44 protein-coding genes (2 of these 44 only partly in view) are annotated in these 57,671 nt (G+C 49.5%); 12 read left to right on the top strand and 32 right to left on the bottom strand.

Annotated features, from left to right (window positions below; genetic code table 11):
* The 13 genes from HPT30_RS26145 to HPT30_RS26085 form a co-directional block, all read right to left on the bottom strand.
* Positions 1–646 carry the 5' portion of an S-methyl thiohydantoin desulfurase family protein gene (locus HPT30_RS26145; protein WP_175374217.1) on the bottom strand. The gene continues 452 nt to the left of window position 1, outside the view, so the window shows 646 of its 1,098 coding nt (coding positions 1–646); its start codon is at positions 644–646; its stop codon lies beyond the left edge, outside the window.
* Positions 647–746: 100 nt separating this feature from the next.
* Positions 747–2,327, bottom strand: coding sequence for a hydantoinase/oxoprolinase N-terminal domain-containing protein (locus tag HPT30_RS26140; RefSeq protein ID WP_175374216.1), 1,581 nt, complete (start codon positions 2,325–2,327; stop codon positions 747–749).
* Positions 2,324–3,436: an S-methyl thiohydantoin desulfurase family protein gene (locus HPT30_RS26135; RefSeq protein WP_175374215.1), complete on the bottom strand. Its 1,113-nt coding sequence runs from the start codon at positions 3,434–3,436 to the stop codon at positions 2,324–2,326. Before HPT30_RS26135 ends, HPT30_RS26140 begins: the two co-directional genes overlap by 4 nt.
* A 253-nt stretch (positions 3,437–3,689) precedes the next feature.
* Positions 3,690–5,411, bottom strand: a complete 1,722-nt coding sequence (locus HPT30_RS26130; protein ID WP_175374214.1) for a sigma-54 interaction domain-containing protein — start codon at positions 5,409–5,411, stop codon at positions 3,690–3,692.
* Between the two features lie 312 nt (positions 5,412–5,723).
* Positions 5,724–6,083, bottom strand: coding sequence for an MmcQ/YjbR family DNA-binding protein (locus tag HPT30_RS26125; protein WP_175374213.1), 360 nt, complete (start codon positions 6,081–6,083; stop codon positions 5,724–5,726).
* 566 nt (positions 6,084–6,649) lie between these two features.
* Positions 6,650–7,219, bottom strand: a complete 570-nt coding sequence (locus HPT30_RS26120) for a manganese catalase family protein (protein WP_066374095.1) — start codon at positions 7,217–7,219, stop codon at positions 6,650–6,652.
* Between the two features lie 48 nt (positions 7,220–7,267).
* Positions 7,268–7,534 carry a spore coat protein CotJB gene (locus HPT30_RS26115; RefSeq protein ID WP_066374093.1) on the bottom strand — a complete coding sequence of 89 codons (267 nt, stop codon included), beginning with the start codon at positions 7,532–7,534 and terminating at the stop codon, positions 7,268–7,270.
* A gap of 3 nt (positions 7,535–7,537) precedes the next feature.
* Entirely contained in the window at positions 7,538–7,753 is a 216-nt protein-coding gene (locus tag HPT30_RS26110; RefSeq protein WP_281364541.1) for a spore coat associated protein CotJA, read from the bottom strand.
* 242 nt (positions 7,754–7,995) lie between these two features.
* Entirely contained in the window at positions 7,996–9,348 is a 1,353-nt protein-coding gene (locus HPT30_RS26105) for a hemolysin family protein (RefSeq protein WP_175374211.1), read from the bottom strand.
* An 18-nt stretch (positions 9,349–9,366) separates the two neighbouring features.
* Positions 9,367–10,506 (bottom strand): radical SAM/CxCxxxxC motif protein YfkAB, encoded by a 1,140-nt coding sequence (yfkAB, locus tag HPT30_RS26100; RefSeq protein ID WP_246317455.1) that lies wholly within the window; start codon positions 10,504–10,506, stop codon positions 9,367–9,369.
* 282 nt (positions 10,507–10,788) lie between these two features.
* A complete protein-coding gene (locus HPT30_RS26095) occupies positions 10,789–11,865 on the bottom strand; it encodes an HD-GYP domain-containing protein (RefSeq protein WP_175374210.1) in 1,077 nt (358 codons plus the stop codon).
* Between the two features lie 198 nt (positions 11,866–12,063).
* The gene (locus HPT30_RS26090) at positions 12,064–12,891 is read right to left on the bottom strand and encodes an undecaprenyl-diphosphate phosphatase (RefSeq protein ID WP_175374209.1); all 828 of its coding nucleotides are present in this window, start codon (positions 12,889–12,891) and stop codon (positions 12,064–12,066) included.
* A gap of 90 nt (positions 12,892–12,981) precedes the next feature.
* Complete coding sequence (locus HPT30_RS26085) at positions 12,982–14,421, bottom strand: bifunctional metallophosphatase/5'-nucleotidase (protein ID WP_175374208.1); 1,440 nt, start codon at positions 14,419–14,421, stop codon at positions 12,982–12,984.
* A 432-nt stretch (positions 14,422–14,853) separates the two neighbouring features.
* Between HPT30_RS26085 and HPT30_RS26080 the strand changes: the two genes are divergently transcribed.
* Both HPT30_RS26080 and HPT30_RS26075 read left to right on the top strand, forming a co-directional pair.
* The gene (locus HPT30_RS26080; protein ID WP_175374207.1) at positions 14,854–15,891 is read left to right on the top strand and encodes an HD-GYP domain-containing protein; all 1,038 of its coding nucleotides are present in this window, start codon (positions 14,854–14,856) and stop codon (positions 15,889–15,891) included.
* 374 nt (positions 15,892–16,265) lie between these two features.
* On the top strand, positions 16,266–16,514 hold the full coding sequence (locus HPT30_RS26075; RefSeq protein ID WP_175374206.1) for a DUF7667 family protein: 249 nt from the start codon (positions 16,266–16,268) through the stop codon (positions 16,512–16,514).
* Between the two features lie 769 nt (positions 16,515–17,283).
* Here the strand turns inward: HPT30_RS26075 and HPT30_RS26070 are convergent.
* From HPT30_RS26070 to HPT30_RS26060, 3 genes are read right to left on the bottom strand one after another with little or no spacing between them, the layout of a single operon-like run.
* The gene (locus HPT30_RS26070) at positions 17,284–17,565 is read right to left on the bottom strand and encodes a hypothetical protein (protein WP_175374205.1); all 282 of its coding nucleotides are present in this window, start codon (positions 17,563–17,565) and stop codon (positions 17,284–17,286) included.
* Between the two features lie 58 nt (positions 17,566–17,623).
* Entirely contained in the window at positions 17,624–19,483 is a 1,860-nt protein-coding gene (locus tag HPT30_RS26065; protein WP_175374204.1) for an ABC transporter ATP-binding protein, read from the bottom strand.
* 4 nt (positions 19,484–19,487) lie between these two features.
* A complete protein-coding gene (locus tag HPT30_RS26060) occupies positions 19,488–21,248 on the bottom strand; it encodes an ABC transporter ATP-binding protein (RefSeq protein WP_175374203.1) in 1,761 nt (586 codons plus the stop codon).
* 436 nt (positions 21,249–21,684) lie between these two features.
* Here HPT30_RS26060 and HPT30_RS26055 point away from each other — a divergent pair, with 436 nt between their 5' ends.
* The gene (locus tag HPT30_RS26055; RefSeq protein WP_175374202.1) at positions 21,685–22,317 is read left to right on the top strand and encodes an HAD family hydrolase; all 633 of its coding nucleotides are present in this window, start codon (positions 21,685–21,687) and stop codon (positions 22,315–22,317) included.
* A gap of 290 nt (positions 22,318–22,607) precedes the next feature.
* Here the strand turns inward: HPT30_RS26055 and HPT30_RS26050 are convergent, their stop codons facing one another.
* The 8 genes from HPT30_RS26050 to HPT30_RS26015 form a co-directional block, all read right to left on the bottom strand.
* The gene (locus tag HPT30_RS26050; protein ID WP_175374201.1) at positions 22,608–23,531 is read right to left on the bottom strand and encodes a copper amine oxidase N-terminal domain-containing protein; all 924 of its coding nucleotides are present in this window, start codon (positions 23,529–23,531) and stop codon (positions 22,608–22,610) included.
* A 176-nt stretch (positions 23,532–23,707) separates the two neighbouring features.
* Entirely contained in the window at positions 23,708–25,105 is a 1,398-nt protein-coding gene (gene sufB / locus HPT30_RS26045; RefSeq protein WP_175374200.1) for a Fe-S cluster assembly protein SufB, read from the bottom strand.
* A 26-nt stretch (positions 25,106–25,131) separates the two neighbouring features.
* Positions 25,132–25,560 (bottom strand): Fe-S cluster assembly sulfur transfer protein SufU, encoded by a 429-nt coding sequence (gene sufU, locus HPT30_RS26040; RefSeq protein ID WP_066374069.1) that lies wholly within the window; start codon positions 25,558–25,560, stop codon positions 25,132–25,134.
* Positions 25,547–26,770 (bottom strand): cysteine desulfurase, encoded by a 1,224-nt coding sequence (locus tag HPT30_RS26035; RefSeq protein ID WP_175374199.1) that lies wholly within the window; start codon positions 26,768–26,770, stop codon positions 25,547–25,549. The genes sufU and HPT30_RS26035 overlap by 14 nt, the downstream gene beginning before the upstream one ends.
* Positions 26,767–28,068: a Fe-S cluster assembly protein SufD gene (sufD, locus tag HPT30_RS26030; RefSeq protein ID WP_175374198.1), complete on the bottom strand. Its 1,302-nt coding sequence runs from the start codon at positions 28,066–28,068 to the stop codon at positions 26,767–26,769. Before sufD ends, HPT30_RS26035 begins: the two co-directional genes overlap by 4 nt.
* A 27-nt stretch (positions 28,069–28,095) precedes the next feature.
* A complete protein-coding gene (sufC, locus tag HPT30_RS26025) occupies positions 28,096–28,878 on the bottom strand; it encodes a Fe-S cluster assembly ATPase SufC (protein ID WP_175374197.1) in 783 nt (260 codons plus the stop codon).
* A 401-nt stretch (positions 28,879–29,279) separates the two neighbouring features.
* The gene (locus HPT30_RS26020; protein WP_175374196.1) at positions 29,280–29,741 is read right to left on the bottom strand and encodes a Dps family protein; all 462 of its coding nucleotides are present in this window, start codon (positions 29,739–29,741) and stop codon (positions 29,280–29,282) included.
* Between the two features lie 193 nt (positions 29,742–29,934).
* Positions 29,935–30,237, bottom strand: coding sequence for a YunC family protein (locus HPT30_RS26015; RefSeq protein WP_066374063.1), 303 nt, complete (start codon positions 30,235–30,237; stop codon positions 29,935–29,937).
* Positions 30,238–30,460: 223 nt separating this feature from the next.
* On the opposite strand from HPT30_RS26015, the gene HPT30_RS26010 reads away from it, so the two are divergent.
* Positions 30,461–30,976, top strand: coding sequence for a hypothetical protein (locus tag HPT30_RS26010; RefSeq protein WP_175374195.1), 516 nt, complete (start codon positions 30,461–30,463; stop codon positions 30,974–30,976).
* A gap of 113 nt (positions 30,977–31,089) precedes the next feature.
* Here the strand turns inward: HPT30_RS26010 and HPT30_RS26005 are convergent, their stop codons facing one another.
* Positions 31,090–31,473, bottom strand: a complete 384-nt coding sequence (locus HPT30_RS26005) for a DUF423 domain-containing protein (RefSeq protein ID WP_175374309.1) — start codon at positions 31,471–31,473, stop codon at positions 31,090–31,092.
* Between the two features lie 166 nt (positions 31,474–31,639).
* Between HPT30_RS26005 and HPT30_RS26000 the strand changes: the two genes are divergently transcribed.
* The gene (locus HPT30_RS26000; RefSeq protein ID WP_175374194.1) at positions 31,640–32,101 is read left to right on the top strand and encodes a hypothetical protein; all 462 of its coding nucleotides are present in this window, start codon (positions 31,640–31,642) and stop codon (positions 32,099–32,101) included.
* Between the two features lie 89 nt (positions 32,102–32,190).
* Here the strand turns inward: HPT30_RS26000 and HPT30_RS25995 are convergent, their stop codons facing one another.
* Both HPT30_RS25995 and HPT30_RS25990 read right to left on the bottom strand, forming a co-directional pair.
* Positions 32,191–32,601, bottom strand: coding sequence for a LytA/YqiH family protein (locus tag HPT30_RS25995; protein WP_175374193.1), 411 nt, complete (start codon positions 32,599–32,601; stop codon positions 32,191–32,193).
* Positions 32,602–32,730: 129 nt separating this feature from the next.
* On the bottom strand, positions 32,731–34,320 hold the full coding sequence (locus HPT30_RS25990) for an amidohydrolase (RefSeq protein ID WP_175374192.1): 1,590 nt from the start codon (positions 34,318–34,320) through the stop codon (positions 32,731–32,733).
* 68 nt (positions 34,321–34,388) lie between these two features.
* On the opposite strand from HPT30_RS25990, the gene yhbH reads away from it, so the two are divergent.
* Entirely contained in the window at positions 34,389–35,627 is a 1,239-nt protein-coding gene (yhbH, locus tag HPT30_RS25985) for a sporulation protein YhbH (RefSeq protein ID WP_376767061.1), read from the top strand.
* 671 nt (positions 35,628–36,298) lie between these two features.
* Here the strand turns inward: yhbH and HPT30_RS25980 are convergent.
* The 4 genes from HPT30_RS25980 to HPT30_RS25965 form a co-directional block, all read right to left on the bottom strand.
* Positions 36,299–38,389: a methyl-accepting chemotaxis protein gene (locus HPT30_RS25980; RefSeq protein WP_175374191.1), complete on the bottom strand. Its 2,091-nt coding sequence runs from the start codon at positions 38,387–38,389 to the stop codon at positions 36,299–36,301.
* A 139-nt stretch (positions 38,390–38,528) separates the two neighbouring features.
* Positions 38,529–39,374 carry a sugar ABC transporter permease gene (locus tag HPT30_RS25975; protein ID WP_175374190.1) on the bottom strand — a complete coding sequence of 282 codons (846 nt, stop codon included), beginning with the start codon at positions 39,372–39,374 and terminating at the stop codon, positions 38,529–38,531.
* Positions 39,371–40,684, bottom strand: coding sequence for a sugar ABC transporter permease (locus HPT30_RS25970; protein WP_175374189.1), 1,314 nt, complete (start codon positions 40,682–40,684; stop codon positions 39,371–39,373). Before HPT30_RS25970 ends, HPT30_RS25975 begins: the two co-directional genes overlap by 4 nt.
* A gap of 109 nt (positions 40,685–40,793) precedes the next feature.
* On the bottom strand, positions 40,794–42,125 hold the full coding sequence (locus tag HPT30_RS25965; protein ID WP_175374188.1) for a sugar ABC transporter substrate-binding protein: 1,332 nt from the start codon (positions 42,123–42,125) through the stop codon (positions 40,794–40,796).
* A gap of 825 nt (positions 42,126–42,950) precedes the next feature.
* Here HPT30_RS25965 and HPT30_RS25960 point away from each other — a divergent pair.
* The 3 genes from HPT30_RS25960 (at position 42,951) to HPT30_RS25950 (ending at position 46,354) form a co-directional block, all read left to right on the top strand.
* Positions 42,951–44,696, top strand: coding sequence for an alpha-glycosidase (locus HPT30_RS25960; protein WP_175374187.1), 1,746 nt, complete (start codon positions 42,951–42,953; stop codon positions 44,694–44,696).
* Positions 44,697–45,265: 569 nt separating this feature from the next.
* A complete protein-coding gene (locus tag HPT30_RS25955) occupies positions 45,266–45,976 on the top strand; it encodes an SDR family NAD(P)-dependent oxidoreductase (protein WP_175374186.1) in 711 nt (236 codons plus the stop codon).
* Between the two features lie 18 nt (positions 45,977–45,994).
* Positions 45,995–46,354 carry a MerR family transcriptional regulator gene (locus HPT30_RS25950; RefSeq protein WP_175374185.1) on the top strand — a complete coding sequence of 120 codons (360 nt, stop codon included), beginning with the start codon at positions 45,995–45,997 and terminating at the stop codon, positions 46,352–46,354.
* A gap of 260 nt (positions 46,355–46,614) precedes the next feature.
* On the opposite strand, the gene HPT30_RS25945 is transcribed toward HPT30_RS25950, so the two are convergent.
* Positions 46,615–53,841: a pullulanase gene (locus HPT30_RS25945; RefSeq protein ID WP_175374184.1), complete on the bottom strand. Its 7,227-nt coding sequence runs from the start codon at positions 53,839–53,841 to the stop codon at positions 46,615–46,617.
* A gap of 748 nt (positions 53,842–54,589) precedes the next feature.
* On the opposite strand from HPT30_RS25945, the gene HPT30_RS25940 reads away from it, so the two are divergent.
* The 3 genes from HPT30_RS25940 to HPT30_RS25930 form a co-directional block, all read left to right on the top strand.
* Positions 54,590–55,627, top strand: a complete 1,038-nt coding sequence (locus HPT30_RS25940; protein WP_175374183.1) for a LacI family DNA-binding transcriptional regulator — start codon at positions 54,590–54,592, stop codon at positions 55,625–55,627.
* Positions 55,628–55,795: 168 nt separating this feature from the next.
* Complete coding sequence (gene pgmB / locus HPT30_RS25935) at positions 55,796–56,458, top strand: beta-phosphoglucomutase (protein WP_175374182.1); 663 nt, start codon at positions 55,796–55,798, stop codon at positions 56,456–56,458.
* A gap of 556 nt (positions 56,459–57,014) precedes the next feature.
* Positions 57,015–57,671: the beginning of a glycoside hydrolase family 65 protein gene (locus HPT30_RS25930; protein ID WP_175374181.1), read on the top strand. It continues 1,662 nt past the right edge of the window; the window shows 657 of its 2,319 coding nt (coding positions 1–657); its start codon is at positions 57,015–57,017; its stop codon lies beyond the right edge, outside the window.

Below are 57,671 nucleotides of genomic sequence, written 5' to 3'. Positions count from 1 at the left end.
CCGTCTCCCCGATACGCTGTGCCAAGCTGAAGGTATGATGAATGCCTGCTTCCTTGAGCTGGAAGCCCTGCATCAGATAATCGCAGGTCGTCACCGAGCCGCCCATCGTAGTCAGTGCTTGGCGGCCGATCCGCTCACTCCATACACTATCCACGCCATTCACAATTACGGAATTTCCTTTCTCATCAGCCATCGCCACCGGACCGGAAGGGATATCCACCAGATGGAAGGTAACCATCTGCAGCTCTGGAAATGCACGTCCCATCCCGTCAATATCTACTAATGGCAAGCCTGTTGTAGCGGCGAGAATAACGGGAATCAGAGAATTAATACCGCCGATCTCAATCGGAAAAATCGCGCTGATCTCCTTCCCCGTATGTGCTTTTAGCGCTTCAAAGGCCTGTAGGGGTTCTTGCCCTCCGGGAATCTTCTCCACGACTACCGTGGGCGCCCCCATCATACCAACGGACACTACCCATGCTTCATCGTCCAGCTCTTCTGGCGAGATCAAGTTCACAGGGCCATATTTTTCAATAGCCGCCATAGCCATCAGTTGGCCCACATAAGGGTCACCTCCCCCACCCGTGCCCAGTACAGCAGCGCCTAATGCAATATCCTCCAAATGGTGACTTTCAATCTTACGCATACGCTCGGCTCCTTCATATGTCTTATCTTTTTTAGCAAATCAGTCCTGACTGTTAATCAAACGTTCAACTCGTCAGAAGCCTCTATCACTCATGCTGCTCTCACAGCTTAAGCTGTCCTACCGCTCTAATCCGGAACCGGATCACTTCTCCTGAGTAATAGTCAAAAGGAATCTCTTCCATCTGGACAAAAGAAATGCTGTCCTCCAGGGCTCCGTCCTGCAGCAGCTGCTGGATCGCCTCCTGCTTGACCTTCTGCAGCGCCGCCTCCTTGGTCTCGTTCTGCAGCCAACAGATCCGATCCAGCTGCACCCCTACCGGCGCTACACAAGCGCCGACCGCGGTGCACAGCTGAAACGCCGGCGGCTGCACAAGCTCGCCGTATTTATAGAACAGCTTCTCCTTCAGCAGGGCGCTGCCTCCACCTACGAGCACAACCGGCAGCTTGTCCCTCGCGGTCTGGAGCTGCTCAATCGTCTCGCGCAGCGTAGCAATGGTGCGGCGAACCACCTGTTCCGCGTCTACTTCCCGCCAATGCCCAAGCGGTTTGCCGTATTCTCGGCGCAAAGGATGTTCCTCTGGCAGCCGCCGCAGAAAAGCCTCGGTCAAGCTGCCCGCCGCTGCTTCCAGCGGTTCCCCCTTTAGATGTTCGGGATTGGCTTGGCCCGCTTCTGATCCCGAAACGGGCCAGTCATGCCCAACAGTAATCTCTCCATCCCTGATATACACCGGGGTCTCGCCGCCAAAAGGCAGAGTCACCACCTTCGGCAGCCGAAGGTTAACACGGATACCCAGCAGTCTGGCGCTTTTGATATGCTCCTGCGGCTCTCCCCCGATGACCAGCCCCACCTCTGTTTTGCTGCCGCCCATGTCCACAACAATACAGTCGGGAATGCCGGTCAGATAGGCACTGCCTCGCAAGCTGTTGGCAATTCCCGATGCTACGGCAAATCCGGGAAAAGCAGCAGCCCGATCTAGGGAGAGAATCGATCCGTCGTTCTGTGTGAACCAATACGGGCAATGTAACTGTGCTTCACCGAACAGCCCTGAAAGCTGCTGGATTGAGTCCCGCATAACTTGGGAGAGCATGGCATTGATCAATGTCGCATTCTCCCGCTCCAAAAATCCTACACTGCCGATCTGGTGAGACAGGGAGATCGAGAGCTGCGGCAGCGCCTCACGGAGCAACGTCGCCATGCGCTGCTCCTCTTCTTCATAGAGCGGAGCGAAGGTGCCTACGATTGCCACTGCGCCTACCCCACTCTCTACCAGACGCCGGATGAGTCGATCCAGCTCCGGCTGGTCATTTTCCCCGCTTAGCTTCCGGCCCGTAAAATCAAAGCCGCCGGGAATCTGCTCCATCCATTTCACATGCTCCAGGAGCGCAGGCGGCCAGCCCAGTCCGTAATGGATTTTGGAAGGTTTGCAGATTCGTATGAGCGCCGTATCCGCAATTCCTTGACCATGGGACAAGACATTCAGTAGATGTGTGGTTCCTATGAAAATCCCTTTGACTTGCTGCGGTTCTATTCCATTCTCTTCCAGCAACTGTCCGATGACAGTCCGGATGCCTGACAAAATATCTGCCGTTGTCCTGGACTTGGCTTGCCCAAGCAGCCTGCCTGATTCGCTGATAATTACAGCGGCAGTGTAGGTGCTGCCCACATCAATGCCCATTCTCATTCCAGCCACCCCTTGCCAGCCAACAATTCAACAGGTGTGTAAGGCTCCATAATTCCACTGGCCTCTGGACCGATGTAACTCAACAATTCACCTGTCCGCAGGACGTTGGGAGCTGGAATCCCCATTACCGTCACCGTTATGCCTTCTTCAATCTCATCCACCATACAGGGAGATAGCCGTTCTTCATCAAGAACTAGCAGCAAATCCGGGGTGAGACATACGTATGAGTCACCGCGGCGGGCCGACAAATACTCATTTTTGTAGCGGATTTCTAGTGCAGCTCCTTCGTAGCGGCCGGTGCCGGCAATGTGAAAGCTACCCTCTACCAATCCGTCAACAAACTGCCGCAGCACGCCATAGATTTTGCCTCTAATCAGGACTTGCGGACGACCATAGATGGAATTAGAGAAGCAGGCATGGAAATCGCTCAAGCATTGCGGCACATCATTAGCCTCATGAGCAATCCGGCCAAGCTCGCAGGAGGTGCTTAACGTATTCGGAATAATAGCAGTAGACAACGCTTGTCCACTAACGCCTAATCCGGCAAAATAAGCAACTCCGCCCATGTCCTGCGTCGTCTGCATCACAAGCTGTGATAACAAGATATTATCCGGTTCGGCTAAGTACACCGTTTCTCCAGACACACTAGTCATCGCCAGCGAGTTCCCTTGGACCCCAGCTAGATGCAGTGAGGACATATGTAACTCAGGAAAGGTCCGGGACATGCCATCTCCATCCACCACCGGCAATCCGCACTGGGCTGCCAGAATCAGCGGAATAAGCGCGTTCGCGCCTCCAATATTAAGCGGCATCACTGCTGTTGCCCGGCGTCCGAGACGTTCCTCATAAGCACGGAGTGCCGTGATCACCTCCTGTCCTGAAGGAATCATCTCTTCACATAGGGCAGCTGATCCGGTGGCCCCGATGATCACAACGTAATCTTCAGCTCCCAGTTCACCGAAAGAGATAACTTCAATTCCACGCTGGTGATCGATTACCGACAGAGCCAATGCCTGAAAAGTGTAAGTATCTCCACCCCCGCCTGAGCTAAGCAGATTCGCACCTAGTCCGATATGTGCCAACTGTTCACCGGTAATTCTCCAGCCCATCTTTCTGCCCCCTTTCTTATGTCATTTTGTTTCTGAACACAGTTAATTCCGAGAATCTTTTCAAATATTCAAGCTGGTTATTGGAGCCATATCACTTTTATCATTTTAATTATCACTTTGAATTCTTTAAATTAGTTTAAATAAGATAATATTTTAATATATATCTTTGTTTTTCTCTGTTTTTATCTATTTTTCTCACTTTTTAAATACAATAAAAATCCGATGATTCCCTGTGCTGAATTTTAAATCTGGATTATTTAATTTTTAACTTCTTGATTTTGCGATACAGGGTCGGCAAGCTGACCTGAAGCTTCTCTGCTACCATCCGTTTGCCTTCAGTATCTCTTCCGAGCTGATTCAACAGCTGAATGATCGTCTCTTTTTCGTGATTTTCCTCCAGATGACGAGTGCTACGCCGTCCCGGAGCCATTACCCCTGGAATTTGCCCGCGGATTTGCGCTGGCAGACTCTGTAGCGTAACCAGATCACCAATCTCCAGTTGAACAAAATGCTCTACTACGTTCTCTAGCTCACGCACATTGCCCGGCCAGTCATACAGCAGGAGCCGTTCCAGCACCTGTGGCGAAAGCCGCTTCGGCATACGCCCGTATTTTAGCGAAACGTTCTTCATGAAATATTCCAGCAACAGCGGGATGTCTTCCTTCCGCTCACGCAGCGGAGGGATGTGCAATGGAATGACGTTCAACCGATAATACAGATCCTCGCGGAATTTCTCTTCGGCCACCATTCTGTCCAGATTACGATGTGTAGCGGCGATAATGCGGACATTTACATCAATCGGCTCCATGCCTCCGAGCCGTTCCACCTTACGCTCCTGAACTACTCGCAGCAGCTTACCCTGCAAATGCAAAGACATATCTCCGATTTCATCAAGGAATATCGTTCCGCCATCGGCTAGCTCGAAGCGTCCAGCCTTACTCTCATTCCGGTTTCCAATAAAAGCGCTGCTCTCATAACCAAAAAGCTCACTCTCCAGGAGCGTATCAGGGATCGCTGCGCAGTTGATCGCGATGAACGCGCCATCCTTACGGGAACTAGCCGCATGGATAGATTGGGCAAATACTTCCTTGCCCGTCCCGCTCTCTCCCAAAATCAGCAGGTTTACCTCGCTTAAAGCTACCCGCTGCGACATCTCCTTGATCGTACGAATCGGGGCACTTGTGCCCTTGATATCCTCGAAACGATAAGTCGTCTGCTTTTGAAAGAGATATTTCTTCCCTTCCAGCTTCTCGGCTTCGACTTGAAGCAGAATCGTTGCAAGCTGCCCACCATCATACACCGGCTTCACACGTATCTTCCAATTGGCCCTGCTGCGGCCTGATCGTTCAGGAACGATCGTCCGCTCCTCTAAATCTCGGGCTGCTCTGAGATGCTCCCAATCTCCAGGAGAAATCCACTCCTGAATAAAACTCCCCAAGACCTGTGTCCGCGGAGATTCCAGCAGACTGGACATTGCCGGATTCAACTCTACGATTCTTCCATCCGGGTCCATCACCAGCAGCGCCTCCTGTGCCACAGAGAGCATGGCACTTAGCTCTTTCTTGAGCAGGCTGTTCTCCGCGGCAAGCTTGCGACTGCTCTCGCTTCCAGCAAGCATCTCCCTAAAAGAACGGGCATAGCCTCTGATAACTGGAAGATTGGCAGCAAGCCACGCTGCGCCTTCCGGATTGTCCGCCTCCACCCACAACATGACTGTGGTGTTCAATCTATACCATAGGGCACGCAGCCCTTCTGACTCCTCTCCCGCTATTGCAGCAGAACCATAATCATTATTCTCCTGAATGGCCAGGCTTTCGACAATAACCTTCAATTCTCGAGCAATGAACGCAGCATCATAATGAGCTGTACCCTTCCATTGCCTAATTTCCAGATTTACAGGCAAGAGACTCGATAACTGCTCTGCCAGACCGTAAAGGCCTTGCCAGCTAAGACTCTCAAGTTGTTCTATACTCAATAATCAGCACCCTCTCATGAACAGGACTCACTAGTATACTCTACTAAATTATATGAATTCCTGTATACATGATTAGAAATATTGAATTCATTCTCGCATTTTTTGTCGAAAGAGTCCAGATGTTTTTAAATAATTCCTATGAGTATTATTGGAATTAAATTTCACCAGTGTTTTATCAACTGCTTTTATTTCATTAAATTCAATTTCCGCCCAATTCAATGCTGTAATTGTGAAGCATTAAAATACAAAAAATCCCGTCGCCCCTTGGATGACAGGATTTCTGGATCTGATTGCCTACCGATAGTTCTTTATTTAGTTCATTTCTGCTATAGATTCTCTGAGGCGCTTAGGAAGCTTTTTGAAAACCATATCGTAAGAGTGATCAATCATATCGAAGATATCCTGCTCTGGTAAAGAACCATCTATCGTGATTGAATTCCAGTGCTTTTTGTTCATGTGATATCCCGGCCGAACGCTCTCATGCTGCTCTCTCAAGTTTTCCGCAATAACCGGGTCACATTTCAGATTTAAACGAATATCCTTGCCCTTTTCCTCAAAAATAATCGCGAACATTTTATCAGCAACTTTGATCACGACTGGCGTGAATCCAAAGGGATAATCCTCGGTCGCTCCCTGCTTCTTTAAGCAATACTCGATAATATTATTTTTCAAATCAGTCTCTCTCCTTCGCCGTTCAACAGCCTTCAATATGGTAATTATAAGAACTCCTGTTCCATTTATCAAGTTAGTATTATTTTTCTTTAGCTAATTATGGATACCTAAAACTGCTACATAGGAAGTTACTACAGGTGAGTTCGACCTAATTAAGGGTGATATCATGGTATGTATGTAGAGCGCATTAAAACAACAATCATAGTCCAGAAAATAGAACTTGCATAAAAAGGATCAAAGTGTGATTAACGGCATTTTTGTACCTTGAATCGTCTGCAACTGAAGGTTAGAGAAGATTAAGTGCAATATTGTACCTTAAATCTTCCATAATAACCCATTCAGAGTTTTTTTTAGGAAAATAAAGTACAAAAATGCGCTTATTTCTCTTGTTCGCCTATTTTCAAGATAAATAAGATACAAAAATGCTGTTAGTTGGGGAGGTTTCCCCTCTTTTTCACTGTTAAGACAACTGGTGAAGGGGAGTTTACCGCTTCTAGTGTTTACAGCCTAAAATTAAAAAGAGTAAAGCGAACTATGCAGTCGCTTTACTCTTTTGATCTCCCCACTCAGAAAATCTTCTTCTTTCCCCGATCATCAATCAGAATCTGCACCGACTCTTTAAACCGCAGCGCGTGGACAATCTCCCGCTCCCGCAGGAATTTCAGGCTGTCTTGCAGATCCACATCATCCGTCATGTCGATCAGCCACTGGTATGTAGCCCGCGCCTTTTCCTCAGCCGCAATGTCTTCGTAGAGATCAGCGAGCGGATCGCCTTTGGCTGCAATGTAAGTAGCGGTGAACGGAACACCGGCGGCGTTGTTATAGAACAGGGCGTGATCCCGGGTCGCATAGTTCGGACCGAGACCGGCGGCTTCCAGTTGCTCAATTGATGCGTCTTTCGTCAGCTTATAGATCATGGTCGCAATCATCTCGAGATGCCCGAATTCCTCAGTGGAAATATCGGTTAGCACTCCAATTACTTTGTCAGGAATCGCATACCGCTGGTTCATGTAACGCAGCGCAGCGGCGAGTTCACCGTCCGCTCCACCATATTGCTCCATCAGATAACGCGCCATCCGCACGTCACATTTGCCGACTCGTACCGGATATTGCAATTTCTTTTCATAAATCCACATTCGGGACGCTCCCCTCCTTTAGTGAACTGCTGCTATCCTATTAGACCACTACACTTGCCAAGGCCAAGGGGGCTGGTTCCACTCCCACGGGCATTTGGAAAAGGCACGCCCAAAATTCTGTAGCGGACCATACAGCTCCTGAAAATGGCCTGCCAGCCGCGTCCGCTCCTGGGTAAGCTGGTTGAACTGCTCGATCGCCTTTAGATCCTCGGGGTGGGTATCCAGATAGAGATTCAGCTCCACGAGCGCAAAATCCAGAACCTGCAGCTGCTCCAGCAATTCGTAATACCGTTGGTCGCATGGCTGTGCCTCCATGGCTTATTTCCCTCCTTTCGACTTGGACTCATACGGACTGAACAGCGCCGGCCACAAGGTTCCGTACCTTAACGCTTCCGGCAGACTGAATTGCGGGAGATTCGGCGGCTGAAAGTTGATGAACTGGTTGGGGGGTACGACGAACGTCTTGAACGGTACTGGTGGGCAGGGATCAAACGGCCCTCTAAACGGCGTATACACACGCTCCTGGGAATTCAATATGAACATCCTCCTTTGCTCATTTCACTGCTGAGTGCAGCAGTTATTCTGAACGCTTACCTTCATAACTAATTTATGATAGGCAAAGGCGGAATAAGACGGTTTGTGAAAAAAAACTCTCTTGATGTCCATATACGACAAAAAAGCCTTTCCCTTCGTGCATAATACATTACGCGAAAGGAAAAGGCTTCGTTTATAACTGAACTATGGTTAGTACTCGTTTCTTTTCTTCAAATCCATACTTACTTCTCATCCGCTTCAGAAGATTCCTCTTCATCCTTCGCAGGTGCCTCACGGTGAATGTTAATCCGGGTAATCCGCAGCCGGGTAGACTCTTCGACCTCAAAGACGACCTCGCCGACAACGACGCGCTTGCCTTTGGAAGGATTGCCTTCCAGCTCTTTGAACAACCAGCCGCCGATGGAATCCACTTCATCATCTTCAATGACTACACCGGTCAAATCGTTGACATCCTCGATAAGCATACGGCCTGCGACTGAAATGTACTCTCCATTCCGCTCCACGCTAGGACGTTCATCCTCGAACTCGTCGTGCAGATCCCCGACGATCTCTTCCAGAATCTCTTCCGCAGTCAATAGCCCCGCGGTCCCGCCGTATTCGTCGACGACAAGCGTCATCTGAATCTTGTTCTTCTGCATCAGCCGCAGCACATGACTGATCTCCATCGACTCTGGCACGTTCGGAATCGGGCGGACTAATGTAGTCAAATCATTCTGCTGTTCCAGCGGTGCGAATAGTAGGTCGGTAATGTGAATAAAGCCAATAATCCGGTCTTTATCCTCCATCGCTACCGGGTAACGCGAATGCTTGGTTTCCGTAATAATACGCATATTCTCTTCCAGGGAAAGGTTACTGTATAACACATCCATGTCGGTACGCGGCAGCATAACCTCACGGGCCAGCAGGTCGGAGAACTCGAAGATATTATCCATAAGCTTCATCTCATCTTTATCAATAACGCCACTCTTGGCACTCTGATTCATGAGAATACGTATTTCTTCCTCCGAATGCGCGGCCTCTGCCTCACTGGCAGGCTCCACCCCGATCAAACGAAGCAGACCATTCGCGGATGCGTTAAGCACCCAGATGAACGGCAGGAATAGATTATAAAAGAACATCAGCGGTGCGGACAAGAGCAGTGCTGAGCCTTCTGTTTTTTGAATCGCTAATGACTTGGGAGCAAGTTCACCAAGCACAATATGTAAGAAAGTAATGATGGAGAAGCCAAGCACCAAAGATACGGTAGAGATCAGTGTAGGATCTGTGACCCCAAGCTTGAACATCAGAGGCTCTACCAGCAGCTCCGAAATGGCGGGCTCTCCTACCCAGCCGAGACCGAGCGAGGCAAGTGTAATCCCGAATTGGGTCGCAGACAGATAAGCGTCCAGCTTCTTGTTTACTTTTAGCGCATATCCAGCCATCTTGTTGCCCTCACTAACCAGCTGGGTCAGGCGTGACTGCCTGACCTTCACCAGTGAGAACTCTGCCGCGACGAAAATGCCATTTAATAATACGAGCACCAGAACAAGCAAAAGATTAAGCAGCAATCTCCCTACTTCAAATTCCGTATGCACAATAACAACGCCTCATTTCTACAGATTGATCGCTTTTCTTGATTTGAAATCAACACCCGGATAATACATATCCGCTACCAGAAGATTCGGTCCGCAGCAGCTAGCTGCATCACAGTGACAGTTCACTTCTTGGTTAAGCGGGTGCTGGGTCTGCCAGTCTGTAAAAATATCATCCAGCTTGTTGCTGCTGATGTTGCCAAACGCTGCGATATCTGCAAAATCCGTAACGAATACATCGCCGGTGAACATGTTTACATTCACACGGTTGCGTCCGTCCGGATCATTGCGAAGCGTAACATTCTTCTCGGAACGCAGTCGCTTCAGGAGCTTCTGGTCTTCTTCCAGGAAGCTGCAGGCGAAGAATGGAAGCGTACCAAACAGCATCCACATCTCGGGATCACGGTGGTCCAGCAGATCATGAATAGCAGCCTGCATATCCTTAAGCGACAGAACCGGAAGCGCGGAGGCAAAGCTTGAAGCGTACATTGGATGCACCTCATGGCGTTTTGCTCCCATATCGCCGATCAGCCGGTGAATCTCCGGCAGCTTGGTATGCGTCCGATAGTTAATCATGGATTCCGCAGAGATGAGCATGCCGTCATCACTGAGTCTGCGGGAGTTCTCGATCATCGTATCGTACAAGCGGTAAGCCGCTTCCTTCGCTACAGGATGGCCGCTGTTCGCAAAGCCAACTTCATGAAAATCATCACCATTAACATAGTTGAAAGAGATATGCATTACGTCCAGATAAGGAAGCAGCTTCTCATAACGGGAATATGGCATGGTTAGATTGGAATTGATTTGCGAGCGGATTCCCCGCTCCTTGGCATACTTGAGCAGCGGGACAATCATATTGTCTACGGTGGAAGCGCGGAACATCGGCTCTCCGCCGGTAATGCTGATCGTCTGCAGGTGCTCGACTTCTTCTAGCCGATCAAGCATATTCTTAAGGGGCAGCATCTCCCTTTCTTTCATGGTGAGGCTGTCACCAACGGCGCAGTGCTCACACCGCATATTACATAAATTCGTAACCGTCATCTCCACACTGGTCAGTACATGCCGCCCGTACTGCCGCAGGGAAGTGATGGGATCCCAAGGGTCATAGCTCGGGGATAACTCCTTCTGCGGGGATAATGACATTGGTCTTATAACATTCATTTGTGATAGCTCCTTTAAAGCTTATTCCTTATTATTAACCTAAAAATCATCCGTATGAACGGATTATTATCCTATATCATACCACGAAGAACGAAAAAACTGCACTTTTGAGTTGCTCTTGCTTGCTATTTACTGATATTTTCTGAAAAAAACAGCATGCAGCGAAAAGATATCCGGGCCATGTGCACCTTGCGTGCCCACCCGTGTATCGATCTCGCTGCATGCCTGAGAGGCTGAAATTGCCTCATTGAGAAGTCTATGAAGCGGTGCCAGCAGGCACCCTTAATTGGCTACATCCACAATAACTACAGAAAGCATCACGGCGAGGTCCATCTCGAACGGAGCCACTGGCTCTCCTTCGGGGCCGGTAAGGATACGAACCACCGGACGGTGTGGTGTGGTGGAGTCAATTTTGACCACAACTCCGCTCTGACCCGTGCTGAGCTTCACTGTAAGCCCCAGTGGATAGATTGCCACACGGTCCCGGAACAATTCAAGCTGCCGTTGCTCATACAACGTGCCGGAGCCTACATAGAGCGCCTCTACCGCCTGATGGGGGAGCATCGCTTTTTTGTAGACACGACTGGAGGTCATCGCATCATAGGAATCGGCTACGCCAATCCATTTGGCGTATTCATGAATTTCCGCTCCCTTGAGTCCGCGGGGGTAGCCGGAACCGTCAATCCGTTCATGGTGCTGCAGCGCACAGTGGGCGGACAGCAACGGAATGTTCGGCTCGTCCTTAAGAATCCGGTAGCCGATTTCGGTATGGGCCTGCATCTGCCGGAACTCTTCATCCGTCAGCTTGCCAGGTTTTTGAACGATTTTAACTGGAATTTGTGTCTTGCCGATATCGTGCAGCAACGCACCGAGACCAATGACTCGCAGTTCCGCTTTACTATAACCGTGAGCGATAGCCATAACAAGTGTATAGAGGCAGACATTTAACGAGTGGACATAAAGATAATTATCCGCTGTATGCATTTCCAGCAGCATGATCATAGGCGTCTCCTGGGCAGACATTTCGTCCAGAATCGAATCCATCACGCCCGAGAATTTTTTATCCAGATGATAAAAGCCTTTGGTAATGCCGGAAGCACCAGACATGTCCTGAAATTGTGTCTTAATAACCTTGAGCGCCTGGTTGCGCGTCTCATCCTGCAGCATTCCCTCGATCACTACATCTTCAGTGAGGGAATCTTGCACATATACATAGCCGATGTCGATTCTGCCGAGGCGTTTGATCAGTGAATCGGTAAGCTCTACGCCGTCGGAAAGCAGAATCATGCCTTCATCGCTATAAATTTTTTTGCCCAGCCTCATGCCCGGTTGAAGCCGGCTGACGGATACTAAACGCACTCTGGTTCACTCCTGCCTTTAACGGTAGATTGCTATTCTGCTTAAAAACTTTGGGTCTCACACCGTGTCTATACCGTTACCTTTGGAGAACAGGCAAGCACACCTACATCGGTTTGCCTCGGACAACGCTTCCTTAGATACACCTTCAGGAAACAACCATAGCCGGGTACCGCTGTACCGATGGAATCTTGGAAATGATTAACGCATGATAAATAGCCAGAAAACAGCGGCTAAAATAAAGCGGTAAATCGCAAAATGTGTCAATCTGATCTTTTGAATCCATCGCATGAACAGAATAACTACAAGGTAAGCCACTACGAATGAAATCAGGAAGCCAATGATAAAGTAACCAATGGTCTCACTGGTAAAATCGCGGTAAGCATCCAAAAGCTCATACCCGGAAGCCGCACACATAATCGGAATCGCGATCAGAAAAGAGAAATCGGCTGAGGCCTTATAGCTGACCCCGCTGAGCATCCCCCCCGAAATTGTGGAGCCTGAGCGCGAAAAGCCTGGCCATAATACAGAGATAATCTGGTACAAGCCAATGGCTAGCGCCTGTCCATAGGACAGATCATCCAGCTCATGCGCGGTAATACGGATCTTGCGACGGTTGACCCACTCGGCAACAATCATTAAGATCCCTCCGGCTACTAGCGCCCAGAGCACCGTACTGGCTCCGAAGAGGCCCTTGATGAAGTCACGTGCGAAAAAAGCCACGGCCAAGGCCGGCGCAATCCCCAGGATCACATGGATCAGATTAAGACGGGACTGCGGCATCACGCCTCCCCGATGACTCCGACTGCGCCCGATTCCCAGCAGGTTAAGCACCCGATGACGGTAGACCAGCGCGATCGCCAGAATAGCACCTAATTGAATGACAATCTCATAGGTCTTCATTATCGATTCCTGCTCGGCAAAACCCATCAGCTTGGCCGTCAAGATCATATGACCTGTGGAGGATACAGGGATAAACTCCGTGATTCCTTCAACAATGGCCAAAATAATGGCTGTAATAGTGTCCATACAATCCTCCTGTTTGTGGCGGAATGAATATCGGGTACAACTTTGTTATTTTTAAAAATCATCCGGCTCAGCCGTTATTCAGGTTTTACCTTATGTAGTACCCTTGTTCCAACGGGAAATGAAACTCTCCTCAAGACTGCCCGGCCGCTGCAGCTCCATCCGCAGCAGATCACGGAGGAAATGCGGAAGAAGATACACCGCATCCTTGCCATTGGCGAGCGTCTCATATCCGATCCGGAAAGTGAACATATCCAGCGTCCCAACCTCATACTCCAGGTCATCTTCCAGAGGCTGCCCTTCGACAAAAACTGCAATATCGTTATCATACGGCAAAACAAGTGAATCGTACAAGATATTTAAGCCATCCACTGCAAGACTGCCCAGCTGTTTGCCCCGGAAACCATAGCCGAAGATAGCTTTATTACGGAATTCTTCTGTCAAACTTTGCTCCAGAGCTATGCGGATATCCCGCCCTTTAAGCTTCACTATGCTAGGATTGATCGGCGAAGGACACAGTCCGTGCAGCATACCCAGTGAAATATCCCCCTCTGGCAATGGTCCCAGAAGCTGTCCTGTATTGACAATCGCTATTTTGGCGCCGGTAAATCTGCGCACAGCCTGAGCAAGAAAATTACCGAATGGGGATTCCCCCTGATAGTCAACCGGAAGCTCTCGGTCTGTAATGGCCACCGATTCATGCAAAGCTTCTCTTCCCCGTTCCAGATGGGTGACGGCCGCGGAATGAACCCGTTCCTCCCTTAGCTCAGGGGAAACGGCGAGGCATTCTCCCTCTACGAGTCTGAAACCAAGATCCGGCTCCTGTCGTTCAAAAACAAGCCTGCCCAAATAATTACCAAACTTGCCGGCGCCGCAGACGGCAGTACCAGCAATAATCTGTGGACGCTCCAGCAAATGGTGAGTGTGTCCACCCAGAATGGCATGAACGCCCTCCAGGTTCTCTGCCAGCCGCTGATCTGTAGGCAGACCCAGATGAGACAGCACGATCAGAATGTCTACCTGTGGAGCCAGCAGACTGCATTCCTTACGAAGCGCCTCTTCCGGGTCTAGTGCATCCCAGCCCAGCAGCGCATAGAATGAAGCAAAAGCCGCTGTCGCTCCAGTCACGCCTATGCGGATGCCTTCCCGCTCCAGAATAACATGGCGCTTCATCCAGTGCGGCGGCTCTCCAGTCGCAGTCTCTACAAAGTTGCAGCATACTACCGGACATTGAAGTCCGGAGAATACCGCAGAGAGCATCTCGGCTGTGAAGGTAAGCCCCTCATTATTACCAATGGTGACCGCATCGTATCCCGTCAGATTCAGAATATCAATGTTCGCCTGTCCCATCGTTCCTTCTGTCTCTATAGCCGCTCGATCCATATGGTCGCCAATATCCAGCAACAAAAGTGGTTCATCGCCTGCTGCGGCCCTTTGCTCAGCAATGACTGCCGCAAGTGGGCTCATCATGTCGAAATGACTATGTATATCATTAGTATGAAGTATTGTCAGTCGCTCTGATATAGGCTTCATCAATAACATCCTTCCCACCTGTGTAAGGCCACCTTTTTTGGAAGCTTAAGGCGCTTGTTCTTTCAGAGTTTAGCATAACATTTCCAAGCTCAATATGGTATATTTCAGTACTTACAAAACCATTATACCAAGGCCTGCAAGTGCTGCGAGGCCTGCGTTTCTGTACCCCTCTTTGAACCAGAATCAAGAGGATGGCTGTGCCTCCCCTTCTCCTTTTAAATACCGCGTTAGTTCGCAATCATGCATTATATAGGCCTTAAAACCCACAATATATCCTTAGAGAAATTGTTGTAATCATCCACTTAGCTATAGTCAGAATATGCCGAAAGTTCGGTGCCTATCTGAAGATTGTGAATATTAATCGTTAACCATTGAATGTTTGTCCTTTTCTTGCTATGCTGAGAAAAATTGACACATAAGGTGGCATAGGCATTGAGAGTACACGTCATGGATGTTAAGCCGGGGGATTACCTCGGAACAGACACCTTCAACGCCCGCGGACTTCATGTATTGTCCAAGGGAACCCAGTTGCGCATGGATGAAATATCCAAGCTGTTACAACACGGTATTGATTACATTGATATCGAATCCCTGGAAGAAACACTCTCCCCGCCGCATAAACCGTCCGTTATTCAAACCGTTACGGCAAGCTTTGATACTATGATCGACGGTTTCGAGTCCCTTTATTTAGAAGCGTTAACCAAAGGCAGCTTTAACCCATCCGTGGTAGACGATGTTCTTCAGCCAACCCTGCAATCCCTGGACAAGCATAAAGACGTGGTAACCCTCCTTCTGCTGCTGGACCGGGAGGATGAATATACCTATAATCATTCCCTTCAGGTAGGTATGCTTTCCTATTATATTGCAACTTGGCTCGGTTATTCCAAGCAGGAATGCTATGAGATCAGCCGGGCTGGTTATCTGATCGATATCGGTAAATGCCGAATCTCACCCGATGTGCTGAACAAGCCGGGGAAGCTAACACTCGAAGAATTCGAAGAAGTGAAGCGACATACTACATACGGTTACGAAATTATCCGCAATTCCATGGACGACCCTACCGCTGCACTGGTTGCTCTCCAGCACCATGAACGGGAAGACGGCTCCGGCTATCCTGCCAATTTAACCAAATCGGAGATTCATCCCTATGCACAGATTGCCGCTGTGGCTGACGTGTATAGTGCCATGACTTCACCCAGAGTCTATCAGTCCAAGCGAGAACTTATCTCGGTACTGCACGAATTACATAACCTCAGCTTCGGCAAGCTGAACGGCAAGACTGTTCATGCCTTTATCCAGCATTTGATGCCGAATTTCATCGGCAAGCGCGTCCTTCTTAACACCGGTGACATGGGCGTCATCGTCATGAACAACCCCATGGATGTGTTCCGTCCACTGGTGCAGGTCGATCATAAATTCCTCGACCTGTCCCGTGAGCGGAGTGTGTCGATTGTGGAGATCTACACCTAGGGGCGGTCGCCATCCCTCCCAAACCCTCCCTTCCTAAGGGAGGGCCCCAAGGGCGCCGCCCTCTGGACACCCGAAGGAACAGCGTGCTTGGCGGAATGACGGGGCGTCTGCGGACAGATGTTTTTGAGGGTGGGTGTGCTCGCCCTTGAGCAGTCCCTGTCTTGCTCCGCAAGATACAAGACTGCTCAAAGCTTTACGGCGCAGGCCGTCCCCCGGGTAATGAAACCCGGGGGGCGGCTTTTTTCGTGGCCTCCGCGATTCTCTTGCGGAGGCGGGGCTGTTATAGAGACGGCCAAGTTTATGGCCGGGGGCAATCGGTTAGACTGATCAATAGAGTAAAACGTTGATCAGTCTAACCTGAAAGGATGAAGCCTATGCTGCCGATTCACGGGCGCCTTGCCGAGCTGTATTCACTGAGCCGCCAGCGGAAGCTAACTGAATCTGAAGAGCTGGAGCAGCAGCACTGCTTGCAAGCGAATGCAACTTACTGCTGGGAGATGGCCCGGCTGAACAATGAAGCCATGCTGGCGGCGCGAACGCAAGATATCGGCTGGCAGCAGAACATCGGCGCACAGATGGTTGAGCTGCGCACCTCTGGCCGGATTTCTAAACGTCGTAAGTAAGGCAGCATCTTAGAGAAAGCAGCACAGTTAATGTCCTAGATAAATTGAACTGAAGCATGAGCGAAAAGGAAAATATATAAGCAGAACAAAAAAATGACAAGCAACAAAAATGAACAAACAACAAGGATGAACAAACAACAAAGATGAGCGAACGTAAAAGTTTGGAGAACTGCAGGTGCACTGCGCTCGCCTAAAAGCTTTCCAATAGGAAAGCAGCCCCCGATCATAGTTGTTGACTGCAAGACCTATATCCAGAGCTGTTCAAAACCAGCGTTGTCAATAGAAACGGTAAATTCCCCTTCACCAGTCGTCTTAACAGTAAAAAAAGAAGGCCACCGCCCCAACTAACGGCATTTTTGTACCTTATTTTTCTTGAATATAGGCAAATGAGGGAAATAAGGGCATTATTGTATCTTATTTTTCGGAAAAGCACGCTGGATGGGGGATTCTGGAACAATTAAGGTACAATATTGCACTTAATCTCCTCTAACCCTTAGCTTCAGAGGATTTAAGGTACAAAAATGCCGTTAATTACACTTCGAGACTTCATGTATACGCTCTCTTTTTTACTTGGCTTTGTAAGCTACTTTGCGTTCTATTTGGAGAAAAAATTCGATACGTTGATACGATAGCATGTAGATTTAATAGCATCCACCTGAAAAGGATCAGCGGATAACTGTTTAGGTTTTGAAGTTGATCACATGCATGAGTAGAGTGGAGGGTCGGGGGACTCTGGAGAAACGGTAGTGGTCGCCTTTAAAGCCCGATTTCAACCTCTAATTCCTTTTACAATCAAAAAATCGGGCTTTAACAGCGATCGGAAGAACCCCCGACCCGCAGCGGCTTCACTCCCCCGAACCACTGTTTTCTCCTTTGATCCTGAAAACGAACAGCAAGATACTTCCATCCTGTTCCACATTACCAGCGTCCTAACCAAAAAAGCCCCCAACGCCACAATAAAGTGGAGCTGGAGGCTTCTTTTAATGTCATCTTTTAATGTCATCTTTTGAGTTATTCTTTTGAGTTCTTCTTCTGAGCTCTTCTGTTGCATGAATCGATTTATCCACTTGCCGTTAAAAGCGTTCTTCAGTTGCTTGCTACCTAGGCACCTACAGGAACCGGAACTGTGCTTCGATCAATCCGTTGTAGACACCGTCACGAGCAGTCAGCTCGCTGTGGTTGCCCTCTTCCTTGATCTCGCCGTGATCCAGTACCACGATCTTGTCAGCGTGGCGGATGGTGGACAATCGGTGAGCGACGATAAAGGAGGTCCGGCCTTGCAGCAGGGTTTTAAGAGCTTCCTGAATCTTGAGCTCGGTCTCTGTATCGATACTCGCTGTAGCTTCATCCAAGATCAGAATCCGTGGGTCCGCTAGCAGCGCTCTGGCAAAGGACAACAGCTGACGCTGACCCATGGACAGCGCACTACCCCGTTCTTCGACCTCTGTATCGTACCCGCCAGGCAGTTTAGTAATAAAATCATGGGCATCCACCGCTTTAGCGGCCTCCTCCACTTCCTGATCCGTAGCATCCAATCGTCCGAAACGGATGTTATCGCGGATCGTTCCCGAGAAGATGAAGGTGTCCTGTAGCACGGTTCCGATCTGTCCGCGCAGGCTGTCCAGGGTGACATCACGGATATCTTTTCCATCGATCGTGATTTTACCGCTGGTGATATCATAGAAGCGGCCAATCAGGTTGATGATAGTACTTTTACCCGAACCGGTATGGCCCACTAGCGCAATGGACTGTCCGGCTTTGACATCAAGATCAATACCTTTGAGGGCCGCCCGCCCCTTCTCATATTCAAAGATGACCTTTTCAAACTTGATATCACCTTGAATGGTTGGCAGCGGAGTCGCACCCGGCTTATCGGATACGTTAGGCTTTTCGTCCAGATATTCAAAGATCCGCTCCGAGGAGGCCATAGCCACCAGAAGCTGGTTGTACATTTGGCCCAGACGATTGATCGGATCCCAGAAGTTGCTGACATAAGTACTGAAAGCCACCAGGAAACCAACAGTCAGTTCACCCGACTGGATCAGATAAGCACCAAGCCAGAACAGAATCAGGGTACCGAAGCCACCAGTGATCTCGATAATTGGACCGAATGCCTGGTTCATCGCCGAGGCTTTATCCCATGATTTCTTACTTTCGCTATTCATTGCATCGAAGTATTTCATGTTCTCTTGCTCTTGCGTATACGCCTGAGTCACTCTGATCCCCTGAATGGATTCATTCAAGTGAGAATTGATCCGTGAGTTCTTCATCCGTACATCCTGCCAGGCAATACGAATCTTCTGCCGCAGCTTGGTGGAGACAAAGAACATAATCGGTACAGTAACCATTACCGCAAGGCCGAGCTTCCAATTGATGAAAAGCAAGATGACCATAATTCCGACAAGCTGCACACAGTCGATCATCAGGTTGACGACCCCGTTGGTGAACAGGTCCTGCAAGGAATTGATGTCATTCGTAACCCGTACCAGCACTGAACCTGCCGGGCGCTTGTCGAAGAAGTTAAAGGACAGCTTCTGGATGTGTCGGAACAGGTCTGAGCGCAGGTCATAAATTACTCTTTGCCCAATGATATTGGTGAATTTGATCCGGTAAATTCCGGCAATCCATTGAATCAGATACAGGACCACCACGCTCGCCGTAAGGGTGTAAAGGAGCGTCAAGCTTGGACTTCCTGTCTTGGGTGCGATCGCCTTGTCTATCGCCATACTGGTCAGGAACGGCACCGTAAGCTTGGTGACGGTTCCCAGTACCATCATCACCAGTACAAGCGGTAGCATTTGCCTGGCATAAGGCTTCATGTAGCTAAACAGCCGTGTGAACTGCTTCCAGTCGAATGCCTTGTCAATAATATCGTCGTCTTTGTAGACGAACCGTTCGTCCAGCGTTTGTTCAGGTGCCGTTTTTTTCTTTGTAGTGGCTCCTGCACCCGGGTTGACTTGAGGTTCCATCACTTTACGCCTCCTTTCCTTCGGTTACTTTAGCGAGGTAATCTGCATATTGAATCCGGTACACATCCTGGTAAGGTCCAGGCACCTCGATTAACTCTTTATGGGTTCCCCGTTGCTGCACATGTCCCTCGTTCATCACGATGATCTGGTCAGCATGTCGCAGGGAGGAAATCCGGTGGGCAATAATCAGCGTAGTGCGTCCACGCATAACCTCTTGGAAGCCACTCTGAATCTCATGCTCAGTCTCCATATCGACGGCGCTTGTCGCATCGTCAAGAATGAGAATCCGCGGATTCTTGAGCAATGCTCTGGCGATAGCGATCCGCTGCTTCTGACCGCCGGAGAGGCCCATTCCCCGCTCCCCGACCACGGTATCATAGCCCTCAGGCATTTCCATGATGAAATCATGTGCTTTCGCCAGCTGTGCTGCACGGATAATTTCTTCCATGCTCACATTTTTCAGGCCATAGGCAATGTTATTGCGGATGGAAGAGGAGAATAGGAACGTCTCCTGGAACACGGTAGCGATCTGGGATCGCAGGCTGTGGACACTATATTCCCGGATATCCACCCCATCCAACGTAATATGACCTTCGTTCACGTCATAAGCGCGCATCATCAGTTGGGTAATCGTCGATTTCCCGGAGCCAGTGCCCCCAAGGAAGCCGATGACAGACCCCGCTTTAGCTTCAAAATCAATATCCGTAACCGCTGGCATCTTATTGCCGTATGCAAAGGTAACATGATTAAACGCTACATCGCCTCTGACTTCGTTATGAACAAGCTCCCGGGCGGTTTCACTGTCCTTGACATCGATCTTCTGGTTCAGCACTTCAAGTACGCGCTCCCCCGAAGCCTTGGACTGCGTATAGTTGTTGATATGGAAGCCCAGACCCCATACCGGACCAATGATATACCAGATCAAACTGAAGAATGCAACCAGCTCACCCAGTGACATTTTCTCATGAATGACCAGTGTGCCGCCTACTCCGAGCAGGATCGCCACGCTGACCGATGCCAGCAGCTCCATCGCCGGGAAGTATTTACTCCACAGCACTGCGGCAAAAATCTGATTGTCCTTGTACCGTTCATTCCGGTGCGAGAACTTTTCGACCTCATGGGCTTCTCTGGCAAAAGATTTGACTGTCCGCACACCCGTAACGTTCTCTTGAACCGCTGTGGTCAAAGAGCTTAGCGCCAGGCGCATCTCCTGAAAAGCAGGGTGGATTTTGGACTCAAATTTAAGGGCGACGATAGCCAGGAACGGCATCGTGATCAAGGTGATCAGCGTCAGCTGCCAATTGATCGAGAACATCATGATGGAACCGAATAATACCATGAAAAATACGTTAAGCAGCTGAGCGAATCCGAAGCCGATGAACATCCGGATTGCTTCCAGGTCCCCGGTCAGCCGGGACATCAGGTCGCCTGTCTTCGCCGTATCATAATAACGGAACGACAGGAATTGCAGTTTTTCATAGCAGGCATTGCGTAGACGATACGCCAGGAAATTTCCGAGACGCCCGCCAAAGAATCCGTGTGCAAATTGCAGGCATGCTTTTACAATTACAACAACCAGCACGGTGAGAGCCAACACAGGCACCTCGGTGAATTTCATTGGAACAATAACATCGTCAATCAACCTTCTTAACAAATTCGGGGTTATAAGCCCCACTGCAGTTGCGGCAGCCAAGCATACAATCGAAAGAATCAATAAGTGCAGTTTCTCCCGATAAAAGCCCCGCAGTTGCCTGAGAACATCCATGTCTCTCCTCCTTACGCTTTACGCAGCGTAGCTGGCTATCATTCTTAAGCCGGCTTCACAAGTATTTTTTAGCGCTTCCATTTTAGTGACTTTATGCAGTTTATCATCCATGTTTTAATGCAGCAAAGGGGAGAATCGACCGTATAACCCGTTATTTGCAATGAAAATGACATTTTCATAAAGGAAAAGGTCGCCTATGTCTTTAAATGCTTCCATTTCCTCTTGAATACTGTTGAATTAAGAATAAGCGAAATTCTTAGCACATGGACTTCCCGTCGACATCTCCTTCTCTCCTCTTTACATAGTGGGATTTACTAGCTGAAAAATGTAAGATTCTTCATCTTCCTTCCAAGTAAAAGAACAGCATGTAGCGGAACCACGTCACCCTAAGATATACTCGATCATGAACCCATACCAATTGGAGGGATGTAAGTACATGTATAAGAGCATTATTTTTGATGTAGATGGAACATTAATTGATACAGAGATAGCTGTACTAGGTTCACTCCAAGCGATGCTTAAGTTCGATTACGGCAGGGAAAGTAATACTGAGGAGTTAATGTTTGTTCTGGGGATTCCAGGTTCCACCTCACTGCCACAGCTTGGCATCTATAATATTGATGAGGGGATGCAGCGCTGGAACGAACGAATGAAGGATTTTTACGATTCCATCAAAGTGTTTGAGGGCATTCCTGAGGTGTTAGAAGCGTTGAAGACCGGAAGCATTGTCCAGGGTATTGTGACTTCCAAGACCGCCGAAGAATTACGGGATGACTTCATTCCTTTTGGTCTGATGGATTATCTGGACCATACGGTCTGTGCGGATGATACGGAAAAACATAAGCCCCACCCTGATCCGCTGCTTGAATTTCTGGAGCGTTCTGGTGCTGAGGCACATTCCTCACTCTATATCGGGGATACCTTATATGATTATGAATGCGCCCGGGATGCGGGTGTAGACTTCGGGCTCGCCCTGTGGGGTTGCAAAAACCATGACCACATCCCGGCCAAATATAAATTTGAACATCCAACGGATATACTCCGCCTGGCAGCGATGCCGTCTAAATAGTACGCCATCATAATAAAATGCCCCCGTGTTCCGCGCCATCCGGCGTCGGGCACAAAGGGGCATTTTTATTTTAAGTGGGAGCACCCTCCCAAACCCTCCCTACAGGGAGGGCCCCAAGGGCTGCCAGCCCTCTGGACACCCGGAAGTGTACACCCGCAGACAGTGCGGCAATCGCGGACAGAAGCAGACGGTAGCGGTAGGCCCGGCCCTTTAGGCCTCGTCATGCGGCGCGGGCGAATGAGTTACGGGGATGCAGGATGCGGCGGCTCTCCCTTCGGGAATCGCCTTACTCAGCGGGCCTCTGAAGACTCGCCATTAATATCATAGAATCCAATCCGCGCAGAACGCTTTTGCCCGGATATCGTCATCTGTCCCTTCCCGTCGATCATGCCAAAAGTCGTACTGGCCTTGGGATAATCATATTCAAAAAAAGCGATTTTACCGCTAATGGCCGGTATCTTCCCATCCTGAATCCTTACAGGAAAAGGTAAGAAGCTCAGCTCAGACGTGCTTGTCTGGTCCTCTAGATCAAGGGTGGCCGTCCACTTCAGCACACTCCGGTTATCGGTGATTTCATAGTAGCGGATGTAATCAGCCGTTCGGATGAAGAATTTTCCGGCTTCTCCTTCCGGAAAATAATAATGATCCGTCAGATCATCCGCATATTGACTGCTCACTGCCAGAGACTTGAGCGCTTCGATCCGCGGAAACTCGATCGCAGCGGCACGGGCTTCAGCCAGCTTGGAGCCCGACAACCTTGTAATCAGGGCATCCGATGCTTTAGCCACGTATACCGTATGTTTTCCCGGTACCCACTGAACATAAGCACCTGCGGCTTCAGAGATAAAACGTAGCGGCACCATCACCCGGCCCTGCTCCAATGATACAGCCACAGGCAATGTGAGCTTCTTGCTGCCTACCACCACTGACTCTTGTCCCGGTACCAAAGTGATTTTCTGCGATTTATTTGTAATCGTTATGGTCTTTGAGCTGTTGTTCCAGGCAATGCTGACGTTCGGGAGCTTCTGCACAACGCCAAGGGGAACAATAACCGTATCATTCTTGATATAACTTTGAACATCTGTGTCGGCTGTTTCATTGTTGACAATCACAGAGATGGGAGATTCGGCAAAAGCTTTGTGCTGTAAGGAAAAAGACAACACAGCAGCTAATACCACTGCAAATCCGCAAGTGAGCAGAAGTTTTTTTAACATGAGGCCTCCTTGATTAAACACTATAATTAAACAGTACACGCTGTCTGCATTAATGAAACATCTAATATTTGTCATGATGATAACAAACAAAAAACGTGTCCGCACAGCCTGGACGTTTGCACCTCCAAGTTGCTGCGGACACGTTTTATATGCCAAATCCTAAAGACAGCTCTTGATTAACCGATACTGCCTTCCATCTCGAACTTAATGAGACGGTTCATCTCTACCGCATATTCCATCGGAAGTTCTTTGGTGAATGGCTCAATGAAGCCCATGATAATCATTTGAGTCGCTTCGGCTTCCGAAAGACCACGGCTCATGAGGTAGAACAATTGCTCCTCAGATACCTTGGATACGGTCGCTTCATGCTCCAGGATGATGTTATCGTTCTTAATCTCATTGTACGGAATGGTATCCGAAGTGGATTCATTATCCAAAATGAGTGTATCGCACTTAATGTTCGATTTCGCACCTTCCGCCTGACGGCCAAAGGAAGCCAGACCACGGTAAGTTACTTTACCGCCGTGCTTGCTGATCGATTTCGATACGATAGTGGATGTAGTGTCTGGAGCCAAGTGAATCATTTTGGCACCGGCATCCTGATGCTGATCTTTACCTGCTACTGCGATCGAAAGAACGGAACCTTTCGCTCCGCGGCCTTTAAGCACAACAGCTGGATATTTCATGGTCAGCTTGGAGCCGATGTTGCCATCTACCCATTCCATAGTCGCATTTTCTTCTGCAACCGCACGTTTAGTAACGAGGTTGTAGATGTTCGGCGCCCAGTTCTGGATCGTTGTGTAACGAACACGTGCGTTCTTCATGCACAGGATTTCAACAACCGCACTGTGCAAGGAGTTCGTGCTGTAGATCGGTGCTGTACAGCCTTCTACGTAATGCACGAAGCTGTCTTCGTCAGCAAGGATCAGCGTACGCTCGAATTGTCCCATGTTCTCGGAGTTGATACGGAAGTAAGCCTGCAATGGCACTTCACATTTCACACCCTTAGGAACATAGATAAAGCTTCCGCCGGACCATACGGCACTGTTCAATGCAGCGAACTTGTTATCCGCAGGCGGGATAATGGTTCCGAAGAACTTCTTGAACAATTCCGGGTGCTCACGCAGTGCAGTGTCGGTATCGGTGAAGATAACCCCTTGATCTTCAAGGCTCTTCTGCATGCTGTGGTAGACAACCTCGGACTCATACTGTGCCGAGACACCCGCCAGAAATTTCTGCTCCGCTTCCGGGATACCCAGCTTGTCGAAGGTTTCCTTAATCTCGGAAGGAACTTCCTCCCAAGTCTTTCCTTGCTTCTCGGAAGGTCTTACATAGTACTGGATATCGTCAAAATCGAGATCATCCAGATTGCCGCCCCATTTTGGCATCGGCATTTTGTAGAACTGTTCCAGCGATTTCAAGCGGAATTCAAGCATCCACTCAGGTTCATTCTTGATCGCTGAAATTTCACGTACGATCTCGGGAGTCAGCCCTTTACCGGACTGAAAGATCGACTTGTGCTCATCGCGGAAACCATACTGGTATTCCTCCATATCAGGCGCTTTCTTAGCCATGGTGTCAGCCTCCTTGTTTGCTGTTATTAATGTTTCTCTTCTTCGTCTATACCTTTACGAAGCGCGTTCCAGGCCAATGTGGCACATTTGATCCGCGCTGGAAATTTATTCACGCCCGAGAGGGCCTCGATGTCTTCATAGCCTTCGAACTCCACCGGTTCGCCTTTCATGAGGCCGGAGAAACGATCCGCCATATCCAGCGCCACCGCTACGGTTTTGCCTTTAACAGCTTCAGTCATCATGGATGCAGATGACATGCTGATTGAGCAGCCTTCACCGTTATAACGTGCATCCTTGACAACACCGTCCTCCACCTTGAGCTGAAGCGTAATGCGGTCGCCGCAAGTCGGGTTGTTCAGTTCAATCTTCAAGGCATCGTCCTCGAATGAGCCGCGATTCCGTGGGTTCTTGTAGTGGTCCATAATTACGCGTCTGTACAAATCATCCAAGTTCATAGGTGAAATACTCCTTTGCCTTGATTAACGCATCCACCAGCCGGTCGACATCCTCTTCGGTGTTGTAGAGATAGAAGCTGGCCCGAGCCGTTGAACTGACCTGCAGCCAGCGCATCAGCGGTTGGCAGCAATGATGGCCTGCACGAACGGCAACGCCTTCGGCGTCCAGTACAGTTGCTACATCATGGGGATGCACATCCCCGAGATTGAAGGTTACAACGCCAACCTCGCGGTTGCGGGGTCCATAAATCGTCAGATCGTCGATTTGAGACAACCGCTGCTCAGCATAAGCGGCAAGCTTCATCTCGTGATTGTGAATGGCATCCATCCCGATTTCCTGCAGGAAATCAATTGCAGCCCCCAGTCCGACAGCGCCAGCGATGATCGGAGTGCCGCCTTCGAATTTCCACGGAAGCTCTTTCCAGGTGGATTCATACAGGCCCACATCATCAATCATTTCACCGCCGAATTCCACAGGTTCCATGGCTTCCAGCAGCGCTCTCTTTCCGTAGAGGGCACCGATGCCGGTAGGTGCGCACATTTTATGCCCGGACAGTGTGTAGAAATCACAATCCAGATCCTGCACATCAACCTTAAGATGCGGAGTACTCTGCGCACCATCCACTACAATCACTGCACCATGACGGTGAGCGATAGCGGCAAGCTCCTTGATCGGATGGGTAACCCCCATAACATTGGACACATACGCGATTGCCACGATCTTAGTCCGGTCTGTAATGGTTTTCTCCGCATCCTCCAAGGTTATGTTGCCATCTTGTTGCAGTGGAATATACTTCAGAGTTGCTCCTGTCTTCTTAGCAAGCTGCTGCCAAGGGATCAGGTTGCTGTGATGCTCCATTTGAGTAAGCACAATCTCGTCGCCTTCGCCAACATTGGCAGGGCCATACGAGGAAGCAACCAGATTCAGAGCAGTTGTAGTACCACGTGTGAAAATAATTTCCTTCGTGCTCCGCGCATTGATGAACTTGGCAAGCTTCTCACGCGCGCCTTCATAGGCATCCGTCGCCCGGCTGCCCAGAGTGTGCACCCCGCGGTGCACATTGGCATTGTCCCATTCATAATAATGCTTGAGCGCATCAATCACCTGGCGCGGCTTCTGCGAGGTTGCCGCACTGTCCAGATACACAAGCGGATGCCCGTTAATATTCTGGTTCAGGATAGGGAACTGTTCGCGGATGGTGCTATTCATTGTCCTAACTTCCTTTCCACTAGGGATTGGAGCTGGGTCCGCAGTCCCTCCAGTGGAATTTGAGACACGACAGGTGCCAGGAAGCCGTAGATGATCAATGCTTCCGCGTCACGTCTGGAGATTCCGCGGGACATCAGGTAGTAGACCTGCTCGGGATTGACCTGTCCTACGGAAGCGGCATGGCCTGCTGTAACATCATCTTCATCTATCAGCAGAATCGGGTTAGCGTCGCCGCGTGCTTTTGGACTCAGCATCAGAACTTTTTCAGTCTGCTGACCGTCTGCACGGGTTGCGCCCTTCTCGATTTTGGTAATTCCGTTAATGATCGAATTAGCTTCCTCACGCATTACTGCACGAGTGATCATGTCACTTGGTGTGTTTTTGCCAAAATGCTGTGCTTGTGTAGTATAGTTCAGCTTCTGTGAACCAGAACCTACAGCAATAACTTTAGCATCAGAGCTTGAGCCATTACCCTTCAGGATCGACTTGGTGTCACTTGCGGTATGGCCATAGTTCATCTCGCCGACGATCCATTCGATCGTTCCATCGTTATCCACAATAGCACGGCGATAGGTAATATCGGCAGTATCTGCACCCAGTTGGTGAACGGTAGCATAACGCACATGCGCACCAGCACCAACGAACACTTCCACAGCACCGTTATGCAGACCGGCTTCCGCCTTGTCCGATACATAGTTGTCTACGTAGGTTACAGAACTGTTCGTGTCCGCAACAATCAGGATATGCGGAACGAAGGCTGCTTCTGCATCATCTGTAAGCAACACTGCCTGCAATGGCGTTTCAATAACGACGTTCTTCGGCACGTAGAGGAACACCCCTCCGTTCCAAAGTGCAGCATGTAGCGCGGCAATGGAGTGCTCTTCAGGCTTCACGGCTTGATGCAGGTACCGCTGTACCAGCTCACCATGCTCTCTAGCTGCAGTCTGCAGATCAGTAAAGATCACACCCTGTGCTGCGAGTTCTGGGGAGAGGTGAGTGTACACTGCACCAGAGTTGCGCTGAATAATCAGGTTGCCCTGCTCCTGGTCCTTCACCAGTTCTGCAATAGAAGCTGGAACTGCACTCAGGTCAGTCAATACTTGGCTTGATTTATAGGTTCCGTAATTGTCCACGTTCCATGGATCAATCTTGGTTTTTTCGAGTTTAGGCAGCCCCAGTTCGGCTGCCAGTTCCAGTGCACTCAAACGGCTTGCTTGAAGCCAGTTTGGTTCGCCGTTGCTTTGCGATAGCTCGCTCAGGGCTTTGGCGTCCACCGGAAGAATGGTTTGCGTCGTCATAAGTGGTCTCCTCCTTCCTGGCGTCTCTTAAGCTTCTTGTCCTACAGTCTCGTCTTCAATACCCAGCTCTTCCTTAATCCATTCATAACCCTCAGCTTCAAGGCGCTGTGCCAGCTCAGGACCACCGGATTTCACGATGCGGCCTTGCATCATTACGTGTACGAAGTCTGGTTTGATGTAGTTAAGCAAACGTTGGTAGTGAGTAATAACCAGGAAGCCGCGCTCTTCGCTACGCATAGAGTTAACGCCTTCTGCTACGATTTTGAGTGCATCGATGTCAAGACCGGAGTCAATCTCATCCAGCACGACAATCTTAGGATCCAGCATCATCATTTGCAGGATTTCGTTACGCTTCTTCTCCCCGCCGGAGAAGCCTTCGTTCAGGTAACGGTGCAGGAATTCAGGATTCATGTCGAGTTCCTTCATCTTCGCTTCCATTTGACGGATAAAGCGGATCAGTGAAATTTCGTTGCCTTCCTCACGACGTGCGTTGATTGCACTGCGCAGGAAGTCAGAGTTAGTTACTCCGGAAATTTCGCTCGGATATTGCATTGCCAGGAACAGACCGGCGCGTGCGCGCTCGTCTACAGCCATCTCCAGAAGGTCTTCACCTTCAAGTGTTGCTGTTCCTTCAGTTACTTCATATTTAGGATGGCCCATCAAAGCGGAAGCCAGTGTACTCTTACCTGTACCATTCGGACCCATGATCGCGTGGATTTCTCCACCCTTCATGGAAAGGTTAATGCCTTTCAAAATCTCTTTTCCTTCAATCGTCGCTTTCAATCCCTCGATGACAAATTCTGCTGCCATAACTGTTATTCCCTCCATTGTTCGTGATTTGCGAAATCAGAAAGCTGCATGTGTATTTAGCAGGGCGTTCCCTGATTGCCAGCACAATTAGATTGTATATCACATTAAAATTATTATAAATTGAAAATCCCTGATTATCAATGATTCTCATTAATTTTATTATAAATGCGGTTCTTTTACAAACGCTGATCTACAATTTTCAGGGCTATAGGACTGGCATCGGCGAACATTCTCTCCCTTCCAGCTAGATATACATGAATTATAACTTTTGTGACAGAAGTCTACAAATTTTCATGAAGCGCATCCCTCAATCAACAAGAAGAGCCTCCCGCCGGGAGGCTCTTTTGAATCCTGAACTATCATTATTTAACTCAAAATGACTTGTCTGCTATCCAGCAGTTTTATCCCAGAAAAGAACGTAGCATCCATTGCTGCTTCTCCAGATCGCTGCGGATTTTGATGAACAGATCGGCTGTCGGCTGATCGTTTCCTTTTTCCGCCAGTTCAATCCCTTCCGTCAGCTCCTCCGATACAGTCGCGAAGTCTTCAATCAGGGTCTGAACCATCGCTCGTGTATCCTCCTTGCCCGTTGCTTCCTGGATGGTAGCCAGTTCGAGATATTCCTTCAATGTAGCGGCAGGACGTCCCTTGATGCTCAGCAGGCGCTCCGCCACCTCATCCATTTTGAGCGTGATATCGTCATATAACTCTTCAAATTTAACATGCAGGGAGAAGAACTGCTCTCCTTTTACATACCAGTGATAGTTATGAATTTTTACGTACAACACATTCAGGTTGGCTACCTCACGGTTCAGAATTTGTTCCAGCGAGGCAGTATCGACTTTGTTGGTTGCTTTAGCCATGTCTCTATCCCTTCCTTATCCGTAGATTAACCGGCTGCAGGTTCCTGTCCGGCCTAGCGTTGTCTATTCTCCATTTACCCTTCCGTATGTAGGATGAACCAAGAAGCAGCCCCTTATGCCCCCTTCATGACATTCAAAAAAGGGCCCGCAGGCCCTCTGGACTTCTTATCCTCAGTAAAAGATAGCTGGAATCTCAAAGCATGCGGAGCAAAGCCTCCGATCCGGGCATGCCCGGGAGAATCCCCAGATTCTCTGCTTCTATAGTTACTGACTCCAGCGGTGCTTCAAGTAGTTGCGACAACGTCCGCACGCCTACTGCACGCGCAGCGATGATCCCGCGGTCGCTCAGCTTCTCATTCAGCAGGCCTACATCCAGGGCACCGCACATAATGTAACCCCGGCTTGTGCTGATGGTAAGCAATGTTGTTTTGGGGAGTTTGACTTCCACTCCGACCAGGACATGGCCCCCTACCGTAATGGGCTCCAAAGTAACCACAGACAACACCTCCTTGTTTTGACGATCCACGATGTATTTGTATTCATACCCAGCTTTCCGCGTGTGGACGATAGACCTATAATTTCCATATGGGCAAAAGAGAAATGAAGTCCGCGCTCCCCCATTACGAGGTATATGCTTTCGTCCTGTTTAGTGGTATAGTTTATTAAGCTTTATTATTATTTTGAAAGATCGTTTCCAAACGATTTGAGCTGGGGGAAATATGGACAAGAAACTGCAAAACACGGACGGTAACTATCTTTTCAACGTCGACATCCTGATCAATGCCCGTACTAACCCGCTTGCCTTGCAATATTTGCTTGAGATGTTGAACAACAATGACAAGATTACCGATTTTAACATTAATTCGGGCCTTGAATTGGGGCGAACAATAGACAGTCTTCTCCGTTCGGCTAAAATGGCTCTGCAGCAGGAGACTCCCCCTCCTACACCCATAAAATTGCCAGCGAAGCAGACGAAGAAGCAAACACCGCAACAAGCGGAGCCAAGAGCAGAGAAAGCTCCCGACAACGGACCTTCCGATGTTCATGGAAAGATCCGTCAGTATATTCAGAATAATCAGTTGGTCCGCCTTAGAGCGAACCGCCGCGGACAGCAGGTATCCATTCCCTGCCGCATTTTGAATTTTGATGAGACAGACAACTCGATCAGCGTCTATCATGTCGATGAGAAGCAAGTGTACACCTTCAGCTTGTACGAGATCGACGAGTTTTCGTAAAGAACGGCATAACAGGCCAACAACAAACAAGCACCCGCCTTATGATCAAGGTCGGGTGCTTGTTTGTTGTTAAATCCAAGACATTCTAGTAAATAAGATCATATAGTGGGCGACTAGCGTTGAGGTTTGCGCGCAAAGGCTTCCAGTGCCAGACAGATCCAGCCTGCAATGAAGCTCACACCACCAAGCGGCGTGATGGCGCCGAGAACCTTAATCCCGGTTATGCTCAGAACATACAGGCTTCCTGAGAACAGCACGATACCAATCATCAGCAGCCATCCAGCCCAGCGAAGCCGGGCACTCTCTCCCCATTGTCCCGCAACCAGAGCAATCAGCACTAAGCCAAGCGCATGGAACATATGGTACTGGACGCCAGTCTCATAGACCGTCATGTAATGCTCGCTGATGACCGGCTTCAGTATATGGGCACCAAAAGCGCCAATGGCTACCGCCAGCATCGCCAGCAAAGCGCCCCAAGCCATAAATGTGCGTTGCATCATAGACAACTCCTTAGAATAAGCTTCCCCTATCTTAACGTATCACTACAGATCATTTCCAGCCGGAATCCATGAACTTTTTGCGTCCGGGGACTTGCTTTTAACACCACCTTATGAAAAAGTTAGGAGTACACATTTATTCATAGCTTCTAAAGGAGTGTAGCCTGTGGAGTATAATCCTCAATCGAAGCAAGAGCCGCTGGACACAGAATCAGAAGACAGGTTTGCTAGCGAACAACCGTCTGAATTCCAGCAACCCTATCAATACCAAGAGATGAAGCAGGATTTCAAACATTCCGGGCCCGGCATCGCTTCATTCGTCATCAGTATGGTCACCGTGCTCGGCTACGTCATTGCTTTTGTAGTCGTAGGCGCGATGGCAACCTCCGTATTCGATCAATCAGGAAATCTATTGGCCAGTGCATCTGAAGTCATTATCACTATTGGTATTTCCGTACTGATTCTGTCAGCCCTGAACGTGATAGGCGTAGTTGTCGGGATCGTCGGCCTCGCCCTGCGCAACCGCCGCAAGGTGTTTGGTATTATTGGTACCATTATCAATGGGGTCATCGTACTTCTTTTCATGATGCTGATCTCTACTGTCTTCGTCAACGCTGGCGGACTTTAATCACGGTAATCACCTTAGACACAAACGGGTGTGCCATCCTTTTCAGGAATGGCACACCCGTTTTCCTTTATAAGTCCACTGGTAGTGCGTCAGCCTCCCGTATCTGCCAAAGAAAGGTTCAACAGTATGTGCTGCTTAAGACTCTCATCGCCTTCTACGGTTTTCTCCACATATTCAAAGATAACAGAGTCGCCTTCATTCAGGGTCTCCGGCACATTCTCCATCCCGAGTCCCAATTCGAATGAGGTAGCTCCATCCTTCGTCTCAATCTCCACAGAATGGTTGTCAATTTGACCATTATAAATTCCAGTTCCCATGATTGCATCAGCTTCGGAACTAGGGGAAGGTGTGGGCTCATTGCTTTCAGCCGGGGTCACTGTCGGCACCGGTGTTGCACTGTTGTCGGCGGGCTGAGCCGAGTTATTTCCGCTACAAGCGGTCAAAGCCATCAGCAATACAGCAGCAGCTGCTGTGGCAGGGAATAAACGTTTCTGTCTCATCTTGGCTGCCTCCTTGGGGTTCAGATCGTATTCTCTATCAAACTTTTTAACCTACCCTATTATTAACGTAAACCTGGGAGTCTTGGTTGCAAAAATATCCGGCAGGCACCTCTGCAGCCTAACCATGGCTCAGGTCGCGCTATACGCCACCTGACCGTTCACGACGGTCATTTGGACCTTCACCTGCAGCAGCTCCTGCGGATCGGCATGAATATCACGGTCAATAACCGTGAAATCCGCCCAGCGCCCGGGAGCGATGGCGCCACGCTCATGCTCTTCTCCGGCCGCCACAGCACTGCCAGACGTGAACAGTCCCACAGCCTCTTCTACACTAAGCTTCTCCCCAGGCAGGTAGCCGTCATGAGTCTCCTCCGGCTTGCGGCGGGTGACGGCGGCGTGCAGGCCAAGGAACGGATTGATCGGCTCAATCGGTGCGTCGCTGCCACCGGCACATGGGATGCCTGCGGACAGCAGCTTGTTCCAGGCATACAGATAGTCTCTCCGCTCGTTCCCCACCCGGTCCAGTACCCAAGGAAAGTCGCTGGCGACGAACCTGGGCTGGACATCTGCGATCAGCCGTAACTTCTTCATGCGCTGGACCAGTCCGGCATTCAGGACCTGGGCATGAATGAACCGGTCCGGCAATGCAGCGGACATAGGCAGCGGTGCATGCTCCATGGCGGTAAGCGTCATGTGCGCAGCGGCATCTCCGATGGCATGAACCGCAATCGGAAAGCCCAGCCTCCGGGCAGCAGCGGTGATCTCATGAATCTGCTCCTGCGTGTAGATGGCGATGCCTGACGTATGCGGTGCATCGCTGTACGGCTGCTCCAGAAGCGCCGTCCGGCCGCCGATGGCTCCATCGGTAAACAGCTTGACCGCGCCAAGCCGAAGCCACTCATCGCCTTGACCAGCATGAAGACCTAGTGCCTCCACCTCCGGCAGATAGGTGTTGTACAAGAGCTGATGAGTGCGGAAGAACAATCCTTCCTCCTTCAGCTCCCGGTGAATCCGCAGCATCGTCTCCACGCTGTCCAGTAGCCGCAGATCCTCAGTGTGGACTGCGGTTATCCCATGCGCCAAGGCGTCCAGATACCCGCGGCGCATCGCCTCTTTCTTGGCCGCATAGTCTGGCGCGGGCTGTACGGCCATGAACGGCGCGGAAGCATCCTCGTACACCCAGCCGTTCAGACGGCCGTCCTCGCTGCGTCCATATGCACCTGAGGTGAAATCTGGCGTTCCTTCTGTGATCCCGGCCCGGCGAAAAGCCTCGCTATTCCCCAGATATGCATGGAAGCAGGTCCGGGTCAGAAACACCGGATGACGGTCCGTGATCTCGTCCAGCTCTCCGATATGGGGAGCAACCGCCGGGCTGAACTCATTCTCGTTCCAGCCCAGGCCGAGAATCCACTGTCCGGCGGGCGTCACTTCTGCGCGTTCCCTGATCATGCGCAGCATCTCTTCCTTGGAGGACACGCCGGTAAAATCAAGCATGTCCAGCTTCATTCCATGCATCCCCAGATGCAGATGGGAATCGACCAGACCGGGCAGCACATGGGCGCCTTCCCAGTCCACAGTAGAGTACGACCCGCCTGCAAGCTGCAAGGCCAGCTCCTTGCCGTTCCCTACGGCGGTAATTAGGCCGTTCTCAGCTACAATTGCATCTGCCGCTCCGTGGCGGGACGGCAGCTTTCCATTTTTATATAGAATCGTTGTCATTAAGCTCTGCTCCTTTACGGGTCACTTCACCTTTTACTTTCTGAGATTATCACATATCCCTCGTCGCCATGAATATACTTTATTTACAAGCCGGCAAGGTCCGGCTGCACAGCGCAACTTATATCCATGGGGAGGTGGTCATCCTGTCGCAATCATCCGGTCCCTTTACCTTTGTCGTATCCAAAGAAGACTGGTCCCTGCACCGCAAAGGCCATCAGGATCAGGAACGCCATCAGCAGAAGGTCAGGGAAGCCATTAAGGATAATCTGCCCGACCTTGTTACCGAAGAGAATATTATATTGTCGGATGGCAAGCAAATCGTCAAAGTCCCTATCCGCAGTCTGGATGAGTATCGTATTATCTATAACTTCCGCAAGCAGAAGCATGTCGGGCAGGGCGACGGAGACAGCCAGGTCGGCGACGTGCTGGGGCGCGATTCTTCCTCTGCGCAGCCGGGCAAAGGCGAGCGGGCCGGCGATCAGCCAGGTCAGGATACCATCGAGGCCGAGGTCGATCTGGAGGACCTGGAGGATATTCTGTTCCAGGACATGGAGCTGCCGCACCTGAAGCCGAAGGACAAGGAAGAGATTGAAGTGAAGTCCATCGTCTTCAACGATATCCGCAAAAAGGGTATGATGTCCAATATCGATAAAAAGCGCACCCTGCTGGAGAACCTGCGCCGCAACGCAAGCAGAGGAACGCCCGGCATCCACGGCATCAGTCCTGATGATCTGCGCTACAAGACATGGGATGATATCACGATCCCCCATTCCAATGCCGTCATTATTGCGATGATGGACACATCAGGGAGCATGGGCTCCTTCGAAAAATACTGTGCCCGCAGCTTCTTCTTCTGGATGACCCGCTTTCTGCGCCGCCAGTATGAGAAGGTTGAGATTGTTTTTCTGGCGCATCACACGGAAGCCAAAGAAGTCAGCGAGCATGATTTCTTCACCAGAGGCGAGAGCGGTGGAACCATTTGCTCCTCCGCCTACCAAAAGGCGCTTGAGATTATTGATCAAAGGTACCCGCCGTCCAAGTACAACATCTACCCCTTCCACTTCTCGGACGGCGACAATCTTACTTCTGACAACGAGCGCTGCGTCAAGCTGATCGGCGAGCTGCTGAAGCGCAGCAACCTCTTCGGCTACGGCGAAGTGAACCAGTATAACCGCAGCAGCACACTGATGTCAGCCTATCGCCACCTGAAGCATGAGCAATTCATGCATTATGTGATCAAGGATAAGAAAGAAGTCTATCAGGCACTGAAAACTTTTTTCGGCAAAAGAGAATCCGTGAACAGCTAATAACGCTCCGATTGCCATCCATAATGAAAAGGGGCTATCCCAAAACAGGCGAATTCCTTAACGAGAAGCCCATCTGCCTAAAAATAATGCAAAAAATAGAACATGGCGGTGCTCAGGAGGATTCCTGAACCCGCTATGTTCTTTTTGTAGTCGACGACCCCTTATTGAACAAGGGATGGGCACGCTGATAAGCACGCGGATAGGCAAACGAAAGCCACTCATTCTTCGGGCGTGCATATGGCATTCAAATAGATAAAAACAAAGCCACCCATTCTTCGGTCGTGCATATTCCCTTAAAGGAAAAGAGTATATCATGCAGCGAATTAATAACTGGAATTTCTCTCGTTATTTATTCAATAACAACGTATTCCTAAAGAATAACTGGAGAAATTCCCGTTAATTCGAGCAAAACCTTTAAGAGGGAAGAATTAACGGTATATTTTCCTGTTATATCAGAGCCAACTCTACCGCATCCGCTTTTTAAATTAGCAGAATAACCCCCACTTGGCTTAGCAGGTTGTTGATGATCTCCGTCCGCCGAAAAGGGAGAGTATCCATTAGGATCAACCCTGCTCAAGGTTAATGGGCATTTACTTTTTTGTGCTGGCTATTTGAAGGGTAGTGTTCCCTTTTGGGACAACCCCATTTTGTTGTTTCATGATCTCCTTTACTCAGGAGGAGCCCTGAAAAGAAACCAGCGACTTCTTCAATTCCTCAGCTAACCCCTCCAGCTTGCCAGACAACGCCACCAACTCTTCGCTGACCACGGACTGCTCGGTAGACATGGACGCAACCTCTTGCGTGGAAGCGTTACTCTGCTGCACCACGGCGCTGACATTAGCCATAGCATCGCCCAGCTGCCGCTGAAAGGCAATCAATTCGTTAACCGCAGCCGTAGAATTCGTAATGTGCCCGAGAAACTGTTCCATTTCTGACCGGACCTCACCAAAGACCGCCGAAGATTCACGTACCGAGGCAATCTGCTTCCCGAATAGCGGTGCTGCTTCATTGACCACAGTCACCGTGTCTTCGATATTCTGACCGATTTCCTCCGTAATCTGGGATACGGACTGGATAGACTGATTCGACTGGTTAGCCAGTTGACGGATCTCATCAGCGATCACCCGAAAACCTCTTCCCGCCTCTCCGGCTCTTACCGCTTCTATAGAAGCATTGAGAGCTAGAATATTCGTCTGCTTGTTGACAGCGATCATGGGGCTGAGGATGCTGCGGATCAGATGTGTGCTTTCCCGCAGGTTGGCCGAATTCTCCTGAATGAGATTCATGAGGTTCAATACCGACTCACTCTGCTCCACCAACTGCCGCATGGTTTCCGAGCCTTGGCCGCTGATGGCAACGATTTTGCCAGTCGAAATGTCCATGGTAGCGTTCAGTTCCGTGACCTCCTGCATTTTCTCACCCATGACCTCCACATTGCGGTGGCCACGTTCGGCCTCGGCGGCCAGACTTGCTGCACCACCAGCGATTTCACTGGTTGCAGCAGCCACCTCTCTCGCATGCAGCGAGATGGTGCCCGACACCTTCACCAGCTGCGCAGAGGTCGACAACACCCCGTCTGCTGACAGACGGCTCTGGGCCGCCAGCCTTGAAATCTGCTCCATCATCCGGTTGAAGCTGTGGCCGAGCCGGCCGATCTCATCTTGGCTCTTGAAGTTCGTACGAACCTGGAGGTTGCCCTTCTCCCCCTCCTCCATCAAGCTGGCCAGCTTCCCGAGCGGTTTGCCAACCAGGCGCAGCAGCAAATAACCGATCAATAAGGCCACAACACCCGCTGCCAGCACGACGGATAACGTTATGTATAACAGCTTGTTGGCTGAGCTTGTAAAATCACTGACCGGCGCATAGCCCATCATCGTCCAGCCACCGATGCCCAGCGGCTGATAGACTACCAATTGGGACTGCCCCTGCTCATCCGCTGCCGTGAAAGAATGATTGAGCTGCGGCCCTCCTGCAGCATTCGGCTTGTCCCGGCCTTTTGACATGTCCGGAACCTTAATGAAGGCTTCTTGACCCAGCAGCTTGGAGTCAGCTGCATACACAATCCCGCCTTCGGGTGTGACAATGCGGATCTCACCGTCTGCCCCGATTTGAAGATTGTCCAGCAGACTGGTGATGGCACTCCCTTTTACCTCAATCAGCATGTAATATTCAGCCTCGGGATGCTGCATATTTCTCAGCAATCGGCCCATCGTCAGAGAAGGCTCGCTGTACACGTCGAAGAATCCTTTCTCCCTAACAGGGAACCAGACCGGATTGCCCTTTGCGTCTTCGATCTGCTTCACCCGGGCGGCTACACCCTCATCAGTCCGGACAGCACCGGTCCCCGTAGACTTGTAGGAATCAACATCAATCAGACTTTTCGAGAGCAGCCGGATCCCGGCCATCCGTTTGTCCGAATCCCGGACGGAATCCAGCTTGCGGCGGATGCGATCCTCCGCAGCGGCTTTTGACACCGTTCCCACCTGTTTATTGTTAGCGGTCTCCAAATCGGCTTTTAATACCGGATCTACAGCGAACTGCCGGGAGAGCGCCTCATATTCGGCCAGCAGAAAATCCAGCTTGTCCGCAGCCTGTACAATAGACTGGCCTGAAGCCGCCGCCACCTCATCCATGATGATCCCTTTAGCCGTATAATAGGACGTTAAACCAAGCACAGTGGACAGCAGGACAATGGAACAGAACACAATGAGAAATAGCTTCATGCCAACTGACTCGAATCGTATAATCCATGACCGTCTCATAACTCTTTCTCTCCCCATAATTCTTAAGATATCAAAAAGAGGTACAGCCCTCATATCTTGCGTACAGGCTGTACCCCTTTCCCTTGAAGCTTATGTGTTGACTTGCCAGTTGAATCTTATAATAGTAACAGCGCCGGAACTAACCTTTGCTCGCCCCTGCTGTCAGACCGTCTACAAGCAGACGCTGCAGGAAGCCGAACAGAATCATGATCGGCACCGCGATCAGCACCGCACCGGCAGAGAATAACGTAAAGTTAGTATTCTGTTGGCTGTTGACCATATCCCACATTCCGACCGCCACGGTCCAATTCTCCTTGGAGCGCAGAATCAGGCGGGCAAAGATAAAGTCTACCCATGGGCCGACGAACTGGGTCAACGCCATGTAGGTAATCATCGGACGGGACAGTGGCAGAATGATTCGGGCAAAAATCCCGAAATTGCTCGCGCCATCAATCCGGGCCGCTTCATCCAGCGAGCGTGGAATGGTGTCCAGGAAACCCTTGGCGATAAAGGTACCACCGAGTGGTGCGCCAGCCGCATAGACAATGATCAGCGCCAGATGCGTATCGAGCAGATGGAACTCTTTTAACAGCAGGTAAATCGCGATCATACTCATGAACCCAGGGAACATGCCGAGTATCAGAATGGTGGACAGAGCCGTCTTACGGGCCTTGAATCGGAATCTGGATACCGCGTAGCTCGTGAGCAGGGTAAGCACGACACCAATCAGCATGGACATAATCGAGATCTTCAGCGTATTGGCATACCACTGGCCGAACATATAGACCGGCGAAGTAAATAGTTCAGTGTAATGGGCCAGTGTGAATTGCTCAGGCCAAAATGTCTTGCTGTACAGCGATTTACCGGGACGGAAGGACGCCAAGAGAATCCAAAGCGCCGGGTACAGCGCGGCTATCGACAGAATGACAAGGACGATATAGCTCGCGGTCAGGCGAACCGTTTTACCTAATTTGCGTCCGATCATTGGATCATATCCTCCTCTTTGAACGACTTCGTCCGGCGGTAATTATACAGGGAGAATGAAGCAACAATGATAAAGATGATAATCCCTATTGCCGAAGCCATGTTGTATTTGTTCTGGTCAAGTGTCAATTTGTAGAGCCAGGTTACGAGCAGGTCTGTTGATCCGGCGTATTGATAGTCGCCATTCACCGGACTACCGCCCGTCAGCAGGAAGATGGCGTTAAAGTTATTAATATTGCCTGCAAACTGCGCAATCAGCGTTGGCGCTGTGGAGAATAGTATCATCGGCAGCGTTACAATACGGAATTTCTGATATGCAGATGCCCCGTCAACCTCAGCAGCTTCGTACATATCACGCGGAATGGTAGTCAGGACACCCATAATCAGCAGCATGGATACCGGAATTCCGACCCACATGTTAACGACAATAACCGTCACTTTGGCCCAGAACGGATCGGTCAGCCATGGCAAACCATCTAATCCAAAATAACCAAGGTACTGGTTGATCGGCCCGAATTGGCCGTTGAACAGGTTGCGCATCAGAAGGAGCGAGATCAGCTGGGGTACCGCGTACGGCACAATCAGGATAGCTCTCCAAATTCCTTTGAAACGGATGCCCTGCTGGCTGACCAGTAGCGCCACAAGCAAACCGCCAAAATAGGTAGTCGCTGTAGACAGAACCGCCCAGATAATCGTCCAGGTCAAGACGCCATAGAAGGTATGGCTCCAGGATTTCAGCACCAGAAGACTGCGGAAGGTCTCGAATCCGACCCAATCCACCAGCTTCGCCGGCGGCATATGTCCGGGTGCAGAATAGTTCGTGAACGCCAGCATGATCATGAAGATGATCGGCATAATGGTGAAGAACAGAATACCTACGGTTGGCAGAATCAGAAACGTCTGCGCAAACTTGTAATCCATAATATAGCGAACCGTCTGCTTGAAGGAGTTCGCTTGATGACCGGCCTCGCGCTCAGCACCGATCTTATAGGCATCTCTAATATTCATATACCAAGCGGCAAGAAAGATAATAAGTACGAGAATGGTGATCAGACTTTGAATCAGGATGAAGATGGAATGGTCTCCCTGAACCATCTTGCTGACGCCCTTCACTTTCTCCAGGTGGCTGGGGGTTTCCCCGAGCGTCACGATTCCCCATAAGGCTCTTCCGAGATTTTGAATAAAATAATAGACGGCTAAAGCTTCAGCAGCTATGAAAATAAGTCCCTTGATGAATTGGCGATTATATATTTGTCCCAATCCCATAAATATCGTCGACAGTATTGCGGCTCTCGTTCGGTGTCGCTGCATTTCTCTTCCGTTCTCCTCTCCGCGCGGAATTCAAGGAAACTGCCCGCCGTGCGGCGGGCAAGTGGATTCCACTGTGTGCTGTTCAAGCTATCGCTAAGCGCACTTGCTATTATTGAGCCGATGTACCATTGTTCAGATCCTTGATCTGTTGAACTGCTTTGTCCATGGCTACCTTAGGATCAACATCCTTATCCCAAATTTCAGGAAGTGCAGCATTCACAGGACTCCATACGTTGCCCATTTCAGGAATGGAAGGCATCGGTTGGGAGTTCTTGGCTTGTTCTGCAAAAGCAGATACGTACGGATCGTCCTTGATTTGCGGATCTTCCAGCGCTTCTTTGTTCGTTGGCACCGAACCAATAATCTTGTTCAGCTCAAGCTGGGATTCCTTGGAGGTTGCAAAATGTGCATACAACTTGGCCGCATTCGGATACTGTGAGAACGAGTTGACGGCATAAATTTTGATACCGGAGAACGTGACTGCTGTTTTACCAGCAACAGTAGGCACTGGGGCAATTCCGAGATTGTCGCCCAAAGCTTCTTTGTAACCAGCCAGTTCCCACGGACCTGTAATATCCATAGCTACGTCCCCGGAGTTGAATAGACTGCGCTTGATATCAGCATTGATATCGCCGCTCTTGATTGGCAGGGCTTCTTTCAGCTTGGCAAAAGTATTCAGGCCTTCGATCGCGCCTTCATTGTTCAAACCAATATCATCCTTGTTCGTACCGTTGTCACCAAAGAGGTAACCGCCAGTTGAAGCGATGAACAGATAGTTGTAATACAGGTTGCCAACTTCCCACATAATTCCGTATTTATTCTTGGATTTATCCGTGAACGTTTTGCTGAAAGCAAGAACGTCATCGAAAGACTTCGGCGCTTCTTTTACCAGAGATTTATTGTAGTAGAGAGCATACGTCTCAGCCGCTCTTGGATAGCCGTACAATTCCCCCTCAAACGTCGAACCTACGATCGAAGCTTCTGTGTTGTCAGCCTTAGTCTGCTCGGCAAAAATATCGTTTGGAAGCACAAGGCTCGCACTTGCAGCTTTACCCAGGTTGTCATGCGGAATGTTGATGACATCGGCTGCAAGCCCGGACGGTCCGTCCTGGGTCAGCTTGGTCACTTGATCCGGACCTGCTACTTCTTCGATTTTGACAGGAACATTATATTTGGCCGTGAATCGCTTCGCGATTTCTTCGGTGAATGGTCTTTCCTCTTTGCTCTCCCAGACGATCAGGGATGCGCCGTCTTCAGGGACGATGTCACCGGCAGCTGCGTTCCCGCTGTCTGTACCCGCATTATTTGCTCCTCCATTGTCAGCAGGTGCGTTCGTCGCGGCTGCATTTCCTCCGTTATTGGCTGTATTGCTGCCGCACGCTGTAATGGACAGGACCATAGAACACGCTGCGGTGAGAACCATGAGCTTTTTCAACTTCATTGCAATAACCCCTCCCAATTTGAATACCACTTTTGATGAAGCATTATGATGATGACAAAATGTTGTGCAAGAACTTGCGCAAACGATTTCAGGAGATGCAAAAAAAATATTTGTTTTTCTGTTCGCCCTGTATGTATTCGCTTAAACAAGTTTTAGAAAGCGCTTCATCGCTGAATTAATCATACAACAGGAATGAATGATTGTAAAAACGTTTGCACATAGTGTATTTAGCGTTTTTTCCTTATTTATATAATAAAATAGGCGTATATCTCGCTTTTTCACACGATATCTCTTATTTATTCTGAATTATTAAGATTTCACTATCAAATTCCCCTTTAATAGATACTTATATATCTTAGCAAGCGCTTTAAGTAGAGCTTTTAGAACCCTTTAGGACCAAGAGTAGTAAGATTACAAAGTGAAAAATAGTGCAATGGTTTGAACAAAGTTATTGAACCCCTTCCCCTTCCATGCTATAATCCAAATCTATACAGGGTGCTTTATCCAATACAAAGGCAATGTTACTTTCAGGTACAACCTCGGCAGGCTATTACGCTAGGTTGTGCCTTTTTTGCCTTGACCGGACAAGTAAAGTGCGGGAGTTCCCTTCAATACCCCAACCCGCGCCGCCTACGCTGTCTGTTCTACCTGGAATGTGTATCCTGGCCTGTACTGAAGTTTTGGTAACCGTTTTCCGTTTAGGAATTATGCTTTTTTTTGCACAAAACTTTGTGCAAATCCATTATCTGTATGCATAAAAGGGCACACTAATTTCATAAGTTCCCTTCAGGCATACGACAACCACTTTTTGGGAGGAATTCATTCATGTTACTGGAAGCTATATACCATCGTCCGCGCTTGAACTGGTCTTATGCCTATGATGAAACTACCATCCACCTCCGCCTCCGGGCCAAAAAAGGAGATCTCACCGAAGTATTCGCCTGGGCCGGAGACAAATACGCCTGGGATGCCACCAAAGAGCTGATCCCGATGACACTTTTCACCTCTGATTCTATGTTCGACTACTGGGAGTGCGAATCGGTGCCGCTGCACCGCCGTTTGAAATACGGTTTTCTGCTGCAAAAGGACAATGAACGCATCTGGATGACTGAGAGTGAATTTCAAACAAACCGTCCCGAGAACCCTAACAAGCTTTTTGAGTTCCCGTTCATTAACCGGATTGACGTCTTCACCCCCCCGGCATGGGTAAAAGACACTGTTTTCTATCAAATTTTCCCTGAGCGATTCGCCAACGGTGATCCGAGTCTGGACCCTAAGAACGTGTTGCCTTGGGGTGGAACCCCGGCACCGGACAATTTTTTTGGCGGCGACCTGCAAGGCGTGATTGACCACCTCGACCATCTCAGCGAGCTTGGCATCACCGGCATCTATTTCACACCCGTTTTCTCGGCGACCACGAATCATAAGTACGACACCGAGGATTATATGAGCATCGATCCCCACTTTGGCGACACGCAAACGTTGAAAAAGCTCGTCGACGCCTGTCATGAACGCGGAATCCGCGTGCTACTGGACGCTGTATTCAACCACTCCGGGCGAACTTTCGCGCCGTTTGTGGATGTGCTAGAGAAAGGTGAAGCCTCCCGCTATAAGGACTGGTTCCATATCCACAGATTCCCGCTGGAAGTCATCGATGGCATCCCGCCTTATGATGCCTTTGCGTTCGAGCCAATGATGCCGAAGCTCAACACAGAGAATCCTGAGGTCAAGGAATATCTGTTGAAGGTCGCTGAATACTGGATCAAGGAAACCGGGATCGACGGCTGGCGCCTGGATGTGGCTAACGAGGTCGATCATGAGTTCTGGCGCGATTTCCGTAAAGTTGTGAAAAAAGCCAATCCTGACGCCTACATTCTCGGCGAGATCTGGCATGAGTCCGCTCCTTGGCTGGAGGGCGACAAGTTCGACGCAGTCATGAACTATCCATTCACAGATGCTGTGCTGGATTTCTTCGTTCACGGTTCCCTCGATGCCGAAGGCTTCGCCAACTCCATTGGCAGACAGCTGTCGCGTTACCCGCTGCAAGCCAGCGAAGTGGCTTTCAACCTGCTGGACAGCCATGATACACCACGCCTCCTGACCTTGGCCGGCGGCGACAAGAAGAAAATGAAACTGGCCGCATTGTTCCAATTCACCTACATGGGTACGCCTTGCATCTACTACGGCGATGAGATCGGTATGGACGGGGGCGGCGACCCCGATTGCCGCAAATGCATGGAGTGGGACCCGGAGAAGCAGGACCGTGCCCTGTTCGACTTCTACCGCAGACTGATCGACATTCGTGCCAGCCATCCGGCACTACGTACCGGTACAATTACTTTCCTGGAAGCAGCAAGTCATGGGACCAAGCTGGCTTATGAGCGCCGCCTGGGTGACGACATCGTCATTGTTATGGTGAATACCGATGAGACGGCTCAGACCTTACGCATTGACGCTAGCGAGTCCCGCTGGGAGAATGTGCTCACGGGCGATCCACTCCGCGCTGACCGCGGCAAGCTCACCGTCAAGCTCCCGGCTTACGGGTACACGATCATTAAGGCTGTTATTTAAACAGCTTATGCATTCAAGGTGCTCAACCCTGTCCTAGTGACAGGCCAGATAGATAAAGAGAAAGGACTATCCTCTTAGCGATATGCTCTCTATATAGTAGACAGGTGAAATAATAAAAACCTGTTTCTGTATGGGGAGCATACCATTGGAGCCAGAAATGGCCTGGGGGATAGTTCTTTTTTTTAACCATACAAATCCAATGTATAAATTAAAGTCATCGCAAGATATTAATATTGTTGTATCAATTATGGTTATAACTCAAAACCAGTGCTTGGCTCGTATTTCGGCTTGTAACGGACTCCAGAGGCTTTATTACCTGTAGTTTCAACCACTCAGGAAGATAACGGACTCCAGGGACCCTATGCGCTGAAATACTGTTCATAATCCACTGTTTGGGACGAAATAACGTCACCTGAGTCCGCTTCACGATCCACGGGCAATTTCATGCACAAATAACGATCATATAGTCCGTTAGGTTCCACGTTATTAAAAAAACTTGACCTCAACTTAGGTTTAGGTTGTATCTTTCTAATTGTAACTAACTGATAGGAAAATTGGAGGAACTAGACATGAAGAAATTCGCCTTTGTAACAGGTGCCAATAAAGGAATTGGATATGAAATTGTGCGTCAATTAGCTGAAAAAGAATATCATGTGTTTTTAGGAGCGCGAAATGAGGAGCTAGGACAAAAAGCCGTGCAATCCTTAGGCTTTTCAAACGTCTCGTTTGTTCCTGTTGATATTTCTGATACACTATCTATCCAAAGCGCAAAAAATAAAATTCTTGAAGTAACAGATCACTTGGATTTATTGATTAATAACGCCGGAATCGCCCTTGATTTTGGTATTCTACCCAGTGAATTAAAACTAGAGACACTACGACAAGAGTTTGACGTTAACTTCTTTGGTACATTCCAAATGATTCAAACCTTCTTACCTTTAGTGAAAAAATCTCAGGGTGGCAAGATCGTTAACGTAACAACAGATATGGCTTCACAAACCATGTTCGCAAATGGAGAAATTCCTCAACTCAATATACTGGGCTATAATTCAACAAAAACGGCTGTGAATTCATTGACATTAGCATTCGGTACAGAATTTGGGACGAGTGGACCTGAAATTTTAGGGGTTACACCTGGTTTTACAACTACGGATCTTAATCATAATGCTCCAGGTGGCAAAACAACTGCTGAAGGTGCACAAATCATTGTTAAATACGCATTAAGTGATACAAACTATAACGGAAAAATTCTAGATAAAAATGGGATTATCCCTTGGTAATCACCTGAGGAGAGCGTAATGAATTATACTATTGGACAAGTTGCAGCAATGAATCATTTATCCATCTCACAGCTACGTTATTATGATAACAAAGGACTGTTTCCTTTCCTCAAAAGAACTGAAAAAGGCGATCGGGTATTTAACGAGGATGCACTTAAATTTCTGGAAATTATCTTATGTTTAAAACATACCGGGATGCCAATAAAGGACATTAAGCAATTTGTTGATTGGTCGATGAGTGGGAATGCCAGCTCCCCTCAACGGCTAGAAATGATGAAGCAGCACGAAATCACTGTCTTACAACAAATTCGAGATGCTGAAGAAAATCTAAAAAAAATTCAACAAAAGATCATTAGAATTGAATCTGAAATGAATTAAGACACTAAGCATTTAGCTACAAAAAAATGACCTCATCCTCCACTTAAGCGTGGATTTTGAGGTCATTTTCAGGTTATTCCCGTTCAATGTAAACACTAGTTGGGAAGCGTTAGTAGCACTTGGTTAGTAGCACTTGGTTAGTACATTGGGTTAGTAGCGTTTAGAGCTTGGAGCGATGCCTACTCTGCAGCTATTCAAAGCCAGGGGCTGCCACTCGTCAAGCACTGCCCTCCCTAGCGTTAACTTTTAGCTGTTAGGCCTTATAGGGCCAGCAGATTATAGATTACCTGCGCGCTTTCAGCACGAGTCAGTTGTTCCTGAGGAGCAAATTCACCGTCCTCCCGCCCTTGCAACAGCCCTAGTTCCACAGCTGTATTCACCTCAGACTTCGCCCAATCGCTGATACGCAATGCGTCGGTAAAGTCACTTGAGGCGGCTTGCACATTAAATTTCTTGCCTTGCTTGATCTCTAGCGCTCGGACGACCATAACGGCCATCTCTTCGCGGGTAATTGTCGCACTAGGCGCGAATGTATCCCCGCTTCGTCCATTCACAATCCCCAACTGGGCTGCTGTCGTTACATAAGAAGCATACCAAGCGTCACCTGCAACATCTTTAAATTCGTTCTTTCCTTGCCCGCTCACGCCAAGCGCACGCATTAAGAGCGCGGTGAATTCCGCACGGCTGACGCTGCGTTTCGGTTCGAACACAGTAGCGGATACACCGGTTACGATTTGCTTCGCGGCCAGGGATTTAATTGCAGGAGAAGCCCAGTGTGTCTGCGGCACATCCTTGAATGTGGTATTGATCTCAAGTGCGGCATATTTGCTGAAATGCGTAATCCCGGCGGTTATAGTATCGTCCTGAATCAGGCCGCCTGCATACTCTGGTTTCCCTTGCTCCGGCAAATGGAACACGCCGGTCCAATCCTTGTTCGGCTGGCCTTTGAGCTTGAAGGACAGGGTCAAAGGCTGCTGGAATACCGTTACCGGGATGCGGCTGCCGTCTTTTTTAACAACATATAGATTGAATTCATAGATATTTGATACTGAAGCAACGCGTACGCCATCCTTGCTCAGTTCGTCCAATAGTGACCGGACCGCAGTTTCCTGCAACCCACTAACTTCGAAAAGAATCTGGGCCGTCTCCGTATCTTCCCCAGATACGTACCCTAACAAGTCTACAAGCACCTTGTTCGGAAGAGTAATATTCAGAGAATCCGTCTTAATAACCAGACTACTTGTTCCCAATACCTGTGCAGCTTGAACCGGCAGCAGAACTGCAGTCTTGCCTGGGGTAAGCTCCACTTCAACCTTGCCGTCTTGGCCACCCTTCAGACTGTCCGCGGATACAATCTGCGGGCTACTGGACGGTGTAGCGGTTGAGACCGTGCCAGGGATAGGGCTCTGCGTTGGTTGTGCCGTGAACGGCGACGCAGGATCTGGTCTAGGTGTTGCCAGCGGTACTGGCGTTGCTTCCGGCGTAGGAGTGACACCCGGTGTAGCTGTAACATCAGGAGTCTGTGTCGCTACCGGTGTGGCTGTGACCACAGGTGTTGGTGTTGGCGTCACCACAGGCGTTGGAGTTGGCGTCGGCTCCACGCCAGCCACAGCCGCCAGAATCACGGTTCCGCCTTCATTACGACCAGGCAGCTCAATCGTAAGCTTTTGATCACCCGATACGGTATAAGTTGTGTCACTATATTCGTCTTTGACAAGCGTTCCAGCTGCAAAAGGTACCGGAACCTCAGCAGAGACAGCGTCCGTCTTCGTGTTGATAACTGTCACTACATTTTCATTGTTGTACTGCTTGTTAAAGGCCAGATAACCCACCGCATCCGAGCCAGCCAGCTTCGTTCGTTCTCCCTTGGCGAATACTTTGGAGTACTTCGCCCGGATGTTCAACAGCTTGCTGTAATGATCGTGGAGCCCTTTCTCCGCAGTTAATTGCTCCCACGGCATATCCGAGCGGTTCTCGCTGAACTCGCCTTTGGACATATCTCCGGCATTTTTACCTGAGCGGCCCAGTTCTTCGCCGTAGTAAATCACCGGCTGTCCCTTAGCCGTAATTTGCAGCGCAGCTGCAACTTTCAACTTGCCTTTGTCCCCGCCGACATATTCGGACAGGAAGCCGTCTTCATCATGGCTGCTCAGGAATTGAGCCATCATCCGGGTATTGCCGATCTTGCCTTCCCGGTCCTGAAGATAGGCGTCGGTATCATTGATTTTACCATTTGTGAAATCACGGGCAGCGCCCTTGAAGCCAAAGTCCAGCAGACTGTCCATCTGCCCGCTCTCCAGCGTTCCTCCGTCGTTGTCTGTTGTTCCGCCAAAGTATTCTCCTACTAATTTAAAGTTCGGGTCGATGGCAGTCAGTGCATTCTTGAAGGCTTTCCATGTGGTATCCTCTACATGCTTCACGGTATCCACACGGAAATAGTCGATGGTGTCCCCGCGCTGCGTCCGGGCATTGTCCAGCCAGTCACTCTGCCAGGCAATCACTTGCTTCCGCACTGCAGGGTCCTCAGTCCGGAAATCCGGCAGACCTGCTAGTTCACCACGGATCGGGTCTGTGTCGGCAGATACGCCATCTGTGCGCAGCATCCCGGCAAAACGGGCTTTATCTTCCGGTGTAATCGTAGGACTGTTATCCTCAGGCTTCAAGCCGTACCCGGTATGATTGAGTACAACGTCCACCATGATTTTGATGCCCTTGTCGTGCGCCTTATCGATCAGTTCTTTGAAGACCTCCATATCGCCAAGATGTTCATCAAGCTTAGTAAAGTCCTTGGCCCAATAGCCGTGATAAGCGTATTGCTTGCCGCCAAAGCCAGTACCCTGATTAAAATCTATGTTATCTACAATCGGCGTGATCCACAGCGTGTTGATGCCAAGTTCCTGCAGATAATCCAGACTGTCAATCAACCCTCTGAAATCCCCGCCGTGATAGGCTTCGAGGTGATTTTTATCAACATTCTCATTGTTGTTCGGATCCCCGTCCTTGAATCTGTCCGTCAGGGCAAAATATATCCGTGCCTCATCCCAGTCAAAATCAAGGGGGTCACCGGAATAGGTTCTGGCCTTCACTTCAAGGGTAGCCGTGTGCTTATGCTTATTGCCATACTGGTCGACCAGGACAACCGGAATATTCTTTATTCCCGCCGGGATGGTGTCTTTGACAGCAACAGTCTGCTGCATCAGCTCTGTATCAAAGCTCACCTTGGCAGATCCGCCCAGTGACGTTAAATCCATATAGGCTTCCTTATACGTTACAGTTTCGCTGGAGTCTGTCTTAAGGGTTACCACCGCATTCTGATTGGAATGAATTGCTGCGGGGGATACCTCCGAGACAATGCTGACGTCTGGAATATGGTAGACGACCTGGGACTCGCCATTCACTGTATTTTTGGGATCTGTAAATTCAGTCGTATTCCCGTCTTTGGTGACCAGGAATGTGTATTTATAGGTTCCCTGCGCTATGTCAGTCAGAGAATAGCTGAACCATTCGCTTGCCTGATCATACACCATCGGATATTCCGTACCGTTCACTTTGACCTTGACGCCAGTGATTGCGTCTTGGCTGCCACTACGGAACAAATTCTCGTCACGGTACCGGAACGTAATCGTTCCGTCTTTCAGCACCGGACCACTGATGTTCGGCTTGATATCCAGCTCTTTGACCATGCTGGTGACATTAACCTTGGTGAACGCTTCGCCAGGCGTGAGCGGAATCAGACGGTCGTCTGGATAATCCTGCTTCGCCGTGTTCCAGTCCGTACCTTTGCGGAGCACGAACCCGACATTCGTGGCGTTCGGTGCCACTTCGATCAGAACGCTTGCCGTTCCTTTTTCAAACGTTGTGAAGTCAATCTGGTCGTTCTTCGCTCCGGTGTTCCAAACCCAGAGATTCCAGTCTGTATAGTTCTTATCCTCACGGGTATAGGTAAACTGGACATAACGTTTGTTATTCACCGGTTCTGTCGTTACTGTAACTGCAACTTTGGTAGAGAAACCGCCATAGGATGCAGTAATCACAGCGGTTCCCGCTGATTTGGCTTTAACCAATCCTTTGTTTGTGACCTCAGCCACAGCCGGCTGATCGGACACAAAGGTTGCTTTTGCCGTCACATTGCTTCTGCTGCCATCATCGTATTTGGCGAATACAGCACTCTGATGAGTGTCGTTCACCTGAAGCGTATAACTCGCAAGATCACTTTCCAGTGAAGTCAGGGCAGCTGCGGCAGAGTCTTTTCTGATCACCACTGCGGTGAGCGGCTCTAGCGTAATAGAATGGGTCGTCAGATTGAACCCGCTCTGGCTCGTGACAGGAATAGGCATTGTTCCTGCCTTCGCACCGTCAACCAGCACCTCACCGTCTGTCAAATCCTCAGATAGCGTAAGCGTTCTTGCAGTGCTGTCCCCGTTCATGAAGACATAATAGGTACCGGTTCCATCGGTAGCCTTGTTTTTGTAGCCGATGACCAGATCGCTGACCTTAACTTCAGGGGCCGCAATAAGTGTCACATTGGAATCCACGAGGCTTTTGTCAGCCAGTCGGAAAGCATTGGTCGATTTCCTTAGTTCCATCAGGCCAGTCGTGTATTCTCTCGTAATATTTTCTACGGGGAAGCTTGCTTCATCCGTTGCCTTACTCCAATCGAACATGTTGATAGCATCCGAGGAATCATAAGAATCATGGATAAAATAACCGAAGGAGACCCCATCCTTATCCTTCATCTCCGTATATTTATCCTCGGGAACGCCACTCGACTTCCACTGCTTTGTGCGGCCGTATTCCTGACCCGCATGGATAAAGGCTGTGCCCTGGGAAGTCAGAACCAACAGGTTGCCCAGTCTGATCCGCTTCTGGATCTCCAGCTCATTCTCCGGGATCGCCGGATCTTTCTTAATCGACTGCGCAATCACATCATGAAGCGGCAGATTGTCATGGGCATCAATATACTGCACCATATCTCCCGGACTATCTGCAGGTGTATTAGACGGTTGTCCCTTGATATTGTTCAGGATTGTGCTGATCTGGCGCGCACCGCCTGTAATGAATCTTGGCTCGCCCTCGGAGCCGAAGCCGGATTTCAATTCATTACGGAACTCATCAGAGAACACCCCGACACTATCCGTCTTATCCATCCAATCCTGATCTGCGCCTTTGCCGGCAAGGGCTGGATCGGACGCTGCACCACCGAAGGTCCGCCAGCCTTCACCAATGAACAGCGCCTTTGGATTCAGCGCGGCAGCGGCATCATAGGCGTTCTGCACCGATTCGTACGTGGCATCGCCCATCATGTCCCAGCGCATCCCGTCGATTTTATACTCGGAGAACCAGTACTTCACAGAATCGACCATCAGCTTCTCGGCCATCTTGTGGTTGGTTGCCAGATTATTGCCGAAGCCGCCAATAAAATTACCATTCGCATCCTGGAACGCATAGTAGTTCGGCACGATGTCGTTCAGCAGCTCGGTCTTCGCCATGTGGGTGTACACCACATCCAGCACTACACCCATACCGGCTTTATGCACAGCATCGATCAGGGCTTTTAATTCCTTGATCCGCAGTTCCGGGTCGGCAGGATTCTGTGAATAAGCCCCGTCCGGGGAAAAATAATTGTGGGGATCATAGCCCCAGTTGTATTCATTTCCTTTTGCCGAATAATTCAGCTCCCGCTGACCCATCTTCGTCTCGTCCCCATAATACCAAGCCATTACAGGAAGCAGCTGAACATGGGTTACGCCCAGGGATTTGATGTAATCCAGCTTTTTCTCAAAAGCCGCATAAGATCCCCAGCGCTCGCCGTCCAAACTGACTTCGATAGAAGGGTCAGAGGTGAAATCCCGGACATGCACTTCATAAATGATAGCGTCTTCACGATTCTCATAGCCACTAATATCGGCATAGCTGAAGTCAGCAGGGTTGCTTCCGTTCAAATCGACAATCGCCGCTTTGCCGACGGTATCGCCGCCCTCTCCCGGTGCCCCTGTCGTGTCTACCGTGAACACTGCCATGGATTTCGCATAGGGGTCCAGTACATCCTTCGTTACCCCGTCATTAGTGACTTCATATTGATAATAAAAACCTCTCACATCGCTTGCAGTTGCACCAGTCAGATCCTCCGGCTTCAGCTTGACCGACCAGACACCCTGTTCGCCCAGTGCCAGCGCGACTGTGCCTACAAGAAGATTGGAATCATTCTTATCGTATACCTTGGCCGATACCGAGCTGGCTTTCGGAGCCCAGAGCTTCAGCGTCGCAGTCTTCTCCCCAGGGTGATAAGTTGCTCCAAGATCGTCCCCTGTATAGTTGTATATCTCATCCAGCATTCTCCAGCCGGAAGAAGCCGCTACGGTCTTGCCCCCGTAAGTTACACTCAGTGGTGTCTGATCCAGCTCAAAAGCTTCAGTATCCACCTCGATCGCGGTGGGACTGGTGATCGATACGGATGTAACTGGAATGACGGTTCCCGCCTTGTCTTTTACCGAAATCTCTGACTGAAGTGTTGCCGAATCCAGGCCGTCCGTCAGGGTGAAGCCGAGAAGGATTTTTTGAGTTGACAGAACCTCAGCAGATACTAATCCGATCGGCACCTCACCAAACGGAGAGACATAAACGTTATTATCGCCTTCTCTTACCCAGAGCTGATTGTAACGGTCCAGCAGTGTAAAACCTTTATCACCGCCATCCTTATCTCCGCTTGCCTGGTCCAGGACAAGAAAGCCGATTTTCTTCGCATTCTCTTTCAGCGGAATATCGGCATAGGCCCCGAAACGGTCTCTTTGCCCGTCCGAAAATGGGGTTGCTCCAGTAGGCCAATTCGTAGATTCTGCCGTAACATCTCCCCACAGCCACAATCCATGCGAGCCGTAGTTGTTATCCGCTCTCATGTAATGCACCCGCACCGTATTGGCAGGAAGTATAACCGGCTCATATGGTGTAATGACGTCAGAGCCTTCCTTGATCCAAATCTCGTTTGTCTGCGGTGTGTTAATGGCAAAAAGCTTATCCCCGGCATCCTTCGCCTGCGTACTGCGGTTTACCACCAGGAACGAGAATTTCTTGGCCCCTTCCTTCAGCGGGATATCAACATAAGCCCCGTAGGCATCCCTCAGTCCTTCCGGAAATGGTGTTGCCCCACCCGGCCAGTTCTCGGAAGGCGCTGCTGCACCATCCCACACCCACAACCCTTGGTCGCCATAATCGCCAGACGTCCGGTTGTAGTGAACCCGCATGTGCCCGTCTGGTACAGGATTTACTGCACCCGGTTCCGAAAGGAGCTGCGTTTCAGCGCTGTCACTGTGAATCCCTTCATTGAATTCCAAAGCCTCTTCTGCCGCTGCCGGCTGAGAAGTTTCCACAAGCACGCTTTCCAATGCCGTTGCCTGTACAACTGCGGGATGAATTCCCAAGCAGGATAACAGCAGAACTATAACCATCCCTGCCGCAAAATATTTCTTGATCCAAAGCGTCCGTTTCATTCCGTTAACCCCTCCAATGATTCCATGATTTCATTACAAGTGCGCTTTAGTCATAGATTACTGCTCTACTTCTCTCATCCGATTCAGCTGCCTGATCCTGAAGTTCTTAAGGAACCCCTTTATGTAAGTTTTGCCCCAGCTGTCATCGAATGGCAGGCAGCACATTATGTCTTATAACGGCTTGTCAGGCCTCTGATAGACACACATCCTCCTTCACAGAATAAGCCAATGATATTTTCAAGGTAGTGCATAGCGAAGTGAACATCTGATAACATCACTCTCTAACAGTGAACACTAGCAAAAATTGCGCAAACGTTTGCAAAAAGTTCCAAGAAAAATCTACTCTAGTAACGATTACATAACCATTCTGTCATGTTCCAATAAAAAATATCACTTGAAAGCGCTTGCTACAATTTGATTAACATACTAATCCCAAAATTAAGAAGTTGTCAACAAAAAATTGTAGTATCTCCGCTCAACTTCCACTTTACAAAACCTCTCCAATGCACAACGTTTGCACTAAAATATCAGGGACAAATCACTATTTACACCCTGTTTTCTCCAAGAAACTCATGAAATCAGCGCTATTCTAGCACTTTAGTGAAAATATACAAACCTGGTGGCAAAAATCCTGCACCCTCTCCAAAAGTCGCTTATCCCCTGTTCTGACGGACTTTTTCTATTTACAATTGGCAGTACTTCGATTAATATTACTGTGTAAAGCAAACGGTTCCATAAGGAGGTTTCTATGACAGTTACCATTAAGGATGTGGCGAAAAAAGCGGGAGTATCCCCGTCCACAGTATCCAGGGTGTTGTCAGGCCATCCCAGAATCAGCCTGGAAACCTCACGTAAAGTTAAAGCGATTATGGAGGATATGGGCTACACTCCCAATATGATGGCCAAGAGTCTGGTATCGAAGACTACCAACAGTATTTGCATTATCCTCCCGAAACCGGCTGAAGAGTTGTTCTCCAACCTGTTCTTCATGGAATTGATTCGCGGGATTGTCACGCAGGCCAGCCGATCCGGCTACGATGTACTGATCAGCTCCGGCGCGAATGAAAAGGAAGAACTGGAAGCCGTCTCCCGCCTCCTGAAGGGGCGCCGTGTTGACGGTGTAATTCTGCTGTATTCACGCAAAGATGACGCTGTGATTGATTTTCTACAGGGTGGTGGCTATCCCTTCGTGCTAATCGGAAGAAGCGACCGCTATGAGAATATATTATCTGTCGATAATGATAACGTCATGGCAGCGTATGACGCCACGAATCACCTGATTTCCATGGGACATGAGCGGATCGGCTTCGTCAGTGGCCCACCCAATCTCATTGTTTCCCGCGATCGTCTGGAAGGCTACCGCAAAGCTATGGAGAACAGCGGGCTGACCATGCGTCCGGAATGGATTGTGGAAGGTGAATTCTTGCAGGATAGTGGCTACAGGGCGATGTCTTTCTTCATGAATCTCCCGAACCGGCCCACTGCGCTGGTCGCGGTGGACGATATGGTGTCCTTTGGTGTGCTGCGCGGATTGAACGAACTGAAATATAAGGTTCCCGATGATCTGGCGATTGTCAGCTTTAACAACATTCCGTTGTCCGAGCTGTCCAGTCCCCCTATCAGCAGTATTGATATCGGTATCTACCATCTGGGCTACACTGCCTCGCAGGTACTGATTCAGGGCATACAGAAACCTAATAATGATGCGGGTTATACGAATAGATTTGTGATTCCGCACCGCCTCATTGTCAGAGAGTCCTCCATGCATACACCAAGCAAGCCGTAACAGACCGGGAACGAACAGGAACGAATAAATGAAGCGCAGATGCTTCATTTATTTTTTGGATCTTTGTTCAAACGTTTGCGCTAATATGCAGAATAATGATTCCTCAGTCCATTCTAATACGCATGGACAGAAGCAATGCCGCGTATATCTTTCTAGGAGGTTCCATTCATGACAACAATTCATGCCTGTTTATTCGATTTGGATGGTGTGCTTGTAGACACCGCCAAGTATCATTACATTGCCTGGAAAGAGCTGGCTGACGATCTCGGCTTTCCTTTCACCGAGCAGGATAATGAACGCCTTAAAGGTGTCAGCCGAGCGGCGTCGCTCGATATTTTGCTAGAGATAGGCGGGCTAACTTTAGATGAGAACGAAAAAGCGCGGCTGGCTGATAAAAAAAATGCCCGTTATGTTGAGTATATCTCCTCCATGGACAGCTCAGAGATTCTGCCGGGCGCCCTTCAATTCCTGATGGAATGCCGGCAGAATAGCATCAAGGTCGCTCTCGGCTCCGCCAGCAAAAATGCGATGACCATCTTGAACAACACCGGCTTGACCCCATACTTCGATGCCATTATTGACGGCACTCACACCAGCGCGGCCAAGCCTGATCCTGAAGTGTTCCTGCTGGGAGCCAAAGCTTTGGGCGTAGAACCGGAACATTGTGTCGTCTTCGAAGATGCTGAAGCTGGCATAGAAGCCGCTACCCGTGCCGGAATGACCAGTGTCGGCATCGGCTCTCCAGCCACCCTTGGAGCCGCCAATATAGTCATCCCTTCCCTGCAAGAAATGAAAGTTTCGACGCTTAGGGAATCTTTTACCAGTATTTAAGCAACATTAAGTTATACACCTATCGGCCGCGAAACGGCCCTGTCTTATTCAATATAAAATGAATAAATAAATGTTTTGGATGCTGGGAGCGGAAGAAACGGAGAGGAAATTTGGAACTGTGGAAGCGATAGCGCTCGTCTGAAAGCTTTCCGCAGGAAAGCTCGCATCGGAAGCGTAAGCTAATCAGATTTCTACCTTATATAGGATGAACAAAAGAAAGTAACAAAAGCGAGAAGGAACGAAGGGGGAAGTTTGGGACTGTAGGAGCGACAGCGCCCGCCTTTGTCTCCGGATTTCAACCGCAAACAGCGGGACAATTAAAAGAAATCCGGGGACAACAGCGGCCGGAAGTCCAAACATTCCACCGTAGTGACGACCGAGCCTTATGTTAGGGTCTTAAGTTCGTCTTATATACCTTGAAGTTTACATAGGAAATAGGATTATAACAGCGATCGAAAATCCAAACTTTCCTTGGAGTTACTGACCTTTGCACCCAAGCACCGAGAGAATTTATTTTTCAGTTTATCTATCCCCAACTTAAAAGGAGCCGATAATCTTGAAGCAATATTTGAAAATTGATGAATGGTCCATTATTGAAGAATCATTTGATCCGGGAACCCAGGAAATTTCCGAGAGCGTATTCAGCATCGGGAACGGATATATGGGCGGACGCGCCAATTTCGAGGAGCAATACAGCGGCCACAGTCTGCAGGGCAGCTATATGGCTGGCGTATACTATCCGGATAAGACACGGGTCGGCTGGTGGAAGAACGGCTATCCCGAGTATTTTGCCAAAGTGCTGAACAGCACGAACTGGATCGGCATCAACATTGATATCGACGGCACCCCGCTCGATCTCGCGAAATCCACAGTGACCGACTTCCGCCGGGTTTTGAATATGAAGGAAGGCACGTTATCCCGCAGCTTCACCGCTGAACTGGAGGACGGCAAGAAAGTCCAGGTCGAGAGCATCCGCATCGTCAGCATGGCCCGCCAGGAAATCGGCGCAATCCGCTATTCCATCGTTCCGCTGAACTTCGCCGGCCAGCTGACAATCACCCCATACCTGGATGGCGACATCAAGAACAAGGATGCCAACTATGACGAGAAATTCTGGAATGAAGTCGAGAAGCAAAGCGCGGAGGACAGCGGCTATCTCACTCTGAAGACCAAGAAGCTTGATTTCCACGTTACCTCGGCTATGGCCTTCGAC

This window comes from Paenibacillus agri, from assembly GCF_013359945.1.
Lineage (GTDB): Bacteria > Bacillota > Bacilli > Paenibacillales > Paenibacillaceae > Paenibacillus_AQ > Paenibacillus_AQ agri.
The sequence above is the reverse complement of the archived record's forward strand: the minus strand, read 5'-3'. Positions and strand labels throughout refer to the sequence as shown.

Bases quoted from the DNA above. Each gene is read 5' to 3' on its own strand.
- HPT30_RS26140 (WP_175374216.1), bottom strand. From the start codon at position 2,327: ATGAGAATGGGCATTGATGTGGGCAGCACCTACACTGCCGCTGTAATT.
- HPT30_RS26135 (WP_175374215.1), bottom strand. From the start codon at position 3,436: ATGGGCTGGAGAATTACCGGTGAACAGTTGGCACATATCGGACTAGGT.
- HPT30_RS26120 (WP_066374095.1), bottom strand. From the start codon at position 7,219: ATGTGGATTTATGAAAAGAAATTGCAATATCCGGTACGAGTCGGCAAA.
- HPT30_RS26115 (WP_066374093.1), bottom strand. From the start codon at position 7,534: ATGGAGGCACAGCCATGCGACCAACGGTATTACGAATTGCTGGAGCAG.
- yfkAB (WP_246317455.1), bottom strand. From the start codon at position 10,506: ATGAATGTTATAAGACCAATGTCATTATCCCCGCAGAAGGAGTTATCC.
- HPT30_RS26090 (WP_175374209.1), bottom strand. From the start codon at position 12,891: ATGGACACTATTACAGCCATTATTTTGGCCATTGTTGAAGGAATCACG.
- HPT30_RS26085 (WP_175374208.1), bottom strand. From the start codon at position 14,421: ATGAAGCCTATATCAGAGCGACTGACAATACTTCATACTAATGATATA.
- HPT30_RS26075 (WP_175374206.1), top strand. From the start codon at position 16,266: ATGCTGCCGATTCACGGGCGCCTTGCCGAGCTGTATTCACTGAGCCGC.
- HPT30_RS26070 (WP_175374205.1), bottom strand. From the start codon at position 17,565: ATGCAACAGAAGAGCTCAGAAGAAGAACTCAAAAGAATAACTCAAAAG.
- HPT30_RS26065 (WP_175374204.1), bottom strand. From the start codon at position 19,483: ATGGAACCTCAAGTCAACCCGGGTGCAGGAGCCACTACAAAGAAAAAA.
- HPT30_RS26060 (WP_175374203.1), bottom strand. From the start codon at position 21,248: ATGGATGTTCTCAGGCAACTGCGGGGCTTTTATCGGGAGAAACTGCAC.
- HPT30_RS26055 (WP_175374202.1), top strand. From the start codon at position 21,685: ATGTATAAGAGCATTATTTTTGATGTAGATGGAACATTAATTGATACA.
- HPT30_RS26050 (WP_175374201.1), bottom strand. From the start codon at position 23,531: ATGTTAAAAAAACTTCTGCTCACTTGCGGATTTGCAGTGGTATTAGCT.
- sufB (WP_175374200.1), bottom strand. From the start codon at position 25,105: ATGGCTAAGAAAGCGCCTGATATGGAGGAATACCAGTATGGTTTCCGC.
- sufU (WP_066374069.1), bottom strand. From the start codon at position 25,560: ATGAACTTGGATGATTTGTACAGACGCGTAATTATGGACCACTACAAG.
- HPT30_RS26035 (WP_175374199.1), bottom strand. From the start codon at position 26,770: ATGAATAGCACCATCCGCGAACAGTTCCCTATCCTGAACCAGAATATT.
- sufD (WP_175374198.1), bottom strand. From the start codon at position 28,068: ATGACGACGCAAACCATTCTTCCGGTGGACGCCAAAGCCCTGAGCGAG.
- sufC (WP_175374197.1), bottom strand. From the start codon at position 28,878: ATGGCAGCAGAATTTGTCATCGAGGGATTGAAAGCGACGATTGAAGGA.
- HPT30_RS26020 (WP_175374196.1), bottom strand. From the start codon at position 29,741: ATGGCTAAAGCAACCAACAAAGTCGATACTGCCTCGCTGGAACAAATT.
- HPT30_RS26010 (WP_175374195.1), top strand. From the start codon at position 30,461: ATGGACAAGAAACTGCAAAACACGGACGGTAACTATCTTTTCAACGTC.
- HPT30_RS26005 (WP_175374309.1), bottom strand. From the start codon at position 31,473: ATGCAACGCACATTTATGGCTTGGGGCGCTTTGCTGGCGATGCTGGCG.
- HPT30_RS25995 (WP_175374193.1), bottom strand. From the start codon at position 32,601: ATGAGACAGAAACGTTTATTCCCTGCCACAGCAGCTGCTGCTGTATTG.
- HPT30_RS25990 (WP_175374192.1), bottom strand. From the start codon at position 34,320: ATGACAACGATTCTATATAAAAATGGAAAGCTGCCGTCCCGCCACGGA.
- yhbH (WP_376767061.1), top strand. From the start codon at position 34,389: ATGAATATACTTTATTTACAAGCCGGCAAGGTCCGGCTGCACAGCGCA.
- HPT30_RS25980 (WP_175374191.1), bottom strand. From the start codon at position 38,389: ATGAGACGGTCATGGATTATACGATTCGAGTCAGTTGGCATGAAGCTA.
- HPT30_RS25975 (WP_175374190.1), bottom strand. From the start codon at position 39,374: ATGATCGGACGCAAATTAGGTAAAACGGTTCGCCTGACCGCGAGCTAT.
- HPT30_RS25970 (WP_175374189.1), bottom strand. From the start codon at position 40,684: ATGCAGCGACACCGAACGAGAGCCGCAATACTGTCGACGATATTTATG.
- HPT30_RS25965 (WP_175374188.1), bottom strand. From the start codon at position 42,125: ATGAAGTTGAAAAAGCTCATGGTTCTCACCGCAGCGTGTTCTATGGTC.
- HPT30_RS25960 (WP_175374187.1), top strand. From the start codon at position 42,951: ATGTTACTGGAAGCTATATACCATCGTCCGCGCTTGAACTGGTCTTAT.
- HPT30_RS25955 (WP_175374186.1), top strand. From the start codon at position 45,266: ATGAAGAAATTCGCCTTTGTAACAGGTGCCAATAAAGGAATTGGATAT.
- HPT30_RS25950 (WP_175374185.1), top strand. From the start codon at position 45,995: ATGAATTATACTATTGGACAAGTTGCAGCAATGAATCATTTATCCATC.
- HPT30_RS25945 (WP_175374184.1), bottom strand. From the start codon at position 53,841: ATGAAACGGACGCTTTGGATCAAGAAATATTTTGCGGCAGGGATGGTT.
- HPT30_RS25940 (WP_175374183.1), top strand. From the start codon at position 54,590: ATGACAGTTACCATTAAGGATGTGGCGAAAAAAGCGGGAGTATCCCCG.
- pgmB (WP_175374182.1), top strand. From the start codon at position 55,796: ATGACAACAATTCATGCCTGTTTATTCGATTTGGATGGTGTGCTTGTA.